Annotated in this window: 53 protein-coding genes and 1 tRNA gene (2 of these 54 cut by a window edge); 23 read left to right on the top strand and 31 right to left on the bottom strand. The window is 68.1% G+C overall.

The window, feature by feature from the left end:
- Both ACE3UA_RS06055 and ACE3UA_RS06050 read left to right on the top strand, forming a co-directional pair.
- Positions 1–472: the 3' portion of an ABC transporter ATP-binding protein gene (locus ACE3UA_RS06055; protein ID WP_374643525.1), read on the top strand. It extends 335 nt beyond the left edge of the window; the window shows 472 of its 807 coding nt (coding positions 336–807); its start codon lies beyond the left edge, outside the window; its stop codon occupies positions 470–472.
- Positions 469–1,206 carry an ABC transporter ATP-binding protein gene (locus ACE3UA_RS06050; protein WP_374643524.1) on the top strand — a complete coding sequence of 246 codons (738 nt, stop codon included), beginning with the start codon at positions 469–471 and terminating at the stop codon, positions 1,204–1,206. The genes ACE3UA_RS06055 and ACE3UA_RS06050 overlap by 4 nt, the downstream gene beginning before the upstream one ends.
- 29 nt (positions 1,207–1,235) lie before the next feature.
- Here the strand turns inward: ACE3UA_RS06050 and selD are convergent, their stop codons facing one another.
- A complete protein-coding gene (gene selD / locus ACE3UA_RS06045; protein ID WP_374643523.1) occupies positions 1,236–2,282 on the bottom strand; it encodes a selenide, water dikinase SelD in 1,047 nt (348 codons plus the stop codon).
- A gap of 459 nt (positions 2,283–2,741) precedes the next feature.
- On the opposite strand from selD, the gene ftsH reads away from it, so the two are divergent.
- Entirely contained in the window at positions 2,742–4,637 is a 1,896-nt protein-coding gene (ftsH, locus tag ACE3UA_RS06040) for an ATP-dependent zinc metalloprotease FtsH (protein ID WP_374643522.1), read from the top strand.
- Positions 4,638–4,644: 7 nt separating this feature from the next.
- Entirely contained in the window at positions 4,645–6,201 is a 1,557-nt protein-coding gene (locus tag ACE3UA_RS06035) for a phospholipase D family protein (RefSeq protein ID WP_374643521.1), read from the top strand.
- A 20-nt stretch (positions 6,202–6,221) separates the two neighbouring features.
- Here ACE3UA_RS06035 and ACE3UA_RS06030 read toward each other — a convergent pair whose 3' ends face one another.
- The 8 genes from ACE3UA_RS06030 to fdnG all read right to left on the bottom strand — a co-directional run bounded on the left by ACE3UA_RS06030 (position 6,222) and on the right by fdnG (position 15,747).
- A complete protein-coding gene (locus ACE3UA_RS06030) occupies positions 6,222–6,599 on the bottom strand; it encodes a nuclear transport factor 2 family protein (RefSeq protein ID WP_374643520.1) in 378 nt (125 codons plus the stop codon).
- Positions 6,600–6,639: 40 nt separating this feature from the next.
- Positions 6,640–6,735, bottom strand: a tRNA-Sec gene (locus tag ACE3UA_RS06025).
- Position 6,736: 1 nt separating this feature from the next.
- Positions 6,737–8,638 (bottom strand): selenocysteine-specific translation elongation factor, encoded by a 1,902-nt coding sequence (gene selB / locus ACE3UA_RS06020; RefSeq protein WP_374643519.1) that lies wholly within the window; start codon positions 8,636–8,638, stop codon positions 6,737–6,739.
- A complete protein-coding gene (gene selA / locus ACE3UA_RS06015) occupies positions 8,635–10,011 on the bottom strand; it encodes an L-seryl-tRNA(Sec) selenium transferase (protein WP_374643518.1) in 1,377 nt (458 codons plus the stop codon). Before selA ends, selB begins: the two co-directional genes overlap by 4 nt.
- Complete coding sequence (gene fdhE / locus ACE3UA_RS06010) at positions 10,011–10,907, bottom strand: formate dehydrogenase accessory protein FdhE (RefSeq protein WP_374643517.1); 897 nt, start codon at positions 10,905–10,907, stop codon at positions 10,011–10,013. Before fdhE ends, selA begins: the two co-directional genes overlap by 1 nt.
- 78 nt (positions 10,908–10,985) lie before the next feature.
- Positions 10,986–11,693 carry a formate dehydrogenase subunit gamma gene (locus ACE3UA_RS06005; RefSeq protein WP_374643516.1) on the bottom strand — a complete coding sequence of 236 codons (708 nt, stop codon included), beginning with the start codon at positions 11,691–11,693 and terminating at the stop codon, positions 10,986–10,988.
- Complete coding sequence (gene fdxH, locus ACE3UA_RS06000; RefSeq protein ID WP_374643515.1) at positions 11,690–12,667, bottom strand: formate dehydrogenase subunit beta; 978 nt, start codon at positions 12,665–12,667, stop codon at positions 11,690–11,692. Before fdxH ends, ACE3UA_RS06005 begins: the two co-directional genes overlap by 4 nt.
- Positions 12,664–15,747 (bottom strand): formate dehydrogenase-N subunit alpha, encoded by a 3,084-nt coding sequence (gene fdnG, locus ACE3UA_RS05995; protein ID WP_374643514.1) that lies wholly within the window; start codon positions 15,745–15,747, stop codon positions 12,664–12,666. Before fdnG ends, fdxH begins: the two co-directional genes overlap by 4 nt.
- Positions 15,748–16,102: 355 nt before the next feature.
- On the opposite strand from fdnG, the gene ACE3UA_RS05990 reads away from it, so the two are divergent.
- Positions 16,103–17,419: an MmgE/PrpD family protein gene (locus ACE3UA_RS05990; protein WP_374643513.1), complete on the top strand. Its 1,317-nt coding sequence runs from the start codon at positions 16,103–16,105 to the stop codon at positions 17,417–17,419.
- Positions 17,419–18,255 (top strand): MaoC family dehydratase N-terminal domain-containing protein, encoded by an 837-nt coding sequence (locus tag ACE3UA_RS05985; RefSeq protein ID WP_374643512.1) that lies wholly within the window; start codon positions 17,419–17,421, stop codon positions 18,253–18,255. The genes ACE3UA_RS05990 and ACE3UA_RS05985 overlap by 1 nt, the downstream gene beginning before the upstream one ends.
- Before the next feature lie 95 nt (positions 18,256–18,350).
- Here ACE3UA_RS05985 and ACE3UA_RS05980 read toward each other — a convergent pair whose 3' ends face one another.
- The 9 genes from ACE3UA_RS05980 to ACE3UA_RS05940 form a co-directional block, all read right to left on the bottom strand.
- Positions 18,351–19,025: a DUF1523 family protein gene (locus ACE3UA_RS05980; protein ID WP_374643511.1), complete on the bottom strand. Its 675-nt coding sequence runs from the start codon at positions 19,023–19,025 to the stop codon at positions 18,351–18,353.
- Positions 19,026–19,037: 12 nt separating this feature from the next.
- Entirely contained in the window at positions 19,038–19,307 is a 270-nt protein-coding gene (locus ACE3UA_RS05975) for a hypothetical protein (protein ID WP_374643510.1), read from the bottom strand.
- Entirely contained in the window at positions 19,304–20,671 is a 1,368-nt protein-coding gene (locus ACE3UA_RS05970; protein ID WP_374643509.1) for a DUF6638 family protein, read from the bottom strand. The genes ACE3UA_RS05975 and ACE3UA_RS05970 overlap by 4 nt, the downstream gene beginning before the upstream one ends.
- 2 nt (positions 20,672–20,673) lie before the next feature.
- The gene (locus ACE3UA_RS05965; RefSeq protein WP_374643508.1) at positions 20,674–21,264 is read right to left on the bottom strand and encodes a hypothetical protein; all 591 of its coding nucleotides are present in this window, start codon (positions 21,262–21,264) and stop codon (positions 20,674–20,676) included.
- 5 nt (positions 21,265–21,269) lie between these two features.
- Positions 21,270–21,656: a hypothetical protein gene (locus tag ACE3UA_RS05960; RefSeq protein WP_374643507.1), complete on the bottom strand. Its 387-nt coding sequence runs from the start codon at positions 21,654–21,656 to the stop codon at positions 21,270–21,272.
- On the bottom strand, positions 21,653–23,578 hold the full coding sequence (locus tag ACE3UA_RS05955; RefSeq protein WP_374643506.1) for an ATP-binding protein: 1,926 nt from the start codon (positions 23,576–23,578) through the stop codon (positions 21,653–21,655). The genes ACE3UA_RS05960 and ACE3UA_RS05955 overlap by 4 nt, the downstream gene beginning before the upstream one ends.
- A 72-nt stretch (positions 23,579–23,650) precedes the next feature.
- Positions 23,651–24,778 (bottom strand): hypothetical protein, encoded by a 1,128-nt coding sequence (locus tag ACE3UA_RS05950; RefSeq protein WP_374643505.1) that lies wholly within the window; start codon positions 24,776–24,778, stop codon positions 23,651–23,653.
- Positions 24,771–24,971, bottom strand: coding sequence for a hypothetical protein (locus tag ACE3UA_RS05945; protein WP_374643504.1), 201 nt, complete (start codon positions 24,969–24,971; stop codon positions 24,771–24,773). The genes ACE3UA_RS05950 and ACE3UA_RS05945 overlap by 8 nt, the downstream gene beginning before the upstream one ends.
- A gap of 116 nt (positions 24,972–25,087) precedes the next feature.
- Positions 25,088–26,158, bottom strand: coding sequence for a hypothetical protein (locus tag ACE3UA_RS05940; protein ID WP_374643503.1), 1,071 nt, complete (start codon positions 26,156–26,158; stop codon positions 25,088–25,090).
- A 316-nt stretch (positions 26,159–26,474) separates the two neighbouring features.
- On the opposite strand from ACE3UA_RS05940, the gene ACE3UA_RS05935 reads away from it, so the two are divergent.
- The gene (locus tag ACE3UA_RS05935; RefSeq protein ID WP_374643502.1) at positions 26,475–26,999 is read left to right on the top strand and encodes a redoxin family protein; all 525 of its coding nucleotides are present in this window, start codon (positions 26,475–26,477) and stop codon (positions 26,997–26,999) included.
- Between the two features lie 13 nt (positions 27,000–27,012).
- Here the strand turns inward: ACE3UA_RS05935 and ACE3UA_RS05930 are convergent, their stop codons facing one another.
- The 10 genes from ACE3UA_RS05930 to ACE3UA_RS05885 form a co-directional block, all read right to left on the bottom strand.
- Positions 27,013–27,417 carry a bacteriohemerythrin gene (locus tag ACE3UA_RS05930; protein WP_374643501.1) on the bottom strand — a complete coding sequence of 135 codons (405 nt, stop codon included), beginning with the start codon at positions 27,415–27,417 and terminating at the stop codon, positions 27,013–27,015.
- Positions 27,418–27,435: 18 nt separating this feature from the next.
- A complete protein-coding gene (locus ACE3UA_RS05925) occupies positions 27,436–27,966 on the bottom strand; it encodes a hypothetical protein (RefSeq protein WP_374643500.1) in 531 nt (176 codons plus the stop codon).
- The gene (locus tag ACE3UA_RS05920; RefSeq protein WP_374643499.1) at positions 27,963–29,531 is read right to left on the bottom strand and encodes a cytochrome b N-terminal domain-containing protein; all 1,569 of its coding nucleotides are present in this window, start codon (positions 29,529–29,531) and stop codon (positions 27,963–27,965) included. The genes ACE3UA_RS05925 and ACE3UA_RS05920 overlap by 4 nt, the downstream gene beginning before the upstream one ends.
- Entirely contained in the window at positions 29,528–30,358 is an 831-nt protein-coding gene (locus ACE3UA_RS05915) for an SCO family protein (RefSeq protein ID WP_374643498.1), read from the bottom strand. Before ACE3UA_RS05915 ends, ACE3UA_RS05920 begins: the two co-directional genes overlap by 4 nt.
- Entirely contained in the window at positions 30,346–31,227 is an 882-nt protein-coding gene (cyoE, locus tag ACE3UA_RS05910) for a heme o synthase (protein ID WP_374643497.1), read from the bottom strand. The genes ACE3UA_RS05915 and cyoE overlap by 13 nt, the downstream gene beginning before the upstream one ends.
- A 23-nt stretch (positions 31,228–31,250) precedes the next feature.
- Positions 31,251–32,981: a cbb3-type cytochrome c oxidase subunit I gene (locus ACE3UA_RS05905; RefSeq protein ID WP_374643496.1), complete on the bottom strand. Its 1,731-nt coding sequence runs from the start codon at positions 32,979–32,981 to the stop codon at positions 31,251–31,253.
- Positions 32,982–32,993: 12 nt separating this feature from the next.
- A complete protein-coding gene (locus ACE3UA_RS05900) occupies positions 32,994–33,548 on the bottom strand; it encodes a hypothetical protein (protein WP_374643494.1) in 555 nt (184 codons plus the stop codon).
- A 12-nt stretch (positions 33,549–33,560) separates the two neighbouring features.
- Entirely contained in the window at positions 33,561–33,737 is a 177-nt protein-coding gene (locus ACE3UA_RS05895) for a hypothetical protein (protein ID WP_374643492.1), read from the bottom strand.
- A gap of 294 nt (positions 33,738–34,031) precedes the next feature.
- A complete protein-coding gene (locus tag ACE3UA_RS05890; protein ID WP_374643490.1) occupies positions 34,032–34,316 on the bottom strand; it encodes a DUF1330 domain-containing protein in 285 nt (94 codons plus the stop codon).
- Positions 34,313–34,984 (bottom strand): GntR family transcriptional regulator, encoded by a 672-nt coding sequence (locus ACE3UA_RS05885; protein ID WP_374643488.1) that lies wholly within the window; start codon positions 34,982–34,984, stop codon positions 34,313–34,315. The genes ACE3UA_RS05890 and ACE3UA_RS05885 overlap by 4 nt, the downstream gene beginning before the upstream one ends.
- A 98-nt stretch (positions 34,985–35,082) precedes the next feature.
- Here ACE3UA_RS05885 and ACE3UA_RS05880 point away from each other — a divergent pair, with 98 nt between their 5' ends.
- From ACE3UA_RS05880 to ACE3UA_RS05825, 12 genes are all read left to right on the top strand, one after another.
- The gene (locus ACE3UA_RS05880) at positions 35,083–35,685 is read left to right on the top strand and encodes an amino acid synthesis family protein (protein WP_374643486.1); all 603 of its coding nucleotides are present in this window, start codon (positions 35,083–35,085) and stop codon (positions 35,683–35,685) included.
- The gene (locus ACE3UA_RS05875; RefSeq protein WP_374643484.1) at positions 35,657–36,451 is read left to right on the top strand and encodes an alpha/beta fold hydrolase; all 795 of its coding nucleotides are present in this window, start codon (positions 35,657–35,659) and stop codon (positions 36,449–36,451) included. Before ACE3UA_RS05880 ends, ACE3UA_RS05875 begins: the two co-directional genes overlap by 29 nt.
- The gene (locus ACE3UA_RS05870; protein ID WP_374643482.1) at positions 36,448–37,374 is read left to right on the top strand and encodes a flavin reductase family protein; all 927 of its coding nucleotides are present in this window, start codon (positions 36,448–36,450) and stop codon (positions 37,372–37,374) included. The genes ACE3UA_RS05875 and ACE3UA_RS05870 overlap by 4 nt, the downstream gene beginning before the upstream one ends.
- On the top strand, positions 37,371–38,408 hold the full coding sequence (locus tag ACE3UA_RS05865) for an LLM class flavin-dependent oxidoreductase (RefSeq protein WP_374643481.1): 1,038 nt from the start codon (positions 37,371–37,373) through the stop codon (positions 38,406–38,408). The genes ACE3UA_RS05870 and ACE3UA_RS05865 overlap by 4 nt, the downstream gene beginning before the upstream one ends.
- 13 nt (positions 38,409–38,421) lie before the next feature.
- Positions 38,422–39,885, top strand: a complete 1,464-nt coding sequence (locus tag ACE3UA_RS05860; protein ID WP_374643479.1) for an aldehyde dehydrogenase — start codon at positions 38,422–38,424, stop codon at positions 39,883–39,885.
- A gap of 97 nt (positions 39,886–39,982) precedes the next feature.
- The gene (locus ACE3UA_RS05855) at positions 39,983–40,972 is read left to right on the top strand and encodes an MDR family oxidoreductase (RefSeq protein ID WP_374643477.1); all 990 of its coding nucleotides are present in this window, start codon (positions 39,983–39,985) and stop codon (positions 40,970–40,972) included.
- Between the two features lie 395 nt (positions 40,973–41,367).
- Entirely contained in the window at positions 41,368–41,988 is a 621-nt protein-coding gene (rpsD, locus tag ACE3UA_RS05850; RefSeq protein WP_374643475.1) for a 30S ribosomal protein S4, read from the top strand.
- Positions 41,989–42,068: 80 nt separating this feature from the next.
- Entirely contained in the window at positions 42,069–42,605 is a 537-nt protein-coding gene (locus ACE3UA_RS05845) for a TIGR00645 family protein (RefSeq protein WP_374643473.1), read from the top strand.
- 40 nt (positions 42,606–42,645) lie between these two features.
- Complete coding sequence (locus ACE3UA_RS05840; protein WP_374643471.1) at positions 42,646–44,058, top strand: homospermidine synthase; 1,413 nt, start codon at positions 42,646–42,648, stop codon at positions 44,056–44,058.
- 171 nt (positions 44,059–44,229) lie between these two features.
- On the top strand, positions 44,230–45,315 hold the full coding sequence (gene hisC, locus ACE3UA_RS05835; RefSeq protein WP_374643469.1) for a histidinol-phosphate transaminase: 1,086 nt from the start codon (positions 44,230–44,232) through the stop codon (positions 45,313–45,315).
- Entirely contained in the window at positions 45,312–46,232 is a 921-nt protein-coding gene (locus ACE3UA_RS05830) for a prephenate/arogenate dehydrogenase family protein (RefSeq protein WP_374643467.1), read from the top strand. The genes hisC and ACE3UA_RS05830 overlap by 4 nt, the downstream gene beginning before the upstream one ends.
- Positions 46,225–47,085 carry an extensin family protein gene (locus ACE3UA_RS05825; RefSeq protein ID WP_374643465.1) on the top strand — a complete coding sequence of 287 codons (861 nt, stop codon included), beginning with the start codon at positions 46,225–46,227 and terminating at the stop codon, positions 47,083–47,085. Before ACE3UA_RS05830 ends, ACE3UA_RS05825 begins: the two co-directional genes overlap by 8 nt.
- Here ACE3UA_RS05825 and ACE3UA_RS05820 read toward each other — a convergent pair.
- Complete coding sequence (locus tag ACE3UA_RS05820; protein WP_374643463.1) at positions 47,082–48,104, bottom strand: DUF2125 domain-containing protein; 1,023 nt, start codon at positions 48,102–48,104, stop codon at positions 47,082–47,084. The genes ACE3UA_RS05825 and ACE3UA_RS05820 overlap by 4 nt on opposite strands.
- A 63-nt stretch (positions 48,105–48,167) precedes the next feature.
- Between ACE3UA_RS05820 and ACE3UA_RS05815 the strand changes: the two genes are divergently transcribed.
- From ACE3UA_RS05815 to ACE3UA_RS05800, 4 genes are all read left to right on the top strand, one after another.
- On the top strand, positions 48,168–48,698 hold the full coding sequence (locus ACE3UA_RS05815) for a gamma-glutamylcyclotransferase (protein WP_374643461.1): 531 nt from the start codon (positions 48,168–48,170) through the stop codon (positions 48,696–48,698).
- Positions 48,699–48,762: 64 nt separating this feature from the next.
- The gene (locus tag ACE3UA_RS05810) at positions 48,763–49,923 is read left to right on the top strand and encodes a biopolymer transporter ExbB (protein WP_374643459.1); all 1,161 of its coding nucleotides are present in this window, start codon (positions 48,763–48,765) and stop codon (positions 49,921–49,923) included.
- Positions 49,923–51,482, top strand: coding sequence for a peptidoglycan -binding protein (locus ACE3UA_RS05805; protein ID WP_374643457.1), 1,560 nt, complete (start codon positions 49,923–49,925; stop codon positions 51,480–51,482). Before ACE3UA_RS05810 ends, ACE3UA_RS05805 begins: the two co-directional genes overlap by 1 nt.
- Positions 51,483–51,620: 138 nt before the next feature.
- Complete coding sequence (locus ACE3UA_RS05800; RefSeq protein ID WP_374643455.1) at positions 51,621–52,469, top strand: DUF2189 domain-containing protein; 849 nt, start codon at positions 51,621–51,623, stop codon at positions 52,467–52,469.
- Between the two features lie 102 nt (positions 52,470–52,571).
- Here the strand turns inward: ACE3UA_RS05800 and clpA are convergent, their stop codons facing one another.
- Complete coding sequence (gene clpA / locus ACE3UA_RS05795; protein ID WP_374643453.1) at positions 52,572–54,890, bottom strand: ATP-dependent Clp protease ATP-binding subunit ClpA; 2,319 nt, start codon at positions 54,888–54,890, stop codon at positions 52,572–52,574.
- 158 nt (positions 54,891–55,048) lie between these two features.
- Positions 55,049–55,285, bottom strand: partial view of a hydroxyacylglutathione hydrolase gene (gloB, locus tag ACE3UA_RS05790; RefSeq protein WP_374643451.1) — the 3' end only. Its footprint extends 531 nt past the window's final position; the window shows 237 of its 768 coding nt (coding positions 532–768); the start codon falls outside the window, past its right edge — the gene reads right to left on this strand; it ends in the stop codon at positions 55,049–55,051.

The following is a 55,285-nucleotide window of genomic DNA, read 5'->3' as shown; positions in this document are numbered from 1 at the left end:
CCGCCGCGCGGCGCGCGAGGGCCGGTCGATGTCGCGGCAGGACCTGCGGATCGCACAGGTCGCCGCGCTGGAGCGGGTGGCGATCGCCGAGCCGGCGCGCATCCTGAACGCCTGGCCGCATCAGGTCTCGGGCGGCCAGCGCCAGCGCGTCGCCATTGCCATGGCGCTGGCCTGCGGGCCGCGCCTCCTCATCGCCGACGAACCGACGACCGCGCTGGACGTCTCGACCCAGGCCGAGGTGATGGCCCTGCTGGACCGGCTGGTCCGCGACGAGGGGCTGGCGCTCCTGTTCATCAGCCATGACCTGCCGGTGGTGGCGGGCATCGCCGACCGGGTGACGGTGATGGCGCGCGGGCGCGTGGTCGAGGAAGGGCCGACGGCGCAGGTGTTCCACGCCCCGGCCCAGCCCTATACGCAGGGCCTGATCGCCGCGGCGCGCCGGCTGGACGCAGCATTGGGGCCCAGGGAATGAGCCTGCTCGCGCTGGAGAATGTGGATTTCGCCTATCGCCCCGGCCAGCCGGTGCTGAGCGGCGTGTCGCTCTCGGTCGCGCCGGGCGGGCATCTGGGGATCGTCGGGGAAAGCGGATCCGGCAAGACCACGGTCCTGCGCCTCCTGCTCGGGCTTGCCGCACCGCAGGGCGGCCGGGTGCTCTCGGACGACCAGCCGCTGGACATCCGGTCCCGCGCGGCCCTGCGGGCGCATCGGCGGCTGGTCCAGCCCGTGTTCCAGGATCCCTATACCGCGCTCGACCCGCGCATGTCGGTCCGCCGCATCCTGACCGAACCCTTGCAGGCCCTGTCCCTGCCCGGCGACCCGGCGGCCGAGGTCTCCCGCGTGCTGGCTGCGGTCGGCCTTCCGCCCGACAGCGCCGAGCGGCGGCCGAAGGATTTCTCGGGCGGGCAGCGCCAGCGTATCGCCATCGCCCGGGCCTTGATCGCCCGCCCCCGCGTCCTGCTTGCCGATGAGCCGGTCAGCGCGCTCGACCTCTCGACCCGCGTCCGCATCATCGACCTTCTGGCCGGGCTGTCCCGGGAGACGACGCTGGTCCTTGTCTCGCACGACCTGGCCGTCGTGGCGGCGCTGTGTCCGCAGCTTCTGGTGCTGGAACGCGGCCGCATCGTCGAGGCCGGCGCAACCCGCCAGATCCTGGACGCCCCGTCGCATCCTTATACGCAACGACTGCTCGCCAGCCTGCCGCGCTGACCGGGTCCTCCCGGATCGCGATCCTGCCCCTACCCGGTGACGATCACGCCCCGACCAGTGCCGACCCTCCCGATCCGGCTCGCATTCTCGAAACCGTGGCGTCGGAAGACGGCCATGACCCGGTCCAGGCTGTCTTCCGCGCAGGCGACCAGCAGTCCGCCGCTGGTTTGCGGGTCGCCGAGCAGGGCGCGGTCAAGCTCGCCCAGCCCTTCCAGCCTGACGTCGTCGCCATAGCTGGCCCAGTTCCGCCCCGAAGCCCCGGTGATATGCCCCGCCGCCGCCAGATCGCGCACACCGGGCAAGAGCGGCACCGCAGGCCAGTCGATATGCACCGCACAGCCCGAGCCATGCGCCATTTCCAGCGCGTGCCCGGCAAGGCCGAAGCCGGTAACGTCGGTCATCGCGTGAACCCCCTCGATCCGGGCCAGATCGGGGCCGGGTGTGTTCAGCCGGGTGGTGCTGCCGATCATGGCCTCATGGCCGGCCGCGTCCAGCACCCCCTTCTTCAGCGCCGAGGAATAGACCCCGACCCCCAGCGGCTTGCCCAGCACCAGCACGTCGCCCGGCCGGGCATCGCGGTTCCGGCGGATATGCGCCGGATCGACCAGGCCGATCGCCACCAGGCCATAGAACGGCTCGACCGAGTCGATGGTATGGCCGCCCGCAATGACGATGCCGGCGGCCCGGCATGCCTCGGCCCCGCCATCCAGGATCCGGCCGATGGTTTGCGGTGACAGGACATTCACCGGCATCCCCACCAGGGCCAGCGCAAAGATCGGCGTCGCGCCCATGGCATAGACATCGGAAATCGCATTCGTTGCGGCAATGCGCCCGAACTCGCGCGGGTCATCCACCACCGGCATGAAGAAATCGGTCGTCGCCACCACCGCCTGATGCGCGTTGATCTGCCAGACAGCGGCATCGTCCGAGGTTTCGATGCCGACCAGAAGCTCCGGCGGCACCGGCATCGCGGTCGTGCCCCTCAGGATGTCCTGCAATACCGCCGGGGCGATCTTGCAGCCGCAACCGCCGCCATGGGCAAGCGAGGTCAGCCGGGGCTCGGGTTGGATGGTCATGCTGTCGGCTCCTGTCCGGTAGTCGGGCTGCGAACCGCCTCTGCGCTCTCCCGGCCAGGGCCGGGTGGAGGTTCGGCGGCGTGAACGGCGTCCCCGTGCATCGTGCTGCGATCGGTGACGGGCATAGCGGAGATCATGACGCCATTCCATGAGTCGTTGGCGCACGCCGCGAAGCCGCCGCCACGCTTTCAGCCCGGCAGGATTGGCCGAGCAAGCTCCCGCTCGGAACGGGAACGCCCCAAACGGCCGCAAACGGCGCTGGCGTCGATCAGGCGTCAGCTCTCGCGCGCGAACGGGACTGGCGCGGAAGCATCGCCGCGCTAACATCGGGCCGCTCATGGGAAGCCAGAGGGGGCAAGGATGCCGGCAACACGCAGGAAGACCGGCACAACCGGAAAAAGCGGTGGCAGCGACACCGGACCTCCGGTTCCGCCCGGGCGGACCTGGCCGATCTTCTTTTTGCTGCTCGGGATCAACTATTTCCTGTTCACCTCGTTCTACCCCGACGAGGATGCGCCCGTCCCCGTCTCCTACACCCTTTTCCGGGCCGAGCTGGCCAAGGACAATGTCGAGGCGATCCATACACGGGGCGAGGCGATCGAGGGCAAGTTCCGCGCCGCCGTCGCCTGGACGCCGCCCGCCGTCGAGGGCCGGCCTCCGGAAGCACCGCGCGAGGTCGGGACCTTCACCACCATCCTGCCGGTCTTCGTCGATCCGGGGCTGGAGACCGAGCTGATCGCCCGCAAGGTCGATATCCGGGCAACGCCGATCCAGACCGAGGCCAACCCGATCCTGTCGCTGCTGTTTTCCTTCGGCCCGGCGCTCCTGATCATCGGGCTTTACGTCTGGCTCTTCCGCCGGGCCGCGAAGCAGGGCGGGGGGCTGTTCGGCGGTATGGCCGGCATGGGCAAGAGCCGCGCCAGGCGTTTCGACAAGGAGACGGAAACGAAGGTCACCTTCGACGATGTTGCCGGGATCGACGAGGCCGAGAACGAGCTGGTCGAGATCGTGGATTTCCTGAAGAACCCCGAGAAATACACGCGGCTGGGCGGCACGGCCCCCAAGGGTGTGCTGCTGGTCGGCGCGCCGGGCACCGGCAAGACGCTGCTGGCCCGCGCCGTGGCGGGAGAGGCCGAGGTGCCGTTCTTCTCGATGAGCGGGGCGGAATTCGTCGAGATGATCGTGGGCGTCGGCGCGGCGCGGGTGCGCGATCTCTTCACCGAGGCGCGCAAGAATGCCCCCGCGATCATCTTCATCGACGAGATCGACTCGATCGGCCGCGCCCGGGGCCAGTCGGTGCTGGGCGGCGCCAGCGAGCAGGAGCAGACGCTGAACCAGATCCTGACCGAGATGGACGGCTTCTCCAGCCGCGAGGGCATCATCGTGCTGGCCGCGACCAACCAGCCCGACGTGCTGGACAAGGCGCTGTTGCGCGCGGGCCGGTTCGACCGGCGCGTGGTGGTGAACCTGCCCGACAAGACCGGGCGCATCGCGATCTTCCGGGTCCATACCCGCAACGTGCCCCTGGCCGATGACGTCGACCTCGACGATCTGGCGCAGACCACGCCCGGCGTTTCGGGGGCGGATATCAAGAACCTGGTGAACGAGGCCGCCCTGCTGGCGGCGCGGCGGCAGCAGGACCAGGTTCACCACAAGGATTTCCTCGACGCGCTGGAAAAGATCGTGCTGGGGCCAGAGCGCCCGATCATCCTGACCCATGCCGACCGCGAGCGGGTGGCCTATCACGAGGGTGGGCATGCAATCCTGGGGCTGGTCGTGCCGGGGGCCGATCCGGTCCACCGGGTCAGCATCGTGCCGCGCGGGCAGGCCCTGGGGGTTACCTACCAGCGCCCGCCGACCGACCGCTACAACTATCCCGAGGCCTATCTGCGCGCCCGGATCATCGGCATCCTTGGCGGCCGCGCCGCCGAGGAACTGGTCTACGGCACCCGCACCACGGGCGCGGAAAGCGACATCGAACAGGCCACCGCGCTGGCCCGCCAGATGGTCACCCGCTGGGGCATGAGCGATGCGCTTGGCATGGTCGAGCTTGCGCCGCGCCAGAACGCCTGGGTCGGGAATGCGGGATTCGGAGGAGCGAAGCCCTATAGCGAGGAAACCGCCCGCCTGATCGACAGGGAAATCCTTGGCATCATCAGCGCCTGCCACGACGAGGCGCGCCGCCTGCTGCAGGACCACCGGCGCGAGCTTGACCAGCTTGTCGCCGCGCTGATGGAACGAGAGACGCTGGACGAACAGGCGATCCTGGCCGCGACCGGCCTGCCTCCCGCGGCCGCGCTGGAGGATCGCCCGACCGCCGCGATGGCAGACCCCCCGAAACCACAGGCGCATTGAGGGCAGAGTGCTGCATCTTCTGGGGCAGATGGCGCTGGTGCTGGCGGGGATCGCAGCGGTTCTGGCTGCGGCGCATCTCGTCTACCGGCCGCCGCCGCTGGCGGGTCGCAGCCTGTCCCGGGCGATCCTGGCCTCGACCGAGACGCTGCTCGGCCGCCTCGCCCTCGAGGAAGCGGCGCGGCAGGACTTTGACAGCGGCGTGATCCCGCTTCTGGACGGGCCCAGCGCCTTTGCCGCGCGGATCGCACTGATCCGGACGGCAGAGGTCTCGCTGGACGTGCAATATTACATCTGGAGCCGGGACGCGACCGGGCTGATCCTTCTGGACGAGTTGCGCCGCGCGGCCGGGCGCGGGGTCCGCATCCGGCTCTTGCTGGACGACAACGGTATCGTCGGACTGGACGGCGAACTGGCCGCCCTTGACGCGCTGCCCCAGGTCGAGGTCCGGCTGTTCAATCCCTTCATCCTTCGCAGGATCAAGGCGCTCGGCTTTGCCTTCGACTTCGTGCGGCTGAACCGCAGGATGCACAACAAGTCGCTGACCGCCGATGGCGCGGTCAGCATCCTGGGCGGGCGCAACATCGGCGACATCTACTTCGGCTTTGCCAACGGGGTGCAGTTCGTCGACGCGGACGTGCTGGTGGCCGGCCAGATCGCCGCCGAGATCGGGGCCGATTTCGACCGCTATTGGCACAGCGGCTCGTCCCATCCGATCGCAAGTCTCGTCGCCGCGCCCTCTGCCGGCGGTCTTGAGCGGCTGGCGGTCGATGCCGGGCTGGCAGCGGCCACGGCCGGAGCGCGGCTGCATGTCGAGCATCTGCAGGGATCAGACCTCATCAACCGGATCGCGGCGGGGGAGCTGGCGTTCGAATGGACGGGGATGGCGCTGGTCAGCGACGATCCGGCCAAGGGATTGGGCCGGGCGGCCCAGAAGGATCACCTGTTTCCGCAGCTGATGGCGCTCCTGGCCCGGCCTGCGCGGTCGGTCGATCTGGTCTCGGCCTATTTCATCCCCGGCCGGCGGTTCTCGAAGCGGCTGGAGCGGCTGGCGAAAGAGGGCGTCCGCGTCCGCATCCTGACCAATTCGCAGGCGGCGACCGATGTCCTTGTCGTCCACAGCGCCTATGTGCGCTACCGGCCGCGCCTCTTGCGGGCGGGGGTGGGGCTTTACGAACTGCGCCCCGATTTCGCGATCGAGGATGACCCCGCGCCGCGCCGGCTGACCGGATCGCGCGCCAGCCTGCATTCCAAGACATTGGCCATCGACGAGGAGAGGATCTTCATCGGCTCGTTCAACTTCGACCCCCGGTCCCTGCTGCTGAACACGGAGATGGGTCTCCTGATCGACAGCCCCGGCATTGCGGGGGCGCTGGCGGGTGCCTTCGTCGACCGCTTCGCACCGGCCAGCTATGCCCCGGTCTGTGACGGCCGGCGCGTCGTCGGATGGGAGGAGACCGGCGCCGACGGAACCGTGACCCGCCACCGGATCGAACCGGGCACCAACCCCGCCTCGCGGATGCTGCTGCGGATTCTGGGCCTGTTGCCGATCGAATGGCTTCTCTGAGCCCCGGCCGCGCCTGTCCGTCAGGCCACGATCTTCCAGTATGAATCCTTCCGGATCACCTTGCCGTTCCCGAAGGTATAGAAGTCGCAGCCGCGCACGCGGATCTTCTCGCCCGCCGGCGTCGTGCCTGTCAGAAGCCACCGGGACATGCCGGTATTGCCGGTGGCGAAATTCTCGACCTCGCTGTAGTGGACGTCCGGCGTCGTCTCGAACCGCGTCATCAATCCCCGCCGCACCGCATCGCGGCCGTGGTATCGTCTTCCGTGCGGATCGGGGCCGCGCGGCAGGTCCAGACTGCAATCGTCCGCGAAATAACTCATGATCCTGTCGATATCATGCGCGTTGAACCCGGCGGCCAGGCCGTCGAGCGCGGCGAGTATGCGTCCTTCGTCCTCCATCGACCTTCTCCCTGATGCATGCGCCCCTATCCAGGGCCGGTGGCGGAGGGGAGTGGGAGTCGAACCCACCCGGGACAGGCTCGCTGCCCCAACCGATTTTGAAGACCGGCCGCCCCACCGGGGACGATTCCCTTCCCTCATTCGCCGAAAAGATCGGCGCGATGAGGATTTATGCGCCGCAGGTCGCCACGGCGCAAGGTAAGGCCATGGCGGTCGAGGAAATCCAGGATCTCGATGGCGACCTTGCGGCCGTTCTGCACCCGGTCGCGGAAGGCGGGGGCGGTGAACCAGCCATCTTCCGACTGCGCCGCGACATCGCGCAGGATCGCCACCATCTCGGCAGTGACCGCGCGCGCGAAGAAATGGTCCTGCGCGATCTGGTCGACCCGGCCCAGCCGTTGCGCCAGTTTCAGCACCCGGCGCACCTCGCGTTCGTCCACGGCGAAATCTTGCGCGAAATCGCGGACCCGCGGCGGGCGGAAGCGGCCCTGGCCCAGAAGCTGCGGCAGGATCCGTGCGAACAGCGCCTCATCCTCGGGCGAGAGCTGCACCTCGTGCCCCGGCAGGCGAAGGAAGGCCCCCTCCAGCGCCACCCGGCCCGCCTGCGCCTGATCGCGCAGGAAGGCCAGGAACTCGTCCTTCGGCAGGCGGGGGCTGAGGGCAAGGCGCAGCTTCTCGCGCCCGATGCCGGGAAGGTCGGGGTTCCCGGCATGGAAGGCGGCAAGCGTATCGGTCAGCGCGCGGCGGAGGCCCTGCATCTGCGCGGCCGACAGGGCAAGGCGGCCGACGATCTCGGCCCCCGCCGCCTCCCGGATCGCCGCAGGCGCCAGGGGCAGCGCCCGGTCGCGCAGGAAGCCGGGCAGGTCCACCGGGGCGACCGCCAGCATCCCCGCCAGCGCCGAGGCCGGGTCGCGGTCGCGCGCGGCGGCCAGGACGGCCAGCCGCTCCGGCGTCGACCGCTTGCGCGCCGGGGCCCGCAGGTCGAGGAAGATACCGCCCCCGATCGAGCGGCTGGCCGAGGTGTCGCGCAGGACGAAGCGGTCGCCGACGGCGGCGGCAATCGGGCGGTCCAGCACCAGTTGCACGAGCCCGCTTTCACCCGGAGCAATCTCGCCCCGCAGCGGCACGATGCGGGCCGCGACATCGGCGGCATGGCTGTGCAGCCGCGCCGGAAACCAGGTGCCGATGGGGCGGGGCTCGCTGGGCAGGACCGAAAGCTCGGCATCGATCCGGTCGGTCGGCGCGTGCAGCATGGGCGCAAGGATCATGTCGCCGCGATGGATCGCCGCCTTGGTCACCCCGTCCCCCGCCAGGTTCAGGGCGCAGCGTTGTCCGGCAAGGCCTTCCCTCGCCCGGTGGTTCTGCGCATGGATCCCGCGCACCCGCGCATTCAGGCCGGATGGGCTGATGATGACCGCATCCTCCAGCGCCACCCGCCCGGAGATCACCGTGCCGGTGACGATGGTGCCCGCCCCCGAAAGGGTGAAGCAGCGGTCGACGGCCAGCCGGAACGGCCCTTGCGCACTGCGCCGGGCGGTCTCGGCCTCCGCAGCGGCAAGGGCCGCGCGCAGATCGGCGATCCCCTCGCCGGTCAGCGAGGAGACGGGCAGGACGCCTGCGCCCGCAAGCGGAGTGCCGGCCAGCGCCGCGCGGATCTGCGCCGTGACCTCGGCCCGCCGCTCTGGTCCGGCAAGGTCGGCCTTGGTCAGCGCGACGATGCCGCGCGTCAGGTTCAGAAGGCTCAGGATCGCCAGATGCTCGCGGGTCTGCGGCATGATCCCGTCATCGGCGGCTACCACGAGAAGGGCAAAGTCGATCCCCCCGGCTCCGGCCAGCATGGTATGGATCAGCCGCTCGTGCCCCGGCACGTCGACGAAACCCGTCACCGCGCCGCCGCCAAGATCGGCATAGGCGAAGCCCAGCTCGATGGTGATGCCCCTTGCCTTTTCCTCGGCCAGCCGGTCGGCCTCGATCCCGGTCAGCGCCTTTACAAGGGCCGTCTTGCCGTGGTCGATATGACCCGCCGTGCCGATGATCATGTCCCGGCGAGCGCCCCAAGCAACGCCTCGTCCCGCTCCAGGCAGCGCAGGTCCAGGATCAGCGCGCCATCGTGGATGCGCCCGATCACCGGCAACGGCAGCGCGCGCAGCCATGCCGCCAGACGGTCGGGCGCATCGCCGCCGGGGCCGGTCAGCCGCAGGCCCGCGCTGGGGATCGTGTCGACCGGCAGCGCGCCCGAGCCGATCTGGCTGTCGCAGGCACAGGGCGCGGCGGCAAAGCCCTGCGGCGCCAGCGCGGCAGCGACCGGCGGGGCCAGCCGGGCCGCCTGGGCGGCGATCTCGGCCAGGGGCCGTGCCAGCAGGCGCAGGGTGGGCAGCCGTTCCGCCAGCCGGTCCGGGTCGCGGTAAAGGCGCAGCGTCGCCTCCAGCGCGGCGATGCGGATCTTGTCCAGCCGGAGCGCGCGCTTCATCGGGTTGCGGTTGATCGCCGCGACCAGATCGCGCCGGCCGACGATGAACCCCGCCTGCGGCCCGCCCAAGAGCTTGTCGCCCGAGAAGGTCACCAGATCCGCCCCCTCGGCCACCGCCTCGGCCACCGTCGGCTCGCGCCGCAGGCCGTAGGCCGACAGATCTACCAGCGAGCCCGAGCCGAGATCGTTCAGGAGCGGCACTCTCGCCGTCCTGGCGATCGCGGCCAGACGCGGAGCGGGAACCTCGGCGGTAAAGCCCTCGATCCGGTAGTTCGAGCAATGGACCTTCAGGATCAGCCCGGTCCGGTCGGTGAGCGCGGTTTCATAATCGGACGGGTGGGTGCGGTTGGTGGTGCCGACCTCGACCAGCCGCGTCCCGGCGCGGGTCATGATGTCGGGCATCCGGAAGGCGCCGCCGATCTCGATCAGCTCCCCGCGCGAGACGATGGCCTCGCGTCCCTCGGCCAGGGTGTTCAGCGCGATCAGCACGGCGGCGGCGTTGTTGTTGACCACCGTCGCATCCTCGGCCCCGGTCAAGTCGCACAAGAGGCCGCGCAGATGGTCGTCGCGCTGGCCGCGCCCGCCGCCGTCCAGGTCGAACTCCAGCGCCATCGGCTGGGCCATTGCCATGGCCGCGGCGCGGATCGCCTCCTCCGCCAGCAGGGCGCGGCCAAGGTTGGTGTGCAGCACCGTGCCCGTCAGGTTCAGCACCGGCCGCAGGCCCGGCCGGGCCGCGCGCGCCAGGTCGGCCGCCACCTCTCCGGCCAGCGCCCCGGCCAGCTTGGCACCGTCGCCGCCCGCGCGGATCGCCTGCCGCGCCGTGTCAAGCCGCGCGCGCAGCGCCGCCAGCACCTGCGCACGGCCATGCAGCGCAACCAGCCCCGCGCCGCAGTCGGACAGCAGGAACTGGTCAGCCGAGGGCAGGGCGCGGAAGTCCGGCATCAGTAACCCGCGAGGAACGGGTGGAAGCCGCCGCGCCGCAGGCCCGTATCCCGCATCATCAGGTCAAGGCCAAGGCTGCCGACATCATCGGCCACCGGATCAAGGCTGTGGTTCTTCGTGCGATGGAAGATCTTCAGCCAGGACCGGCATTCGGCGCAGGTCTCGGCCTTGACCGAGGCCTCGTGCGTCTCGGCCGAGCGGTAGCCGATCCCCTTGGTCGAGCCGCAGCACAGGCACTTGACCCGCACCTCGTTCCACTGCGTCGCGCAGCCAGAGCAGGTGGCATAGCGGACATTCTCGATCCCCGGCGTCGCCATCACGGTGGAACTGACCGGAAGCCCGCCGCAGGCGGGGCAGGTGCCGGTCCCGACCGGCGCAAGCGCCCCGGGGTCAAGCCGCGCGGCCAGGCGCGCCAGGTGGACCTGCACCGCGGCGGCGGCGAAAAGATGCGCGGCGGCGCTGTCGTCGGGGATCGTGTCGGACAGGATGTTGCCCAGAAGCCAGCGCCGGTCCTCCGCCCCCGCCTGCGAGACCGCCTCCAGCGCAAGGCGGGCGGGGTCGGGCATGTCCAGCCCGGCGGCCCCGTTGCACAGCGCGGCAAGGGTATCGTGCAGGGCGGGATCGTCCAGCAGAAGCGGGCGGTCGATCACCGGCATCCCGCCGCCCCTGCCGGAGGGCAGCGGGGCCGGGGAAGGCAGGGTCACCGCGAGCCGGGCCTGAAGGGCCGACAGATCGCCCAGGAACGCCAGATAGGGCCCAAGGCGGCTGTCCTTGGCCAGAAAGCCGAAGCGCCGCGCGCGGGACTGGAAGACCGCGACGGGATCGGGAAGGAAGACGAAGGGGGCCTCGGGCACGCCGCCAATGACGGAAGGATCGGGTTCAAGCGTTTCTGCCATCTGCTCTCCGGGCCGACCGGCCACGTCAGGAATGGATTGGAACCGGCGGCCGCGACCGGCCGCGCTGCACTTGTGCCGTCATTCTGCCGGGCCGCGGCTTTGCCGTCCAGCCAACTCGCGCAGCCATTTCCGGTGGTGCCGCCAGGCCCAGCCCCCGGTCACCGTGCCCCGCGTCATGGCGCGCAGCGTCCCGCGCGTCCAGAAGGCCGCATAGACATGCAGGATGAAGACCAGGATCATCGCCACCGCCGCCAGCGCATGGACCGCCACCGCGATCCGCCGCGCCGGGATCGAGGCCAGCGACGGCGCCTGCGCGGCCCAGAGGGGAAGCTGCTCCTCCCAGATCATCACGCCGGTGACGATCAGCACCACGATCAGCCCCGCCATCGCCCAGAAGACCAGCTTCTGCCCGGCGTTGTACTTGCCAAGCTCGGGCAGGCGTTCCTCGTGGTTGCTGACCACATCGCCCAGATGCGACAGCCATACCCGATCCTCGCGCCGGGGCAGGTTCAGCCGCCACAGCTGCAGGAACAGGATCAGGAAGCTGAAGAATAGCACCACGCCGATGACCGGATGCAGCCAGCGCACCGTCGCACCGCCCCCGAACAGGGCGGAGAGCGGATAGAGCACGGGGTGGAACAGCGCCAGGCCGGACAGCGCCAGCAGGATCAGCGACAGTGCCGTCACCCAGTGGTTCAGCCGGGTGAGGCCACGGTAACGGCTGACGGTCACCGGCCGGAGGCTGGCGATATGGTCGCGGCGTTCGGAATGGACGGGTTTCATCATGCGCCCTCCCCCGGACCGGCTGTCCCGGATTTCACCAGCTTCTCGGCCGCCGCCTCGTCCGAGGGCTCGACGACATTCGCCCGCCCGAAGACCCCGTGCAGCGCCGCGCCCACCGCCGCCAGGCCGATGGCGGCAAGGCCCACGGTCTTGGCCGGGCCCTTCCAGCCCTCGACCACGGGGGCGATCTGCGGATCCTCCGGCAACCCGGCATAAAGCCCGGGCTGGTCGGCGTGGTGCAGCACATACATGACATGCGTGCCGCCCACGCCCGGCGGATCGTAGAGACCGGCGTTCTCATAGCCGCGCGACTTCAGGTCGGCGATCCGCTCCTCGGCATGGGCGGTCATCTCCTCCTTGGTGCCGAAGACGATGGCCTGGGTCGGGCAGGCCTTGGCGCAGGCCGGTCCCTGGCCCACTGCGACCCGGTCCGAGCAGAGCGTGCATTTCTTCGCCACATGCGCCGTCTTGTGGATGCGCGGCACGTTGAACGGGCAACCCGTGACGCAATAGCCGCAGCCGATGCAGTTCTCCGAGATGAAGTCCACGATGCCGTTGGAATACTGCACGATGGCGCCGGGGGCCGGGCAGGCCTTCAGGCAACCCGGATCCTCGCAATGCATGCAACCGTCCTTGCGGATCAGCCATTCGAAGTCGCCCTCGGGGTTCTCGTATTCGGTGAACCGCATCAGGGTATACATCTCGGGCGTCAGGTCATGCGGGTTCTCGTAGATCCCCACATTCTCCTCAAGCTCGGGATGGGTGTCGTTCCACTCGATGCAGGCCGACTGGCAGGCCTTGCAGCCGATGCATTTCGACACGTCGATCAGCTTGGCCACTTTGGTCAGCTGCCGGTCCGGCTGCGGCCGTCCGCGCGTGGCCGAGATCCGCACCACATCCGAGGGCAGGAGGTTCGACTCCAGCGGCTCGACCGGCGGGTTGGCGATAGCCGTGGTCGGTTCGGATGCCGTCGTCATGCCACCACCTCCCCTTCCGCGCGCTCGATGTTGACGAGATAGGCCTTGAACTCGGGCGTCTCGATGTTGGCGTCGCCGACGAAGGGCCCCAGCGTGTTCGAGCCGAAGCCCTTGCGCGCCGCCCCCTTGAAGCCCCAGTGGATCGGGATGCCGACGACATGCACCGGCTTGCCGTCGCAGATCAGCGGCCGGATCCGGCGCGTGACCAGCGCCTTGGCCCAGACCTGCCCGCGCTTGGACCAGACCCGCACCCGGTCGCCCTTCGAGATGCCGCGCTCGGCCGCCAGCTCCTCGCTGATCTCCACGAAGAACTCGGGCTGCAACACGGCGTTCACCCGGTTGTGCTTGGTCCAGTAGTGGAAATGCTCGGTCAGGCGGTAAGAGGTGGCGACGAAGGGAAACTCGCTCCGGTCGCCCAGTTGCGCGAGGTCGCCCTCGAACATCCGGGCCACCGGATTGCCGCGCATCGCCGGGTTCAGCGGGTTCTCCACCGGGCTTTCGAAGGGCTCCATATGGCTTGGGAACGGCCCGTCCCGCATCAGCCTGCGCGCGAAGAAGCGGCCGGTCCCCTCGGGCGTCATGATGAAGGGGCCGACCTCGCCCGGCTTCGCGGTGACGGCGATGTCGGGCACGTCGAACCCGGCCCATTTCTCGCCATCCCATTCGATCAGCTTGCGCGTCGGGTCCCAGGGCTTGCCTGACAGGTCGCAGGAGGCGCGGTTGTACAGCACCCTGCGGTTGGCGGGCCAGGAGAAGGCCCAGTTCTGGAACGTCCCCATGTCGCCCGGATCGCTGTTGTCGCGCCGGGCCATCATGTTGCCGTCCTCGGTCCAGCAGCCCGTGTAGATCCAGCAGCCGGCCATGGTCGAACCGTCGTCGCGCAACTGGCCGAAACCCGACAACTGCTTGCCCGGCTCGACCAGGACCTTGGTCGGGTCCGTCAGGTCATGCACCGGACCGATCGCGCGCCCGTTCAATTCGCGCGCCAGTTCCTCGGCCGTCGGTTCCTCGGGGTCGGCATAGTCCCAGGCCAGGTTCAGGATCGGCTCCGGCGCCTTGCCGCCTTCCTCGGCGTACAGTTTGCGCAGGCGCTGGAAGACGTTGGCCATGATCCAGGTGTCGGTCTTCGCCTCGCCCGGAGGGGTGGCGCCCTTCCAGTGCCACTGCAGCCAGCGCCCCGAGTTGACGGTGGCGCCGTCGTCCTCGGCAAAGCAGGTCGTCGGCAGTTCCAGCACCTCGGTCTGGATCTGCGCCGGGTCCACGTCGTTGTAGATGCCGTGGTTTTCCCAGAACGCGGCGGTTTCCGTCTCCAGCGGGTCCATCACGACCAGAAGCTTCAGCTTGCCGAAGGCCTCGGTCATCTTGGCCCGGTTGGGGAAGGCCAGAAGCGGGTTGAACCCCTGGCAGAAGTAGAGGTTCACCTGCCCGTTCGCCATCATGTCGAACATGCGCAGCGCGTCGTATTGCGCGATGTCCAGCTTCGGCAGCCAGTCGTAGCCCCAGCCGTTCCCGGCCGTGGCCTTGTCGCCCCACATCGCCTTCATGAAGCTGACCATGAACTTGCCGTAGTTCTGCAGATAGCTCATCTGGTTGGGGAACAGGGGCTTGTTCCCCCGCGTCGACATGTAGGTGGTGTAGTCCGTCTCGCTCTCGCGCGGGATGGCGAGGTAGCCGGGGATCAGGTTCGACATCAGGCCCACATCGGTCAGGCCCTGGATGTTGGAATGCCCGCGCAAGGCGTTCATCCCGCCCCCGGCCAGCCCGATGTTGCCCAGAAGCAGCTGGAGCATGGCCATTCCGCGGATGTTCTGCGATCCCTTCGAATGCTGGGTCCAGCCCAGGGCATACATCGAGGTCATCACCTTGTCGGGTGCCGAGGTTTCCCCGATCATCTCGCAGATCTTCAGGTAGCGGTCCTTCGGCGTGCCGCAGAGGTTCTCCACGAATTCCGGCGTGTAGACCTCGACATGCGCCTTCAGCAGGTTCCAGACGCAATGCGGGTCCTGCAGCGTCGGGTCGGTCCTGACGAACCCGTCCTCGCCGATCTGGTATTCCCAGCTGCTCTGGTCATAGTTCCGGGTCTCCGGGTCATAGCCCGTGAACAGCCCGTCCTCCCAGCCGAAGCCCTCGTTCACGAGATAGGTCGCATTGGTGTAGTTCTTCACATACTCCCACTGCACCTTGTCGTTTTCGATGCACCAGCGGATCACGCCCATCAGCCAGGCGATGTCGGTGCCGGGCCGGATCGGGGCATAGTAATCCGCCACGCTGGCCGAGCGGGTGAAGCGCGGATCGACCACGATCAGCTTGGCGCCGCGTTTCGCCTTGGCCTCGGTCACCCATTTGAAGCCGCAGGGATGCGCCTCGGCGGCATTGCCGCCCATGATGACCACCAGGTCGGTGTTCTTGATGTCGGTCCAGGAGTTGGTCATCGCTCCACGGCCAAAGGTCGGGCCCAAACTGGACACCGTGGGGCCGTGTCAGACGCGCGCCTGGTTGTCGAAACCGACGATTCCCATCGCCCGGACCGTCTTGTAGGTCAGCCAGGCGGTCTCGTTCGTGGTGGCCGAGGCGGCAAGATAGCCGGTCGTCGTCCAGCGGTTGACGGTGACGCCCTTGTCGTTCTTCTCGATCAGGTTGGCGTCGCGGTCGTCCTTCAGCGCGCGGGCGATCTTGTCCAGCGCCTCGTCCCAGCCGATGTCCTGGAAGCGGTCGGCGCCGGGCGCGCGATAGCGCGGGCGGGTCAGGCGGGTCTCGGCCCGGACATAGTCCTTCAGCGCCGCGCCCTTGGGGCAAAGCGTGCCGCGGTTGGTCGGATGGTCGGCATCGCCCTCGATATGCAGAAGCTCGGCCGTCTCGCCCGCGGCAAGGTCGCCCTTGGAATACATGATGATCCCGCAGGCCACCGAGCAATAGGTACAGATGTTGCGGGTCTCGGTCGTGGCGACCAGCTTGAAGGGCCGCACATGCGCCGCCTCTGCCGCCTCTGCCGCGCCGAACCCCATGGCCCCGAGTGTGGTTGTCGCTACCCCTGTTCCGGCCAGGGCCAGGAACCCGCGGCGCGAAAGGTCGATTGTCATCAGCCCCTCCTACTGCCCATCGATCGGATATGTCCGGGGATGGTCCCCCCAATCCGCTCCTGTGTCAACCTGTCGCGGGCCGGTCGCGACCTGCAAGTGGTCGTGGCTCAAGGAAATAGCCGGAGCCTGCCGCACATCGCCGTCGCGACGGGATCCGGCACGATAACGCACCGCAAAGGATCGGTCCTGCGTTTTGCGGCCTTCCGCATCGCCTGCATCGGCCGAACTGGCGTCTTGCCGGGCGCAAGTTCCGCAAGGCCCCGTTTTGCCAGGGCCCGATCTCGACCAGCCCGATCTTGTGCTGTATCACCGAACAGGTGCTTGGCCTGCCGAAATCCCATGGAGAGACGCGCACATGACGACGCTGGAGCACGTCCTCGACCTGGCCGCGCTGCCCGCCTCGTCCATCCCGGCCGCGGCCCGCCAGGCCGCCCGCTTCTCGCTTTACGACTGGATGGTCTGTGGCCTTGCCGGCACCACCGAACCCCTGGCGGTGCTCCTGCGCAAGGTGATTGGGGCCGAGGGCGGGCATCCTGTCGCCAGCGCCTTCGGCGGCCCGGCCCTGCCCGCCCGCGCCGCCGCGCTGGTGAACGGCGCGACAAGTCATGCGCTGGACTATGACGACACTCACTTCGCCCATGTCGGCCACCCCTCGGTCGGCATCTACCCCGCCGCCCTTGCCGCGGCCGAGGCAGTGGACGCCTCCGCCGCCGATCTTGCCGACGCCTTCCTTCTGGGGGCCGAGGCTTCGGTCCGCATCGGCATGCAACTCGGTGCGGTGCATTACAACCGCGGCTTCCACCAGACCGCCACCGCCGGGGCCTTCGGCGCGACCATCGCGGCCGGGCGGCTTTACGGGCTGGACCGGGGGCGGATGCGGGCCGCGATCGGGCTGTGCGCCACCCGCGCCTCGGGGCTGAAATCGCAGTTCGGCACCATGGGCAAGCCCTATAACGCCGGGATTGCCGCCGCGAACGGGGTGGAATGCGCGGCGCTGGCGCTTGCGGGCCTCACCTCGGCCGACGACGGGCTGGAAGGGCCGCAGGGCTTTGTCCCCAGCCATTCCGACGCGCCGGTGACCACGGGTATCTGGGACGCGCCGCCGCCCGGCCGCTTCCTCTTCACCGATGTGAAATACAAGCTGCACGCCTGCTGCCACGGCACCCATGCGATGATCGAGGCGCTGGCCGCGCTGAAGGCCGCGGCGGGCCTCGACCCCGCGCAGGTGGCCGCGATCCGCCTGCGCACCAGCCCGCGCTGGCTGCGCGTCTGCGACCTCAAGGCCCCGCGCACCGGGTTGGAGGTGAAGTTCTCCTATGCCTGGCTGGCCGGAATGGTGCTGGCGGGCATCCCCACCGCCGCCGACACCGCCTATACCGATGCGCTTGCCGCCGACCCCGCGCTTGCCGCCTTCGCGGGCCGGGTCCAGGTCACGGGCGACGCCGCGGTGGATGACATGCAGGCCGTGGGCGAGGTGGTGCTGGCCCTCGGCGGCATCCTGCCCTTTGCCCATGACCTTGCCGCCCCGATCCCGGCCCAGGCCTTGCAGGCCAGCCTGCGCGCCAAGGGTCGCGGGCTTCTGGGTGATCGGGCCGAGCAGCTCTGGACCGCCGTCGCCGGGCTCGACGGGCTTTCGGCCCGGGCGCTGGGCAAGATGCTGGGGACAGGCTGATGGGGCAGGGGGCGGCACCCGACCATCGGGACTGGATCGGACGCAGCTGGACCCGCTCCGATCAGGTCTCGGACCGGCTGATCGCCGAATGCCGCGCCACCCTTTCCGGCCTTCTCGGACCGGGCGCGGTGCCGCCCGGCCTGCACTGGGCGCTGGCCCCCGATCTGGCCAGGCCCGAGGCGCTGGGCCGCGACGGCCATCCCCGGCAGGGTCTCTTCGTGCCCGAACTGCCCCTGCCGCGCCGGATGTGGGCGGGGGGCGAGCTGGTGCTGCATCGCCCCCTCGACCCCGGTGACACCGTCGACCGGCAAACCACCGTCACCGACATCGCCTTCAAGCAGGGCTCGACCGGGCCGCTGGGCTTTGTCACCCTGCGCCATGTCCTGACCGTGGCCGGGGATCTGCGGCTTGAGGAACGGCAGGACCTCGTCTACCGCGGCGACCCGGAACCGGGCGCCCCCGCGCCGCAGCCACCCCGCGCCGTGCCATGGGTCGCGCCCCGAAGCTGGGCCGTGACCCCCGATCCGGTGCTTCTGTTCCGCTATTCGGCGCTGACCTTCAACGGCCACCGCATCCATTACGACCACGCCTATGCCACCGGAGTCGAAGGCTATGCCGGGCTGGTGGTGCATGGGCCGATGCAGGCGGTCTGGATGCTGAACCTCGCCACCGAGATCCTGGGCCGCCTGCCCGCGCGCTTTCGCTATCGCGGCCTCAGCCCGCTGATCTGCGGCCTCCCGGTGCGGATCGAGGCGCAGGAGCAAGCGGGAGAGATCGCCCTCAGGGTGCGGACGGAAGACGGCAGCCTTGCGACGCAGGCCAGCGCCACGCCCTGAGCCGGTCCGGACCGCCTGTCCCCGCGCTGGCCGCGCCGGACCGCGAGGAGCGATGGCAGGTCGTCCAGGGGCTCATGGCCGGGCGCGGCCGCCCCCTACTTCTTCGCCCTCCAGGTATTCAGCCAGGCCCCCATGCGGCCAAGGAAACCGCGCGCCTCCTTGCGGGCATTCCCGGCCCTGGCCTCGACCGAATCCCAGGCCTCGCCCGCATCGGCCAGCGCAGGGTCGACCATGCGCTCGCGGAACTGCAGCCACATGCGGCGGATCATCAGCACGACGAAGGCCAGGAAGGCCAGGATCACGATATTGACCCAAGGGACGAGGCGCACGTCCGGCCCGGCAACCGGAGTGATCTTCACGGCATTCGGGAAGGCCGAGAAGATCGGCAGCCGCCAGCCATAATGCGTCACCGCCACCCATTGCGGCGCCGAGGCGGTCGACCGGAGGTTTCCCGCCTCGGCCTGGAGGCTCGAACTGTCGTATTTGAAATAGGGCGGCCAGACCCAGCCGGTATCCTCGTTGCGGTAGACCATCACGCTGCCGTCCTGGAAGGCGGCGTCGATGAACAGGATGTCGCGGGTCATCTGGCTCTCTTGCCCCGATCCGGTGTCGCCGATGGCATAGAACATCCAGTTCGCGCCGATGGTGGTGATCTGGTTGCGGGTGTCGGTGATATAGACGATGTCCCGCTGCGGCAGGGTATAGTGCAGGAACAGCCCCACGATCAGGATCAGCACGATCCGGATGCCCCATTTGATCCTGGTCCACATCGGCCCGTCCCCCTACTGCCAGTTGATGACTGCGACGATGGTCACGAAAACCACCATCGGAATGATATAGATAAGCCAGAGCAGCCGTTTTTTCAGCCCGTGCTCGTAGGCGTTCATGCCTTCCTCGACAAAGGCGTCGCGGTCGCCGCCAAGCCCCTGTTCCGCCCATTGCTTTTCCAGCTTCTCGCGCCGGACGCTGCGCGAGTAGATGCCGACGATGAAATAGACGATGGTCAGCCCGACCAGGGCAAAGGCGAAAAGCCGCAGCCAGCCGATGATCATCTCCGCCCTCCGATGCTTCCCCAAGGCCCCGTTCCGCCCCATGGCCCGCGCGCGGGTTTCGGACCCTCGGCCATCTGCGGGCGGTGTGCCTCGTCCATCCCCGGCTCCGGCCCGAACAGGGCCGTTCGCGCCCCTTCCCGGTCCACCTGATACTCCCGCGCAAGGAAATCGGCCACATAGGTCTTCTTGCGGTCGGACCAGGTGGCATATTGTGCGTAGAAAAGCTCCTTGTGAACGATGAACATCTGCCGCACGTCCATCGGCGACAGTTCCGACAGAAGCATGTTCACCAGGTCGCGCTCCGGCCCCTTGCCGCGCAGGGTATAGAAATAGGCCGGATGCTCGCTGGTGATCTTCGGCCAGGGCCCGCCGGCCTCGACCCAGCGGAGCAGCGCCGCGAGGCCGAGGAACTCCTCGGGCAGGGCGCTTCCCAGCTTGTAGGCCACCTTGCGCAACTCGGTCCGCCGCGCGTCGCCGACCTCGATCCCCAGCCGGTCGGCGGCGTCGATCAGGATGAAATCCATCTTCTGCCGCAGGATCGCCGCCGCATCCGTGCCGCGCGCCTGCACGATCGGCTCCACCAGCCCGTTCCGCTCCAGCCAGTCGGCGATCTGGTTGCGGTGCGTCAGGTCCATGACCTGCGCCACCGGCACCTCACCCAGCGACCGCCAGTCCAAGACCGAGATCGCCGCCGGATAGCGCACGCCCTGGAAGATGTAGACCCCGCCGAAATGGCTGGTCCAGAAGTTCGCCTGCGCGAAGGTCATCGCCGGCAGCGCAATCGGCACCCGCGTCACGTCGCCCGTCTTTTTCGCCAGCGTGATCATCTCGGCCACCAGCAGGTCGTCGCGCCACCCGTCCGGCTCCTGCCGGAACCGCTCGATCAGCTTGGCGAGCTTGCCCGCATCCGCCACATGCCCGCCGATCGTATCCGCCTCGACCGTCACCTGCCTTATGTCGAACAGCCGCGCGGGCGTATCCACCGCATAGACCGAATTCTGCAGCTCCCCCGCCACCGCATCCCGCGCCGTCAGCGCAAAGAGCTGCGCCTCGTTGGTCGCGATGAACTGGGTCAGGATCCCTCGGGACGTGGAGAACTTGATGTTGAGGAGAGGCGCATCCTTCTGCGCCGTGGTGAGCAGGATGAACTGCCGGTTCGCCCCGTTGGGGTTGAGGTAGAGGTCGTCATTCAGCTCATCCCCGATCTCCGGCGAATAGCCGGAGAGGTCGATGTGGAAATCGTCGAGCTTGGTGGTCTTGCCGGTCAGATGCTTGAGCGCCCGGTTGTAGCGTTCGACAAGGGCGGGCGAGGAGACCTCGATCAGGTTCCCGAACATGAGACCGCGCTGGATGAGGCGTTTCATGGCTACGACAGCTTCTTTTGTTTCAACGCTTTCTCGATCATCTGCTGGACTTCGGCGAGCATCATTCCAACGCTTCTCTTTTCCTCATTGACACCAAAGAAGTCGCTCTTCCAAGAATGATGGACCGATGTTGCGCTTTCCCTTTGACTTGTTGAAATCTTCGGGTTGATTGCCGAAACGCCGCTCAGAACTGCACCACGAACGATATGCTCAATATCGGAAACCCTATTTTGGATTTCATCAAAGTCGTCGTCCCAAACGATGATTGCCTCTGCGATATATGATTCGAACATTGTGAACGCATTTTCGAGTATTTCGCAGTACGCAGCGGCTTGCTCAGCCGCTGCCGTATGCGCATCAACTCGATGCTCTTCCGAGCTATCCTTATCATACTGAAAGTATGCTACTTTCGGGAAAGCCAAAACTACACGTTTGAACTCAAAGAACGATTGCATCGTGTTGACAGCTAGTCCCCGCCCTTGCTGCCATCTGGTCTGCCGCTTCCACGCTGAAAGCCCCAACCACGCGATCAGAACGCCAACAACCGCTGCCAAGGCGGTCACAATCGATTGGATGTTCTGAAGGGTCTCCACTCCTATCACCCCATCCCCCCTTCACCATCCACCATCCGCTCCCCCAACCGCCGGTTCAGCTCCTGCGCCTTCACCAGCCAGACGGACCCCAGCACCGGGCCCCACAGCAGCGCGAACAGCGCCGACCGCCCCAGGAAGAACCCCGCCCGCTCCAGCGGAGCCTTGAGGACTACCGCCCAGACCCCCTCCTTGATCGCCGCATAAAGCCCGGCCGCCAGCCCAGCCCCCACGACCAGCGCCACCAAAGCCGTCACCCCCACCGCCCGCGAAAGCCTCGCCCGCGACAGGTTCCCCCGCCCCGCCATCCACCCGGGAAGCCAGACCACCAGCGCACACAACCCCGCCAGCGGCAGGATCGCGTTCCACAGGGTCATGGTCAGCGGCTCGTTCACTTCCCCTCCATGTACCTTCTCTTCGCCTCTTCCGTCCGCCCGAACTCCCGCACCATCGCCTCGATGGCCACCTCGTCCGACTTGTCGGCATAGCGGAACTCGGAATCGGCGTAGCGGTTGATCTCCTGGATCACCATCTCCACAGTGATCGGGGTCATGAGACCTTTGATCATCGAAAGCTTCTCGTCATAGGGCTTGAAGAGGAACAGGTCCGGCTCTGCCATCCATTCATCCGGCAGCTCAAAATCCATCGCCCGGACCTTCACCGCATCGGTGATGTTCTTGATCGCCCGCCCCGTGAACCGCTCATCCGCCTGCTGGATCGCCTTCAGGTAAGCCCCCATCTTGGCCAGCGTATCCAGCTTGCCGATTTCACCCGAGACCTTGTCCCAGACCTTCAGCAACCCCTCCTCATGCGGCTTCGAATAGCCCTCAAACGAAGCCGCCACCGCCTTCCTGATCTCCTGCGCCGCGAACAGCTGATGGTCCCCCACGGGGATGGAATGGTTCTTGCCCAACAAGAGTGAGAGAATATCAATGTAATCCTCCCGGCTTTGCGGCCCGTCGACCAGGAACCGCGCCCCGGCCCTTTGCCGCAGGGCGTCGTCCACGTTCTCCGGGTAGTTCGAGAACATCCCGAAGGTGCAGTTCCCCCGCACCACCGTGCCCGCCCCGGCGAAGGCCTGCATGAAGACCGCCGTCACCTCCTGCTGCCCGGCGGAGGACTGCCGGTCCCCCCGTTTCCCCGCCACCTGGTCGATGTCGTCGATGGTCCCGAAGCCGATCACGCTCGGATCAATCACCGCATCGATGAAGGCCTTGGCGTTCTGCCCCGACTTGCCCTGATAGCTGTCGATCTGGTCGATGGAGAAGTTCTGGTAGCGGAACGGATAGCCCGCCACCTTGCAATAGCCGTCCAGCAGCCCCGCCATCATCTGGATCAGCGTGGTCTTCCCCGTCCCGGGCTTGCCATCCCCCATGAAGGTGAAGATGAACCCGCCGAGTTCCGCGAACGGATTCAGCCGCCGCTCGAAGTCATAGGCCATCAGCATCTTCGCCAGCCGCATCGACTGGTACTTGGCGATGTGGTTCCCCACCACCTCATGCGGCTGCTTGAAGGCCATGACGATGGACCCGCCCTTCGCCGCCTTCGCCGGCTTGAACCCGGCAATCGTCAGCCCGTCCGCCTCCACCTTCCACGAGCCAGAGGTAAACACCGAGGTCCGCGCCCCGTTCTCGGCCCGGATCTGCACCTTCTTCATCAGTGCCTCGGCAAAGGCCGACACCACCGCCACCAGCTTCACATCATCCGTCGCCAGCGCCCCGATGTCCTGATCCAGCTCCCACAGCGCCCCCTGCAAGGCCAGCGGAGCATTGTCGGTCAGCACCTCCTCCACCTCGCCCAGTTCCACCGTTCCCGGCCCGACATGCGGCGCGATCAGATAGGCCAGCGCATTGGCGAAGGTGAACAGCACCACCAGCGCCTCGCCCTGCAACAGCTCGCCGAACTCCGCCCGCTTCGGCTCCGGCACCCGCCCCTCCAGATTCGCCTTCTTCAGCTCCGCCAGCCCCGACTGCGCCGAGAAGGTCTCCCCCATCGCCAGCGCAATCGCGAGGCTGCGCCGCAACGCATTCAGCACCGCCGCCTGCACCGGCGAGACGAGCCCATCCCCCAGCCCCTCGATCCGCTCCGAGAGCCGCACCCCGCCCGGCCGCGCCGTCGACCGTGTCGCCATGCCTGGCACCGTCGACCGGAACGTGGGCCGGGTGCCAATGCCCGGCGACCGCTCCGCCTGAACCGCCTGGACCAAAGGCTTCGCCAGCCGCGGCGCGTGATCGAAGCCGAAGACCATCCCCAGCGCCGCCTCATACTGCGCCCGGACCGCCTCTTCCTTCAGCTCCATCGTGTCGCGCGTGCTCATCGGCAAAGCCCTTTCATACTGGCGAAAATATCCCGGGGGTCCGGGGGCAGCGCCCCCGGCGGCCTCCCCAAATCACAACGTCGGAATCAACCGCCCCCCGGCCCCGACCACAAACTTGCGCAACCCCTGCAAGCCCCTCGGATTCTGCTCCACCAGCACCTGATAGGGCTTCTCCGGCAGGATGATCATCCGCTCCTGCCGCGTGGCCCCAAGCTCCGCCCCCGCCACCGCATCCAGCCTGTAGACCTGCCGCCCGACGGTCGAGAACCAGCCGTCCTTCACCTCTTCCTCGCGGTCGCTGACCAGATCCTCCACCGTCCAGACCAGCGCCCAATCCTCGCCCTCGGGAGCCTTCGCCCCCTCCAGCACCTTCGAAATCGGCCCCGACTGCAGCGTGAAGCTTGCCGAATACATCGGCCCCAGGATGATCCGCCGCAGGCGCTTGGGGTGCAGCCCCTCGAAATCCTTGTCGAACCCGGTGGCAATCGTCACCAACTTCAGCCCACCCACAGACTGCGCCATCAGCGCCTGCTGCACCTGCGGCCAGCGATAGGCGTCGTTCGGCAGGGGCTTCTTGCCGCTGTCTTCCACGTCCATCAGATAGACCACCGGCAGGTTGACCTGAGTGTCCCAGACCGCCCAATGCACCAGGAAGTGCCGCCGCTCGCCCAGGTCCTCGATCCACTGCGCATCCGGATCGTTCCGCGCCCAGAAGATGCCGCCGGCCAAGAGCGCCTCATAGTAGTACCGCTGGGACAATGCGAACTGGAGTGCGGTGGGGATCGTCATGTCCCCTACGATCTGCCGCACCATCCGGTCCTTCAGCTCGGCTTCCGAGGGCATGCCCGCCAGGTGCTTCTCCGCCTGCTGGGCATCGACGGCCATCGTCATCAGCTCCTGAGCCACTGGAAACCCGCTCTCATGCCGGTCGATGGTAAGCTTGGGCGCCCCCTCGCCCCGCCCGGTCATCAGGTACTTGTTCGACAGCGCCCGGAAGGTCCCCGCCACCGCCGTGAGATACCGCCCCAGCACCCGCGCCTCGGTCCGGGTCAGCTTCCCCTCCGCCTCCACCTCGGCCGCGACCCGGCCAAGATAGCTGGTGATGCCGTCGAACTTGGCAAAATAGCGCCGGGCGGTGAGCGTGTCATACAGCTCGGCATGGTCCGAGGTGAGGACGTCCTTGACGGTTGGGTCAGGCATCGCGGTCGCGACCTTCGCTATCAAGCCACAGAAAAAGCGACATCGGACTTACGGCCATTTGCCTCCGATATCCTTCATTGCCCTCCAGGACGCGATGATAAAACGCCTTTTGCACGGGTCTCATCAGCCCACCAAAAACAAGAAGAACAGTCCCGAGGAAGACCAGCACGAGGCAGATGTTTGCGCCAAACATAGCCAGGTCCTTTCTTCCGTTCCCGGCCAACAGATAGATGGCTCCAAACACGAGACCTCCGAGGAGCAACAGAATTGCTCCCCACTTCCCGCTCCACCGCGTCTGATCGCTAAAGGTCACTCCCCATACGCATTCTTGTCGTGCTTCTCGACAATCGCGGCGAACCGCCGCGCGAACCGCTCATCCGCCTTCGCCTTCTGCTCCAGGATCTGCCGGGCAAAGACCATGTGCCCCTCATGCGCCTCCAGCATGTCGGCCATCTTGTCGTTCGTGGCCGCCCCGATCGCCGCCATCGCGGTCTGCGCTTCCTGGTCGGTCTTCACCCCGATCTCGTTGATCCTATGCGCCACGTCCTGCTGCTGGGCGGTCTTCAACGAACTGGTCAGCGCGTCATAAAGCACCACCCGCTGCTTGGTGTCGGTCTGGAGCTTGTTGATCAGCACCAGCTGCGTCGCCGCCTGGTTCTGCAATGAATCAACCCAAGTCTTGCCCTTCTCGATGTATCGCTCCAGCGTCTGCGACTTCGCCAGCTTCACCTGCTCGTCCTGCACCAGCGCGTTGTACTTGGCGTTCAGCGTCGCCAGCTCCGTCTCCAGCTTGGTCCGCGCCGCCGCGTCCTGCTCGACCGAGATCTTGTTCTCCAGCTCGATGATCCTCGGGTCCATTCCCGCGATCTCGGCCCGCACCGCCTCCAGCGCGCCCACCGTGTCCTCGCGCTCCACCAGCGTCCCGGCCAGGTTCGCCTCCACCTTGGTCTTCTGCCCGTTCAAGAGGTTCAACTGCCCCTGCAACAGCTTCACGATCACGTCCGACTTGGAAATCAGATCCTGCAGCTTGTCATCGACGGAAGCCGAGCGCATCCGCTCCTGCCGCATCGATTCCGCCTTGGCGGACGAGAAGATGCCGATGAAGCTCTCCATCCCGGTCTTCGTGCGCATCTCGTTGAACTCGGCCGAAAAGCCCGCCGTCACATCGTCCAGCCCCATGATCAGTTCGGCGATGTTGGCGTTCATCAGGTCGGTATGCTTGTGGACATCCTCCAGCGTGGCGTTCTCCACATCCAGCTCGGTGCCCTGGTCCAGCTTCGACCGCGCTTCCTCGATCCGGCTGGTGATGGCCGAAATCTTCGCCTGGGCCTCGGCGACCTGCGCCTGGCTTTCCCTGATCTGCGTCTCGAAATCGGCCATCCGACCCTCCGTTGGTCCAACCCTGCATCACATAATGATGTAACAGCGAATTACATCAACCCGGCACCGGATTTTCGGCAGCCTCGAACGCAACTCTTGCAGCAACGCACCCCATCCGCCAAGTGCGGAATACCGGGGGGCGCTGCGGCTTTGGTTGGCGTCCGGGCACGCATGGGCCACCAGATGTCGGAACCGGCGATTGCCGATTCCAGCCGGGATATGGATTTGCTATGCTTTCCGGGCCCTGATCTGGCAGGGGGTGCGGAGGCCTGCCTTGCGCATATCTCGCAAGCCGATGCGGCAGGGGGCCGCTTTGATGGCCGGCCCGCTGGCGCTGCTGCTGGCGCTTGGCTGGTTCGTCGGCCTTGGCATGCCGAAGAACGGAGAGGCGGCCCCGCCGCAGCCGCCGACCGGCCAGGCGATCGGCGGATTTTCCCTGCCTCCGCTTGCCGGTAAGGACGGCGGGCTTGCCGAAACGGACCTGCTGGGCAAGGTTTCGGTGGTGAACTTCTGGGCCTCGTGGTGCCAACCCTGCCGCGAGGAGATGCCGCTTCTGCAGGAACTGGCGGCGATGCCGGGCGTCACCATCTTCGGGATCAACTCCAGCGACCGCCCGGCGGCGGCGCGGCGGTTCCTGTCGGTCGCGGGGGATCCTTTCGCGCGGATCGGCGCGGACGCGGACGGTGCCGTGGCGAAGGCCTGGGGGGTCTACGGGCTGCCGGCGACCTTCGTGGTCACGGCCGAGGGCCGCGTCGCGCATGCGCTGATCGGGCCCCTGGACCGCGACCTGCTGGAGCGGGAGATCCTGCCGCTGCTCGCCGGGCCTTCACCGGCGCGTTGAACCCCGGCGGGGATCAGTGCCCATGCGGGCCAAGCCGGTGATGCAGGCGCGAGTCGTGGGTCTTGAAATGGTCGGTGAACCAGGCCTCCAGCACCTTTGTCAGCCGGTCGGCCGTGTCGGTCCGGCCGATGCCGACGCCGTCCATGATGTCGCGCAGGCTGTCCAGAAGGCGCTCGTGGTCCGTCTTGTGCGGGGTCAGCTGATCGTAGTGCGCGCGTCGCATCTGGTTTTCCTCTTGCGCGAAATGCGCCGAGATCGCCTGGAACAGGTCGCCGAGCGAGCGGTCGACATCGGCGCCGGGCCGCCCGTCCAGGATCGCCCCGGCCGCGATGTTCACCAGATCGACCAGTTCGCGGTGTTCGTGATCGACGGCGGGGTCGCCGACGCTGAACTCGGGCTTCCAGGCGATGGGGGACATGGCGGTCGCTCCATTGGGTCAGTGCAGGAAGAACCTGCCCGCCGAGGCGTCGAAGTCGATGGCCTGACTTTGCGCCGGGACAAGGTCTATGTCGAAGGTAGCTTCCTGGGTGAAGCCGGCAACCGCAGGGTCGTCGCGCATCCGAAGATCGACCTTGTAGTGCCCGGCGGGTAGTTCGAAACGGTGGTAGATGCGCGAGGGGCCGCTGCCCGCCAGGCCGCTGGGGGCGAGGTCGGCGGCAAGGACGGGCTGGCCGTCGATGTCCATCTCGATCCGCACCGGCGCACGGCGGCGGTCGCAGATCTGGGCGTCGCGCATGTTGGGGGGAAGTTTCGCCAGCTCGGCCTCGGTGCGGTCGCGGCAGTTGCGCGCGCCGCTGTGGCTGAAGCTCAGCCGCAGCACGGCCGCTCCGGGCGCAAGGCTTTGCCATGCGGGCCAGGCCGACAGCGCCGCCGTGGCAAGCACGGTCGCCAGGGACACCGCGCCGCCCAGCAGAAGATGCCGGGCGCGGCCGCGCCAGTCGATCCCGAAACGGCCCGGCCCGGTCATTTCGCGCCCTCCTGCATCTCGTCGGGGTCCGCCTCCAGCTTCCGGGCCCCTTCAAAGGGCGGAAGCGCGGCGAGGCGGGCCGAGAAACCGGCCAGTTCGCTGTCCAGCCGGGCGGCTTCGGTGGGCCCGGTCCAGACCGTCATCAGCCTTTCGCGCGGCACCCGCGCCCGCAGGTAGGGGTCGCGGGTGCGGTCGAAGCGGGCCTCGGTCCAGGCGATGCCAAGGCGGTTGTAGCAGTCCCGCTCGGCGCATCCGGCGACGGCGACGCCATCGGCAAGGTCGCGGCTGATGATGAAGTCGATCAGCGAGGGCGGCGCCATCGCCACGCAGGGCAGGACCACCCGGCCCGGAGCGCCCTCTGCCGCCGCGCCATGCGCACAGGCCAGCGTCAGCACCCGGCCCTGGCCGCCCTCCAGCGCCGAGGCGGCCGCGATCACCTCGGCCCGGACCTGCGCCAGCGGGCGCTCGGGCAGGTCGATGCCGGTGACCAGCGGGCCGGAGCGGCGGAAGGGGGTGGACGAAGGGCAGGATCCCATGCAGATGCCGCAGGCGACGCAGCGGGCGGCATTGACCTCGACCTCATGGGTGAAGGGCAGCCCGTCGCTGCGCGGCACCAGGGTGATCGCGGCATAGGGGCAATCGGCGACACAGCGCGAACAGCCGTTGCAATGGTCAAGGAACACCTCCGCCGCCGCCCCTTCGCGCCGGCGCGGCAGCCAGGGCAGGCCCGCCAGGATCAGGGTGAAGGCCAGCACGCCGCCCCAGATCACCCCGGCCGGAACGGATTCGATCACCGGGTAAAGCGACAGCAGGAACCAGTCGATCCCCACCGCCTGCGGCATGGTGGCAAGGTCGGCGGCCTCTTGCGAGACGGCCGGCACCAGCAGCGACCCGACGGCAAGACCGGCCAGCGTGATCACGGCCAGCCCGCGCGGCGGCCGGGTGCGCGCCTCGGTGATGCGCTGGATATGGATCCACATCAGCAGCAGCAGCAGCAGCGGGATGGCGATGTGCAGGAACACCATCAGCGTGAAGAACCGGCTGGACAGGGTCTGCGGCGACAGGAAGTTGCGGGCGATCGGCTCGGCGAAGATGCCCAGCGTGTCCAGAAGCTCGGTCGTGGTCAGGGCGACATATTGCGCCAGCTTGTCCCAGACCAGCCAATAGCCGGTGATGCCCGAGAGGTAGACGAACCAGATCACGAAGACCCCGGTAAGCCAGGAAAACCAGCGTTTGCCGCGGTATCGGTCCATCGCCCATTCGCGCAGCAGGTGCAGGAACATCATCAGCACCATCAGGTCCGAGGCATAGCGGTGCAGGCTGCGCGACAGTCCCGCATGCCACCAGTGGTCGTTGGTCAGCCACTCGATCGAGGCATGGGCCTGGGTGACGCCGGTGTCGAAGAAGATGAACAGGTAGATCCCCGTCACCGCGACCGTCCAGAACAGGAACCAGCCGATCGGGCCAAGCTGGGCCAGCGGGTTCCAGTCCGGCCCGAAGGCGCGGTCAAGGATGCGTTCGGCCCGGTCGAAACCGTTGCGGACCCAAAGGCGGGGGTTGATCATGACGCGGCCTCGTTCCGTCCCCGCAGCGACCGCAGCGCGCGTCTCCGCTCCAGCCAGAGTCGCAGGATGAAGAATCCGGTCAGAAGCAGCGAGGCCGCGCCGAAGAAGATGCCGAAGAAGATGCCGTAGTCAAAGCGATAGGCGCCGGTCAGCGGATTGTAGACGGTGCAGAGGAAATTGATCCGGTTCCACAGGTCCTGCGGCGCGAGCGAGCGGGTATGGGTGCCCAGCACCAGTTCCTTCAGCGGCTGGATCAGCACCTGCGGCGGGAAGGCCTCGCCATAGATCTGGCGGTAGACGGTGCCATCGGCGTCCAGGATCGACGTCTGCGTCACATGCTCGAAACTGCCGGCAAGGGTGGCGTAGGAAAAGCCCAGTTCCGCAAGGAAGGCAGCGGTCGTCTCGGGATCGGCGCTGGCGATCCGCCAGCCGTCGATGCCGGTCAGGTCATGCGTCCCGGCAAAGGCGGCAAGCTGTGCCGGCCGGTCGCCGCTCGCGTCGAAGCCGAAGGTGAGGATGCCGAACCCGTCGCCGACCGCGCGGCGGGCCGTGACGACCTGCTCGCGCAGGTAGTCGGTGGTGATCGGGCAGACCGTGGCGCAGCTGGTGTAGACCAGTGAGACCACCAGCGGCTTGCCGCGCAGGTCGGCCAGGGCAAGCGGCCGGCCGTTGTGATCGGTCAGCACATGGTCCGAGACCCGGCCGCCGATCGCCGCCTGGCTTTGCTCATAGGCGGTCTCGGCATCGAGGCGCGGTGTATCCGCCCAGGCGGCAGGGGCAACGGCCAGCAGGCTTGCGGCAAGGCAGGCGGTCTTCAGAACGCCCATGCCAGGCCCCGATCCAGCACCACGCCCAGCGACAACAGGGCGAACTGGCCCAGCGAGGCGCGGAAGGTCGATCTGGCCGCCTGTTTCGACGGCTGGTTCGTCAGCCGCCAGCTGGTGACGAGGAACCAGAGGCCCCCGCCCGCCGCGCACAGCCAGTAGACCGGGCCAAGGCCGAAGAACACCGGGCCAAGCGACAGGACCACCAGCACCGCGACATGGAGGAAGATCACCGGCCCCCAGGTCTCGGGTCCGGTCACGACCGGCAGCATCGGGATCCCGGCGCGGCGGTAATCCTCCTGGCGCAGGGCGGCCAGCGCCCAGAAATGCGGCGGGGTCCAGAGGAAAAGGGTGGCGGCAAGCAGGATCGGCACCGGCCCCAGCGCGGGGCCGAAGGGATCGGCCGCCGCCGCCGCCCCCGCCAGCAGCGCGAAACTGCCCGCCGCGCCGCCGATCACCACGTTCCAGACCGTTCGCTTCTTCAGCCAGAGCGTATAGACCACGCCATAGGTGAAGGCGCCGAGGAAGATCAGCACGGCCGCCAGCGAGCCGCCGACCGACCAGCCCATGATGATCGAGGCCGCCAGAAGCATGGTGAAGGTCAGGGGCCAGATCGGCCCCTCCTTCAGCCGGCCGCTGGCAAAGGGCCGGTTGAAGGTGCGCGCCATCAGCCGGTCGGTGTCGCGCTCGAAATACTGGTTGAAAGCCCCCGCCGCGCCGGAAGCGCCCAGCACGGCGAGGGTGAAGACGGCCGCTTCAAGCCAGCCCAGTCGGCTGCCGCCGGTCATGATTCCGACCAGTGCGGCAAGTGCGATGAACGAGCCGATCCGCAGTTTCAGGATCGAGACGGTCATGGTCATGGCGTCACGCATGGGCTGGCTCCTGTCAGTTCGGTTCAGTTGAAAAGCCAGAGTTCCGACAGATACTTCCAGTTCACGAAGTAGTAGAGGATGAAGCAGGCGAAGAAGATGCCGACCAGGATCAGCGTCCCCGGAAGCTTCAGCGTGGCGTGGCTGCCGTATTCGCTGACCGACTCGCGGCTCTTGTCGTGCAGCGGGAAGGTCAGTTTCGCGCCCGGCTGGTCAAGCCGTGGCCCGGCAAGGATCGAGCCGACGACGATCACGATGAACATCACCCCGCCGATGGCCGCCATGACGGCGGAGATCCCGTTCAGCCCCATCATCAGATAGGCGGCTGCCGGAAACTCGTAGGCATGGGCCGCGTCGGTCAGCGACATGTCCCAGTGCCGCCGCGCCACGCCCAGCGTGCCCGCCCCCATCATGAACAGCGAGATGCCGCCCGCGCCGATGCCGAAGACGAAGGGTTGCCACTTCGCCAGACCCGGCCAGAGGATGTCGCGCTGGAAGATCAGCGGCACCACCAGGTAGGTCATCGCCATGAAGGCCAGCGTCGTGCCCGCCACGACCGTGCCGTGGAAGTGGCCCGGAACGTAGATCGTGTTGTGCATCAGCACGTTCAGCTGTTCCGTCCCCAGCACCACGCCCGAGATCCCGCCGATAAAGCCGAACATCACCAGGCTCAGGAACATGCCGGCAAAGGCCGGATTGCCCCAGGGCGCCTTGGTCAGCCATTCGAACGCGCCGCGGGTAAAGCCGTTGCGGCGCTGCGCCGCCTCGATCGCGCCGGGCACGGTCAGGCCGTGGATCATCGAGCCCATGACCGCCAGATACATCATGTAGGAGGTGTTCACGATCTTCCAACTGGAGGACATGCCCGGCTCGGCCAGGATATGGTGGGCCGAGGCGAGTTGCAGGAACAGGATATACATGAAGAAGGCCATCCGGCTGACCTTCTCGGACAGCGGTTTCGCCCCCACGACCATGGCCCCGATCGCATACCAGATCGACACATGCGCCGAGACGTTGATCTGCTGGCTGGAATGGCCCATCCCCCACCAGACCACCTTGTACATCAGCGTGTCGATGTTGGTGATCAGGCCCAGCGACCACAGCCAGGTCGGGATCAGGATGATCGCCCCCGAGGCCAGGGTGAAGACGGCGATGATGCCGGCCGTGATCGCGCCGAAGGTGACCAGCGGCACCGATCCGTCATAGGTCTTGTCGTTCTTGGCGATGACCAGCGTCCAGAAGAAGATGAAGACCGCGACCAGCGCGCCGACCGCGAAGATGATCAGCGACAGGTAGAACCACTGCGAGGCCATCATCGGCGGATACGAGGTGAACATCACCGTCGAATCGCCGCGCAGCACCGCATAGTTCGCCATCACCGCGCCCACCACCATCAACAGGAAGGCGAACCAGGCGACCCTCGGGGCTGCCAGCCGCGACCCCAGGATCACGGCCGAGGCAAAGTAAAGCACCGCGATCTCGAAGAAGATGATCCAGAACAGAAGCACGTTGGCCCCGTGTCCGGTCAGCACCAGATAGAACCATTCCGCCGGCAGAAGCTGCACCGCGGGCCAGCGGGTCAGGGCCACCATCAGGCCCATCACCCCGCCAAGCGCCAGGAACAGCACCGCTGCCACGGCATTCGCCTTGATCAGCGCCTCGGCGCTGGCCTCGATCCTCAGCCCCGAGAAGCGGCAGGTCCGCCACGAGGTTCCCGTGCGCGTTCCGTTCAGCGCACCCTGGTCGATTGTGGTCATCTCTGTTCCCCCTCAATCCACGATCCGGATGCGCCCGGTCATCGTGTGATGGCCGATCCCGCAGAATTCGTTGCAGACGATGCCGAACGCCCCGCTTTCCGTAGGAGTCAGGGTGATGATGTGCTCGTATCCCGGATGGACCGAGATGTTGATGTTCGTCGGCTGCAGCGAGAAGCCGTGCTGCCAGTCGGCCGAAGACAGGTGGATGCGGTAGCTTTCACCCTTCTTCAGTTCGAGGATGGGCCAGAACTCCCACAGCCGCGCCAGGATATAGGCGTCGCCGCCGACGGGCGGCCGGACCACCGGGACCCCGTCCTCCTCAAGCGGCGTGCCGTCGTCGCCCACGGCCTGGAACTCGGCCGCAAAGGCCTCGACCCGTTCGGCATAGACCTCGGGCTTGATCTTGTAGGTCTCGTTGGACAGGTTCTGCTGGCCGATGAAGTGCCAGGCGATCATGAAGAAGAACATGAACAGCCCCCAGAGGAAGGCGATCACGATCCAGGCCAGTTCGATGCCGTGGATCGGCTCCTTCCACCAGAGCCGGTTTGAAGGCGGGTGAATTGCCATGGTTGCCCCCGCTCAATCTGCTACGGGGATGGAGGCGATCTCCATGACCCCCCAGACGATGTAAAGCACCGTCGGGATGGTGATCCCGAGGAACAGGAGCAGGAACGGATTGTCCAGGACCTGCTGCATGAAAGGCTCGTCCCTCGGAGGGCTCCCGTCTTTCGCCGGGGCCTCGGTCTTGTCGTCCATTTCTGTCCCTCCCTGATTTTGGGCGGACACAGCGTCATCTCCGTGGAAAACAATACTTCCCGTTCCCTCGACGCCGCCGCCGGGATTGCTTGCAAACACCTCTTTTCAGGTCGTCACCGGAACTTGCCGAACACAGATGTCCGGTGCAGCACATCTCCGCGCCTTGGATGCGATGTGAGCTAGGGCAAAGTAACGCATGAAACGCGACAGGCAGACTTGATCTAAGTCAATGCAAAGGCTGGCCGGCCGGGAATTGGCATCGAAGATGCGACTTCGACTGCAGCCTGCGCGCGGTCAGACGCCATCCACGATGGTGACATGCGCGATGGCCGCCCTGTCGCGATAGCGCCGGGCTTCCCGATAGGCCGCCGAGTCGTAGCAGGCCCGCGCCTCGGCCAGCGAGGCAAAGCGGATGATCACATGCCGCTGCATCTCCGGCCCCTCGCGGACCTCGGCCTCGCCGCCCCGCGCCAGGAAGGTGGCGCCATGGTCCGCAAAGACGCGCGCGGCGTGTTCCTGGTACTGCTTGTAGACCTCGGGGTCGGTCACGGTGACATGTGCGATCCAGTAGGCGCTCATGGCGATGTCTCCAGGGTCTGGCGGGCGATCTCGGCCGCGTCGCGCAGGTGGTCGTTGACCGCGGCGGCGGCGGCTTCCGGATTGCGGGCGCAGATCGCCTCGCAGATGCGCGCCATATGGGCGGGTCCTGAAACGCGCCGGTTCGAACTCGCCAGCGTCAGCGCGCGCAGCCGCGAGATCCGCCCGTTCAGCCGCTGCACGATATCCCAGGCGATGTTGTGGCCCGCGGCGCGGAAGATGACCTCGTAGAAGGCGGTCGTCGCGGCATAAAGCCGGGTGGGGCTGCCGTCGGCGAAGCTGCGGTTCAACTCGGCCAGCGCGGCGCGCAGCCTTGTGGCGGTGGCCTCGTCGGCCGCTCTGGCGCAATCGGCGGCGGCGTCCGCCTCGAGCAGGCGGCGAATATCATAGATCTGGCGGGCGTCCCGCCAGTCAAGCCGCGCCACGACCGGGCCCGAGCGGGGCTGGGTCTCGACCAGCCCTTCCGCCTCCAGATAGCGGATCGCCTCGCGCACGATCGAGCGGGAGACGCCAAGCTGGTCGCACAGCGCCCGCTCGACCAGGCGCTCGCCCGAGGTGAAGCGGCCCGAGATGATCGCCTGGCGCAGCTTGTCCACCGCCAGGGCGCGCAGGGTCGTGACGGGATGGTCGATGCGAAGGTCCTGTTCCATGCGCGCAGCCTAGGCGGCGGGAGACGGTTCTGCAACAGGTTCTTGACATATGGTCATCTGGTATACCAACATACCGCACAGAGAGAAGGAGACCGCCGATGCCCGCAGAGATTCGCAAGACCCTGACGCTGGTCGAAACCACGCTGGTCGAGGGCGGGCGCGCCGCGCCGGTCCCGCTCAAGCTGATCGCGGCGGTGGCCGTGCTGAAGAATCCCTGGGCCGGTCGCGGCTTTGTCCAGGACCTGAAGCCCGAAATCCACGCCGTCGCCCCCGAACTCGGCGCGCTGCTGACCGGCATGATCCTCGACGCGGCGGGCGGGGCGGACCGGGTGGAGGGGTATGGCAAGGCGGCGGTGGTCGGGCTGGACGGAGAGCTGGAACATGCCAACGCCCTGATCCACACCCTGCGCTTCGGCAACCACTACCGCCAGGCACTCGGCGCCAAGACCTACCTCGCCTTCACCAACGTCCGGGGCCCGGCCAACTGTCCGGTGATGATCCCGCTGATGGACAAGCACGACGAAGGCCGCCGCTCGCATTACCAGACGGTGCATTTCTCGATCCCCGACGCGCCCGCCGCCGACGAGCTGGTCGTCGCGCTGGGGGCCTCCACCGGGGGCCGCCCGCACCACCGGATCGGCGACCGCTACCAGGACCTGAAGGACCTTGGCCATGATGTCGCGAACCCTGCGGCTGTCTGACGGGCTTGCCGTCCGCGTCCTTGCGGCGGGGACCGGCGCGCCGCTCCTGCTGATCCACGGCGTCGGCATGCGGGCCGAGGCCTGGGGGCCGCAGATCGAGGCCCTGTCGCCCGAATGCCGCGTGATCGCGGTCGACATCCCGGGCCATGGGGCAAGCGATCCCCTGCCGGGAACCCCGGGCCTTGCGGATTACGTCGCCTGGGCCGCGCGGGTGATCGAGGCGCTGGGTCTGGGTCCGGTCTCGGTTGCCGGGCATTCCATGGGATCGCTGATCGCCGCCGGGCTTGCGGTCGACCGTCCCGACCTGATCCGCCGCGCCGCGCTCCTGAACGGCGTCATCCGCCGCAGCCCCGAGGCCAGGGCCGCGGTTCTGGCCCGGGCCGACGAGATCGCCCTGGGCGGGGGCAATATCGACGGCCCGCTGGCGCGCTGGTTCGGCCCCGGCGAGGACGCGATCCGCGACCGGGTGGCGGGCTGGCTGCGCGCGGTGCCGCAGGCGGGCTATGCCGCCGCCTATCGCGCCTTCGCCGAGGGCGACGCCACCTATGCCGACCGGCTGGCCCGGATCCGCTGCCCGGTTCTGGCGATGACGGCGGATGGCGACGCCAATTCGACGCCCGGGATGAGCCGGGAGATGGCCGCGCTCGCGCCCTTCGGCCGGGCCGTCGTGATCACCGGCCACCGCCACATGCTGAACCTGACCGCGCCCGAGATCGTCACGGCGGAACTGCGCCGCTGGCTTGCCACCGAGGAGACCCTCGCATGACCGCCCTTGATCCACGCGCCCTGCGCGATGCCTTCGGCTGCTTCATGACCGGTGTCACCGTCGTCACCACGCTGGACGCCGCGGGCAAGCCCCTGGGGTTCACCGCGAATTCCTTCTCCTCCGTCTCGCTCGACCCGCCGCTCCTGCTGGTGTCGATCGCCAACAGCTCGGCCAACCTGGGCAACTTCACCGGCGGCAGGGGTTTCGCGGTCAATATCCTGTCCGAAAGCCAGAAGGACATCTCGGCCACGTTCGGGCGCCGCTCCTCCGACGACCGCTTCGCCCAGGTCTACTGGAAGCACGGGCCGGTCGGCTCGCCCCTGATCGCCGGGGTCTCGGCCTGGTTCGACTGCACGCTGGAGCAGGCGATACCGGCGGGCGACCATACCATCCTGATCGGCCGGATCGGCGGTTTCGAGGCCAGCCCGCATCCCGGCCTCGGCTATTATCGCGGCGCCTATACCACCCCGGCCGCGACGGCGGCCGAGCTTCCGGCCGGGCCGGATGTGGTGATCTCCGCCGTGCTCGAGGCGGCGGGGCAGGTGCTGCTGGTCGACGACGGGCGCGGCGGGCTGTCGGTGCCGATGGCGCGCGTCGGGCGCGAAGGGGTGCAGGCCGCGCTCGACGCCCTGATCGCCGGCGTCGGCGTTCAGGCCGAGGCGGGCTCGATCTACGCGGTCTATGAGGATTCGGGCACCCGGACCCAGCATATCGCCCTGCGCTGCCCCGCCGTCGCCGCCCGGCCCGCAAGGGGCGCCTTCGTGGAACTGTCGCGCGCGGGCGTTGCCGATGTGACCGACCCGGCGCTGCGCCATATGCTCGAGCGGCTGGCCGACGAATCCCGCATCGGCAACTACGGCATCTATTTCGGCAATCATCGGCAAGGCCGCGTGCAGCGCATCGCAGAGGACAGCAGCAAATGAAATTCTCGCTTTTCATCCATATGGAGCGCGTCTCGGCCGAGGATGACGAGAAGCGGCTTTACGACGAGATGATCGACCTGTGCCGCATCGCCGACGAGGGCGGGATGCACGCCATCTGGACCGGCGAGCATCACGGGATGAACTTCACCATCGCGCCCAATCCCCTGCTGAACCTGGTCGATCTGGCGCGGCGGACGAAGAATGTGCGTCTGGGCACCGGCACGGTGATCGCCCCCTTCTGGCATCCGATCCGCCTGGCCGGCGAGGCGGCGATGGCCGATATCATCATGGACGGACGGCTGGACCTTGGCATCGCCCGGGGGGCCTACAGCTTTGAATACGACCGGCTCCTGCCGGGGCTGGACGCCTGGAACGCGGGCGGCCGCATGCGAGAGCTGATCCCGGCGGTCAAGGCGCTGTGGGAAGGCGACTATACCCACGACGGCCAGTACTGGCAGTTCCCCCGGACGACCTCCTCGCCCAAACCCCTGCAACGACCGGGCCCGCCGATCTGGGTCGCGGCGCGCGATCCGAGCAGCCATGATTTCGCCGTCGCCAATGGCTGCAACGTGCAGGTGACGCCGCTGCACCTGGGGGACGAGGAAGTGGTCAGCCTGATGGACCGTTTCAACGCCGCCTGCGCCGCGCATCCAGAGGTGCCGCGCCCGAAGATCATGGTCCTGCGCCACGCCTATGTCGCCGACAGCGAGGCCGACGCTCAGCTTGCGGCACAGGAGATCAACCGCTTCTATTGCTACTTCGGCGCCTGGTTCAAGAACGAGCGCCCGATCACCCAGGGCCTGATCCAGCAGCTGACCGACGAGGAAATCGCCGCCCATCCGTTCTATTCGGCCGAGGCGATGCGCAAGAACCAGATCATCGGCGAACCGGCCGAGGTGATCGAACGGATCAAGGGCTATGAGGCGCTGGGCTATGACGAGTTCAGCTTCTGGATCGACACCGGCATGAGCTTTGCGCGCAAGAAGGCCTCGCTTCAGCGCCTGATCCGCGACGTGATGCCAGCCTTCGCCTGACAGGGGGACCGCGATGGACCGTTTCCAACACTATATCGACGGCCGGTTCGAGGACGGGGCGGAAAGCTTCGCCAGCGTCGATCCGGCCAGCGGCGCGCCCTGGGCGCTGATGCCGCTGGCCGATGCCGGGGATGTGGACCGGGCGGTGCAGGCGGCCCATCGCGCCTTCACCTCTCCGGCATGGGCGGGGATGACGGCCAGCGCGCGGGGCAAGCTTCTCTCTCGCCTCGCCGATCTGGTCCGGGCCGCCGCCCCCCGGCTCGCGGCGCTGGAGACCCGCGACACCGGCAAGATTATCCGCGAGACCTCGGCCCAGATCGCCTATGTGGCCGAGTATTACCAGTATTACGCCGGCCTCGCCGACAAGATCGAGGGCGCGCATCTGCCGATCGACAAGCTCGACATGGAGGTCTGGCTGCGCCGCGAGCCCGTCGGCGTGGTCGCTGCGATCGTGCCCTGGAACAGCCAGCTGTTCCTGTCGGCGGTCAAGCTTGGCCCGGCGCTGGCGGCGGGCTGCACGGTGGTGCTGAAAGCCTCCGAGGACGGGCCCGCGCCGCTGCTGGAATTCGCGCGGCTGGTGCATGAGGCGGGGTTCCCGCCCGGCGTCGTCAACATCCTGACCGGCGGGCCCGAGGCGGGCCGGGCGCTGGCCACGCATCCCAAGGTCGCCCATATCGCCTTTACCGGCGGGCCCGAGACCGCGCGGCATATCGTGCGGGCCAGCGCCGAGAACCTGGCCAGCACCTCGCTGGAACTGGGCGGCAAGTCGCCCTTCATCGTCTTCGACGACGCGGATCTGGACAGCGCCGCCAATGCCCAGGTCTCGGGCATCTTCGCCGCGACCGGGCAAAGCTGCGTCGCCGGATCGCGCCTCCTGGTGCAGCGCGGGGTCAAGGACGCACTTCTTGCCCGGCTGAAGGCCAGGGCCGAGGCCGTGGCCATTGGCGCTCCCGACCGGATGGAGACCGAGGTCGGCCCCCTCTGCACCGCCCGCCAGCGCGAGCGGATCCTGGCGCTGATCGCCCGCTCGACCGCCGCCGGGGCCAGGCTGGTCACCGGCGGGCAGGCGTCCGAAGGGCCGGGCTTCTACTTCCCGCCCACCATCCTGGACTGTTCCGACGCACCCGACGCCCCCGCCCTGGCCGAGGAGTTCTTCGGCCCGGTCCTCTCGGTTGTCACCTTCGACACCGAGGCCGAGGCGCTGGTGCTGGCCAATGACACCGAATTCGGCCTGGCCTCGGGCGTCTTCACCCGCAGCCTGACCCGGGCGCACCGGATGATCCGGGGCATCCGCGCCGGGGTGGTCTGGGTCAACACCTACCGCGCGGTCTCGCCCATCGCGCCCTTCGGCGGGCACGGGCTTTCCGGCCATGGCCGCGAGGGCGGGCTGGCGGCGGCGCTGGACTATACCACGGTCAAGACGGTCTGGCTGCGAACCTCGGACGAGCCGATCCCCGATCCCTTCGTCATGCGCTGAGCCTCCTCCCTGGCCGAAAGGAATGCGGCCGGGGGAGGTGGTTGACAAATCCGTCCGGGCGGGGCGCAACTGGGCCAGGTTCAGGAAGGAGGCCCCGATGTTCCGTGCGCTGGTTCTGGAGAAGGAAGGCGATGCGGCCGTGGCCCGTCTGCGCGAGCTGGACGAAAGCGCGCTGCCGCCGGGCGAGGTGACGGTGGCGGTCGAATATTCGACGCTGAACTACAAGGATGGCCTCGCGCTGTCGCCGAACGGCGGCGGGATCGTCAGGACCTGGCCGCATGTGGCGGGAATCGACTTCGCCGGCACGGTCGAGGCCAGCGACGATCCCCGCTACCGGCCGGGCGACAAGGTGGTCCTGACCGGCTGGCGGGTGGGAGAGGTGCATTGGGGCGGCTATGCCCAGAAGGCGCGGGTCAGGGCGGACTGGCTGGTTCCCTTGCCCGAGGGCCTGACCACGCGGCAGGCGATGGCGGTGGGGACGGCCGGGTTCACCGCGATGCTGGCGGTGATGGCGCTGGAGGAGCATGGCCTGACCCCGGACCAGGGCGAGGTGCTGGTGACCGGCGCGTCGGGGGGCGTGGGGTCGGTGGCGGTCGCGATTCTGGCCCGGCTGGGCTATCAGGTCGCGGCGGTGACGGGGCGACCGGAGACGGAAGCCTACCTGAAGGGCCTCGGGGCGGCCCGGACCGTGCCGCGGGCGGAACTGGCCGAGACGGTGAAGCGGCCCCTGGAGAGCGAGACCTGGGCGGGCTGCGTCGATGCCGTGGGCGGCGCGATGCTGGCGCGGGTGCTGGGGCAGATGAAACACGGCGGCTCGGTCGCGGCGGTGGGGCTGGCGGGAGGGGCGGCGCTGCCCGCCTCGGTGATCCCGTTCCTTCTGCGGGGGGTGAACCTGCTGGGAATCGACAGCGTGCCGGTCCCCTACGAGCGGCGGGTGCGGGCCTGGGGGCGGATCGTCACCGACCTGCCGATCGAGAAGCTGGAGGCGATGGTCCGGCCGGCGGGGCTGGCGGACCTGCCGGAGCTGGGGGCGGCGATCCTGAAGGGGGGCGTGCAGGGCCGGGTGGTGGTGGATGTGAACGGCTGAGGTCTGTCCACGCTGGACAGGCGGCGGATGCAAAGGGATTTCAAGGGGTTGGGTTTTGGCGTTAGGGGTTTGTTGAGGGTGGGCCCGACAGGCGACGCCATGCGGGCATGCGGCGCCTTCATCGACGGCCCGGTGCGCCCGCCGGCGGGAGGGCGCGGTCCGGTGCGGGGGTGGCGGGGGCTGTATGGTGCGCTGTAGCGCACCCTACGGTATTGCGCTGGCGGCTTTCCGTGGCGGCCGGGCCCCTGTTGACTCCCCCGGTTTCTTCTCTATAAGCCCGCCACGTCCCGGGTCACTCCCGGGGCTTTTCATTGGTGTTGGTGGCCCCCGCAAGGGGATGCCTGTCGCCCTTCGGGGAAAGGACAACGCCCTTCACACATCGAAGGAGATCAGCGGTGACCAAACGCACCTCTGCCAAGTACAAGATCGACCGCCGCATGGGCGAGAACATCTGGGGCCGTCCGAAGTCCCCGGTGAACAAGCGCGAATACGGCCCCGGCCAGCACGGCCAGCGCCGCAAGAACAAGCTTTCGGACTTCGGCACCCAGCTGCGCGCCAAGCAGAAGCTGAAGGGCTATTACGGCGACCTGACCGAAAAGCAGTTCCGCAAGATCTATGGCGAGGCCGAGCGCGTCAAGGGCGACACCGGCGAGATGCTGATCGGCCTGCTGGAGCGCCGCCTGGACGCGGTGGTCTACCGCGCCAAGTTCGTCCCGACCGTCTTCGCCGCCCGCCAGTTCGTGAACCACGGCCATGTGACCGTGAACGGCCAGCGCGTGAACATCGCCTCCTACCGCGTCAAGGAAGGCGACGTGATCGAGGTGCGCCAGAAGTCCAAGCAGTTGGCCATCGTTCTGGAAGCCGTGGCGCTGACCGAGCGTGACGTGCCGGACTATCTGGAAGTCGACCACAACAAGATGACCGCGAAGTTCGTGCGCACGCCCGGCCTGTCGGATGTTCCCTATCCGGTGCAGATGGAGCCGAACCTGGTCGTCGAATACTACGCGAAGAACTGATCCATCGGTGCGCCGTAGCGCACCCTACCCATCGGGGCCGCGCCGCAAGGTCGCGGCCCTTTTCTTTCCCGGAGCACGCCATGAGCGACAAACCCACCCTGGAAACCCGGTTCGAGCGCGGCCTGTTCGCCAGCCGCTGGCTGATGGCGCCGATGTATCTGGGTCTGGTGATCGCGCTGGGTATGATGGCGGTGATCTTCGTCCGCGAGCTGGTCCATTACCTGCCCAGGGTGATGGAGCTGACCCCCGAGCAGATGATCCTGGTGGCCCTGTCGCTGATCGACCTGACGCTGGCCGCCAATCTGCTGCTGATCGTGCTGTTCTCGGGCTATGAGAACTTCGTCTCGAAATTCGACTTCGACGCCGGGGCGGACCGGCCCGACTGGATGGGCAAGGTCGATTTCGGCGGGCTGAAGATGAAGCTCATCGCCTCGATCGTCGCGATCTCGGGGATCCACCTGCTGAAGAAGTTCATGGAGATCCGCGACATCGACACGGCCGTGAACTTCGGTGAATCCGAGATGCTCTGGCTGGTGGTGATCCACCTGACCTTCATCGTCTCGGGTGTCCTGATGGCCCTGATGGATTATCTTCAGGCCCGATCCTACAAGTCCTGACCCGCAGGTCCTGATCCGCATGTCCCGAGAGGAGTCCGCCATGTCGCAGCAAACCCATGCCCGGATCGAGGGCGCGCTGGTGATGATCGGCTTCGGCTCGATCGGGCGCGGCGTGCTGCCGCTGATCGAGCGGCACGTCGGGTTCGACCGCGCCCGCCTCACGGTGATCGAGCCTTCGGGCGATTTCGCTCATCTCCTGCGCGACCGCGGCCTGCGCCACCTCCGGCTTGCGCTGACGCCCGGGAATCTGGCCGAGGTCCTGCAAAGCCTGTTCCCGGAAGGGCGCGGGATGATCGTGAACCTTTCGGTCGATGTCGATTCGGTCGCGGTGATGCAACTCGCCCGCGAGATCGGGGTGCAGTATGTCGATACGGTGGTCGAGCCCTGGCCCGGCTATTATTTCGGCGACATGCCCAATGCCGAGCGGACCGGCTATCGGCTGCGCGAACGGGTGCGGGAGGCCCGCAAGGCCCATGCCGGCGGGCCGACGGCGGTGTCCTGCTGCGGGGCGAATCCGGGCATGGTGTCGTGGCTGGTGAAAGAGGCGCTCCTGCGGCTGGCGGCGGATCTGGGCGTCGCGGCCGAACCCCGCCGGCGCGAGGACTGGGCGGCGCTGATGCAGGGGCTGGGCGTCAAGGGGATCCATATCGCCGAGCGCGACACCCAGGTCTCGGCCCGGCCGAAGCCGCCGGGGGTCTTCGTCAACACCTGGTCGGTGGAGGGGTTCCTGTCGGAAGCCTTCCAGCCGGCCGAGCTTGGCTGGGGCACGCACGAGAGGAAGCTGCCGCCCGGCGGCCATGGCTTCGACTATGGGCCGGGCCATGCGATCTGGATCGACCGGCCGGGCGCGGATACCCGCGTGCGCAGCTGGTGCCCGGATGTCGGGCCGCAGTTCGGCTATGTCGTCACCCATAACGAGGCGCTGTCGATCCCGGAATACTATACGGTCCACGACGCGGGCCGTGCGGTCTATCGCCCGACCTGCCACTACGCCTATCACCCCTGCAACGACGCCATCCTGTCCCTGCACGAGGTCAAGGGCGCGGGCCGGCTTCCCGAGGCGCAGCATATCCTGGCGGTCGATGAGATCGTCTCGGGCGGGGACGACCTGGGGGTGCTGCTCTACGGCCATGCGAAGGGCGCGATGTGGTATGGCTCGCGGCTGAGCAACGACGAGGCGCGGCGGCTGGCCCCTTGGCAGAACGCCACCGGGATGCAGGTGACCGGGGCGGTGCTGGCGGCGATGGTCTGGGCGGCCGAGAACCCGGACGAGGGAATCGTCGAGGCCGACGAGATGGACCATGTCCGCTGCCTGGAGGTCCAGCGCCCCTATCTGGGCCGGATCGAGTGCCATTACACCGACTGGACGCCGCTGCGGAACCGGATCAACCATTTCGCCGAGGATCGGGACGAGGGCGACCCCTGGCAGTTCACCAACTTCCTGGTGCCGTGAGCCGTCGAATCGCGCGCTGGCCGTCCTCGCGTCGCCGGGGCTTCGTCCGCTTCCCCGGCTGATGGGGCTCTGAAGCCACGCGGAGCGGGGCAGGTCCGGTCCCGGCGTGTCATTGCTCTGGCCTTGTGCGCGCGGGGAAGCTAAACGAGGCGGGACTTCCCGGGGGCCATGATGAACGACCAGATCACGCCGCAGCCAGGCATCCTTGAGATCGCGCTTTACGAGGGCGGCAAGGCGCATGTGGCGGGCGTGGCCAATGTGGTGAAGCTGTCGTCGAACGAGAACCCGTTCGGTCCCTCGGACAAGGCGAAGGAGGCGTTCTCCCGCACCGTCCACGCGCTGCACCGCTATCCGGTCACCGACCATGCCGACCTGCGCCGCGCCATCGCCGAGGTGCATGGGCTGGACGCCCGGCGGATCATCTGCGGGGCGGGGTCGGACGAGATCATCACCTTCCTCTGCCAGGCCTATGCCGGCCCGCGCGACGAGGTGGTGTTCACCGAACACGGTTTCCTGATGTATCGCATCTCCAGCCTTGCGGTGGGGGCGACCCCGGTCGAAGTGGCCGAGCGCGAGCGGACGACGGATGTGGACGCGATCCTGGCCGCCTGCAACCGGCGCACGAAGCTGGTGTTCATCGCCAATCCGAACAACCCGACCGGCACGATGATCTCGGCCGCCGAGATCGCCCGGCTGGCCGAGAACCTGCCGCCGCAGGCGCTCCTGGTGCTGGACGGGGCCTATGCGGAATATGTCGAAGGCTATGACGGCGGCGCGGCGCTGGTCGATGCGCGCGAGAATGTGGTGATGACGCGGACCTTCTCCAAGGTCTATGGCCTGGGCGGATTGCGGATCGGCTGGGGCTATGGACCGCGCCACGTCATCGACGTGCTGAACCGGATCCGGGGGCCGTTCAACCTGTCCACCACCCAGCTGGACACCGCCGAGGCCGCCGTGCGCGACCAGGACTATGTCGCCAAGTGCCGGGCCGAGAACACGCGGATGCGCAGCTGGCTGGCCAATGCGCTGGCCGAGATCGGCGTGCCTTCGGACACCTCGATGGCGAATTTCATCCTGGCGCGCTTCCACAGCCAGGAAGAGGCCGAGGCCTGCGATGCCTTCCTGCAGAAGCAGGGGCTGATCGTGCGCCGGGTCGCGGGCTACAAGCTGCCGCATTGCCTGCGCATCACCATCGGGGACGAGGCCTCGTGCCGGCAGGTCGCCCATGCGGTGGCGCAGTTCAAGGGGGTCAAATGACCTATCCCCGCGTCGCCCTGATCGGATTGGGGCTGATCGCCTCGTCCATGGCGCATGCGATGCGGGCGGGCGGGCTGGCCGGGGAGATCGTGGGCTACGCCAAGTCGGCCGAGACGCGGGCGGTGGCGCGGGAGCTGTTCTGCGACCGGGTGACCGAAACGGCGGCCGAGGCGGTCGAGGGCGCGGACCTGGTGGTGCTGGCGGTGCCGGTGGGCGCGATGGGCGCGATCGCGGCCGAGATCGGGCCGCGGCTGAAGCCGGGGGCGACGGTGACCGATGTCGGCTCGGTCAAGCAGGCGGTGGTCGATGCCGTGGCGCCGCACCTGCCCGCGGGCGTGCATTTCATCCCCGGCCATCCGATGGCGGGGACGGAATATTCCGGGCCGCGTTCGGGCTTTGCGACGCTGTTCCAGAACCGCTGGTGGCTGCTGACCCCGCCCGAGGGCTGCGATGCCGAGGCCCTGGCCCGGCTGCGCGGGCTGATCGAGGCGATGGGGGCCAAGGTCGACACGATGGATGCGGGCCACCATGACCTTGTGGTCGCGGTGGTCAGCCATGTGCCGCATGCCATCGCCTATACGATGGTGGGGGTCGCCGACCACATGCGGCGCGTCTCGCAATCCGAGGTGATCAAGTATTCCGCCGCCGGTTTCCGCGACTTCACCCGGATCGCGGCCAGCGATCCGGTGATGTGGCGCGACGTGTTCCTGACCAACAAGGATGCGGTGCTCGACATTCTCGGTCGCTTCGCCGAAGAGCTGTTCGTGCTGCAACGCGCGATCCGCATGGGCGATGGCGAGCATCTGCACGCCTATTTCACCCGCACCCGCGCCATCCGCCGCGGGATCATCGAGGCCGGGCAGGATACCGCCGCGCCGGATTTCGGCCGCGCCGTCACTCCGGCGCAGGATGGCTGAAGGCGTGCGGCGGGCGCTGGCGATCCTGGCCCTGTGCCTTGCCGGTCCGGCCCTTGCCGAGGCCCCCGCCACCTCGTTGCGGCCGATGCCGAACCCCTTGGGCGGCGCCGTGGTGGCTGCCGCCGCGCCCGAGGCGCCGGCCGCAGCCGGAGCCGCGCCTGCCCTGGCCGCCTCCCTGCGCCCGCAGCCCCGGCCGGCGGATCTGGCGCGGCGCATCGCCGAGTTGCGGGTGGCGGCCGCGACCACCGGGCTTGACCTCGCCTCGGCCGCGAAACCCGAGCCGGACCTTGCCGCCGAGGAACCGCCCAGCCGCAAGGAACGGCGGAAGAAGAAACGCGAGATGGCCTCGATGGAGGGGTCGGTCTGCGGCGTCGCCGCGATCAAGGGCGAGCCGATCGCGCCGATCGGGTCCAAGGTGAAGGGCTGCGGCGTCGCGGATCCGGTCCGCGTGACCTCGGTCGCGGGGGTGCGGCTAAGCCAGGCGGTGACGGTCGATTGCTCGATCGCGAAAAGCCTGAACGCCTGGGTGGAGGAGGTCGCGCAGCCTTCCTTCGACGGCAAGCTCTCGGAATTGCGGATCGCGGCGCATTACATCTGCCGGGGCCGCAACAACGTGAAGGGCGCGAAGATCAGCGAGCATGGCAAGGGCCGGGCCGTGGACGTGGCGGCATTCGTGCTGACCAGCGGCAAGACGGTGACGGTCGCGGGCGATTACGGCCGCCTGCTGCGGCGGATCTACAAGGCGGCCTGCCCCTATTTCCGCACCACGCTCGGCCCCGGATCCGACGGCTATCACGAGGATCATTTCCACTTCGACACCTCGGCCCGCGATGGCGGGTCCTACTGCCGCTAGCCGGTCGGCCCCAGCATCCTTGGCGCCTCGCCCAGGGGCAGGAAGCCCAGCGAGACCCGGCCGTCGGCCAGGGTGAGCGGCAGGTTCAGCGCGTCGGGGTCGCCGGATTCCTGCGCCAGCGCGGCAAGAAGCCGGGTCAGCGTCTCCGCCTGTTCCGGCTTGATCGCCCCGGCGGCGACCAGCGCGGGGACCAGAGGTTGCCAGTTGGTCACCGCGATCTCGACCCGCCCGGCGGCAAAGCCCTGGTCGTCGGGCGCGATCCGGCCCTTGGCGCTGGCGGAAAGCTCGCCCCAGGCCAGCAGGCTGTCGGTCAGTTCCAGCGCGGCAAGGCGGGGATGCGTGTCGCCCGCGAAACGGTCGAGCGGCGCGGTGAGGCTGGCGGTCGCCACCAGGCGCAGGGTGGCGATGCGGAGGGGCAGGCCGGAGCCGTCCTTGATCCGCGCCATCACCTCGGGGTCGGGGGCGAGGTCCGAGGCGTTCAGCGCCAGGACATAGGCGTTCGGCGCGTCGCCCGCGCCCGGCACCTCCTCGTCCGCGCTGATCGAGGCGACCGCGCCCCCCGCCGCCGCCGTCCAGCCCGCGCTGGAACTGGCGGTGAAGGGCCCGCTTTCCACGATGACCGAGGCCAGCGGCAGATCGGTCGCGGGCCGGGCGCGGAAGCTGGCGCGCATCCCCTCGGCCGCCAGTTTCACCTCCTGGCCGGGCAGGGTGACGACCTGCTCGGGCGGCAGCGCGGCGATGATGTGCCAGGGCTTCCAGGTCATCGCGAAGACCTGGACGAAAGGGGCCTGCCAGCCGATGCCGCGGGCCGGCTCGCGCAGGGCCGGGTCGGTGACGGTCAGGTCGAAGCGGTTGGGAAAGCCCGCCAGCGAAAGATCGGACTTTTCGGCCAGGAGGCCTTGCGCGGCGGCGCCGGCGAACCAGTCCTCGGCCCCCTGGCGGATCGCGCTTGACCCGAGGAACCAGTAGCCGGACCAGAGCCCGGTCAGCACCAGCACGAGGACAAGCAGTTTGCGCATCCGGCAGCCCTTTTCTTCGCCCGCTTCCCCGTGTTTACAGGGGCGAAACGACAAGGGCCAGCCATGCACGCTCCACTCTGGGTCTTCGGCTATGGATCGCTGATCTGGAACCCCGGCTTTCCGGTGGCCGAACGGCGCATCGCCCGGATCTCGGGCTGGCATCGCAGCTTCTGCATGCGCTCGATCCACCATCGCGGCACGGTGGAGGAGCCGGGCCTGGTCCTTGCCCTGGACCGGGCCCGGGCCGCCAGTTGCACCGGCGTCGCCTTCCGCATCGCGCCGGGAGAGGAGGAGCCGACCCTTGCCAGCTTGCGCGAACGCGAGCTGGTCTCCTCGGCCTATCTGGAGCGTGTCCTTCCGGTCGCCACCGAAGACGGCGCGCTGCAGGCGCTGACCTATGTCATCGACCCGGACCACGACCAGTATTGCGGCGGGCTTCCGCTGGCCGAACAGGCCCGGATCATCGCCGGGGCCAGCGGCGGCCGTGGACCGAACCGCGAATACCTCTGGTCCACCGTGGCGCATCTTGCCGAACTGGGCATCGGCGACCCCGAACTGACCTGGCTGGCCGAGGAGGTCCGCCGGCTGGCCTGACCTTTTGCTTGGCAGACGCCGCTCACCTGTTACTCTGCCCGCAACATCGAACCAGAGGGCAGGCATGTCCCAGCCATATCCACAGGCCGCCGTCACCACGACCTTCAGCCAGCCGATCCGGGCCATCACCCAGATGCTCCTGGTCTGCCTGCTGGTGGGCGCGGGGGCCTGGGCGATCCACGGCCAGATCATCGACATCCTGCGCACCAACCCGCTGTTGAACGGGCTGATCGCCTTCGTCTTCGCGATCGGCGTGCTGACCTGCTTCTGGCAGGTCTGGATCCTGGCGCAATCGGTCTACTGGATCGAGAATTTCGTTCGCGCCACGCCAGGCAGCGCAAGCGACCGGCCGCCGCTGCTGCTGGCCCCCCTCGCCTCGCTGCTGCGCACCCGCACGGCGCGGATGTCGATCTCGGCGACCTCGTCGCGCTCGATCCAGGATTCGGTCGTCCAGCGCATCGACGAGGCGCGCGACATCACCCGCTACCTGATCAACCTCCTGGTCTTCCTCGGCCTTCTGGGCACCTTCTGGGGCCTTGCCACCACCGTTCCGGCCGTGGTCGAGACCATCCGCTCGCTTGCCCCGCGCGAGGGGGAATCCGGGCTGGACGTGTTCGCCAAGCTGATGGGCGGGCTGGAAAGCCAGCTGGGCGGGATGGGGACGGCGTTTTCCTCCTCGCTTCTCGGGCTGGCGGGGTCGCTGGTGCTGGGGCTGCTGGAACTGTTCGCCGGCCACGGCCAGAACCGTTTCACCCGCGAACTGGAGGAATGGCTGTCCTCGATCACCCGGATCGGCTTTGCGGGCGAGGGCGAGGGCGGCGACCAGTCGGCGGTGGCGGCGATGATCGACCACATGGCGCTGCAGGTCGAGCAGTTGCAGGCGATGCACGAACAGGCCGAGGCCGGCCGCGGCGCCTTCGAGGCAAGGATCGCCGAGCTGACCGCCAGCCTCACGCGGCTGGGCGCGCGGCCGGAAGGGCAGGGCGAGGCGCTCTTGCAGCGGATCGCCGATGGCCAGGACCGGCTGATCGCGACGCTGGCCGGCGAGGGACCGGGAAGCGGCGACGCCGAAAGCCGGATGCGCCTGCGTTCGATCGACGTGCAACTCCTGCGGATTCTCGAGGAAATGTCGGCCGGCCGGCAGGAAAGCATCGCCGACCTCAAGGCCGACCTGCTGGCGCTGACCAATGCCGTGCGCCAGCTTGGCCGGGGGGCGGGGCGCTGATGGCCAGCTCCCGCCGCCGCGATTCCTCGCTGATCTGGCCGGGCTTCGTCGATGCGGTGACGACGCTTCTGATGGTGCTGATGTTCGTGCTGACCATCTTCACCATGATGCAGGCGGTGCTGCGCGACCAGCTGACCACGCAGGGAACCGAGCTGGACGAGCTGACGGCGCAGGTCGCCGACCTGGCCGGGGCGCTGGGGCTGGAGCGGGCGCGGGCCTCGGGCCTCGAGACCGAGATCGCCACCCTGCGCGCCGGTCTGGCTGAGGCGCTGGCCGAGGGCGAGCGGCAGGCGGGGCTGGTGGCGGGCCTGACCGCCGATCTTGCGGCGCGCGAGGGCGAGCTGGCGACGGCAACCTCGCGGATCACCGAATTCGAGGCCCAGGTCGCCGCGCTGATCCTGGAGCGCGACAGCGCCCGGGGCGAGGTGACGGGCCTGAAGGCCGAACAGGCGCGGCTGGTGGACGAGGCCGAGGCGATGACGCTGGCGCTGGCCAAGGCCCGGCAGGAGGTGGACGCCGGCGCCGAGGCCGCCCGCCTTGCCGCCGCCCGCCGCGAGGCGCTGGAGGCGCTGGTCGCCGATCTGCGCGCCAAGGACGCCGCCAATACCGAAGCGGTGAGCGAGGCCGAGGCGGCGCGGCTGGCCGATGCGGCCGCGCTGCAGGCGCTGCGCGACCGGCTGGCCGATGCCGATACCGAACTGACCGCGATGACCCTTGCGCTCGAGGCCGAGCGGAAGCGGGCCGAGGAGACGCTGACCCTGCTTGCCGCGGCGCGGAAACTGGCCGACACGGCGGGCGCGAAGGATGCCGCGCTGGCGGCGGCCGAGACCGAGCTGCTGGCCGAACAGGAAAAGGCCCTTCAGGCGGCGCGGGAGGTGGAACTGCTGAACCAGCAGATCGCGGCGCTGCGCGGCCAGCTTGGCAGCCTGCAGGCGGTGCTGGACGCGGCGAAGGCAAAGGATGCGGCCGCGCAGGTGCAGCTGGAGAGCCTGGGGACCGAGCTGAACGCGGCGCTGGCCCAGGTCGCGGCCGAACAGCGCCGCCGCGCCGAGATGGAGGCGGCCGAGGCCGCGCGGCTGGCGGCCGAGAACCTGGACCTCGCCCGCTTCCGGTCGGAATTCTTCGGCCAGCTCTCGACCCTTCTGCAGGGGCAGGAAGGGGTTCGGGTGGTGGGCGACCGTTTCGTCTTCTCCTCGGAGGTGCTGTTCAACCCCGGCTCGGCCGATCTTGCGCCCGAGGGCCGCGCCCAGATCGCCGGGGTGGTGCGGACGCTGGACGGGATCCGCGACCGGATCCCGGCGGGGATCGACTGGATCATCCGGGTGGACGGCCATACCGACAACGTGCCGCTTTCGGGCAGCGGCGCCTTTGCCGACAACTGGGAACTCAGCCAGGCCCGGGCGCTTTCGGTGGTGCGCTTCATGCAGGACGAGTTGGGCTTCCCGCCCGACCGGCTGGCCGCGACCGGGTTCGGCGAGTATCGGCCCGTGGCCCAGGGGGACGACGAAGCCGCGCGCGCCCTGAACCGGCGGATCGAGCTGAAGCTGACCGAACGCTAGTCCCGCACCATTCCGTGACTGCGCCGCGGGGCGATCCGTGCTAGGCTGCGGCGACAGATCCGTTGCTTGCATGTCGATGCCATTGGGGCAGACCGGGGCAAGACCGGCCCCGGCGCCCCTGAAACGGGAGGAAAGCTGATGCCGAAGACGATCGGAAATCCCCTGTCCTGGACCATGGGCGCGCTGGGATCGGCCGCCGGATACGGCAGGGTGGTCGCCACCCCCGCCCGCGATGCGGCGCGGCCCGAGATCCGCAGGCTGGCCCTGCACGACCTGCGGCTGGTGCTGCGGCGCGGCTGGGACGACCTTGCGGCGATGCGGTCGGACGTGATGTTCGCCTGCCTGCTCTATCCGCTGATGGGGGCGGTGCTGGTCGGGATCGCCGCGCAGGGCAGCATGACCCATCTGGTGTTCCCGATCCTGTCGGGCTTCGCCCTGGTCGGCCCGGTGGCGGCGCTGGGGCTATATGAACTCAGCCGGAGGCGGGAGACCGGGGAGGAGGTCAGCTGGGCGGCGATGTTCGACGTGCTGCACTCGCCGCGCTTCCCCCGGATCGTGATGCTGAGTCTGTTCAACGGGGTGATCTTCATGGCCTGGCTTCTGCTGGCCGATGCGATCCATGCGGCCACCCTGGGGCCGGAGCGGCCGGCGAGCCTCGGGGCGCTGCTGACCCAGGCGGTCACCACGCCGGAGGGCTGGACGATGACGCTGGTCGGAGCCGGGGTCGGGTTCCTGCTGGCGCTGGCGGTGCTGGCGGTCTCGGTCATCTCGTTCCCGCTGCTGCTGGACCGGGACGTGAGCCTGCCGGTCGCGGTGGCGACCTCGGTCCGGGTGGCGGTGGAGAATCCGGTGGTGATCGGCGCCTGGGGGCTGATCGTGGCGGTCCTGCTGGCGGTGGGGATCCTGCCGGTCCTCCTGGGGCTGATCGTGATCCTGCCGCTCCTGGGACATGCGACCTGGCATCTCTACCGGGCTGCGGTGGTCTGAACCCGGAGGGCTGCTCCTCGTTCGACTTCGTCTCCTCGTCGCGGGGAGTGACGAGCGGCGGAAGGCAGAACCCCCGCCGGGCCAGGGCGGGGGTTCGGTTTCTTATTCCGCGGTCAGCAGCGGGGGCTTCTGGCCGGTGAGGCGCGGCTTCGGCGGATCGGCGACGTCGAGGACGATGCTATCGTCCTTGACCTCGACCCGCACCAGCCCGCCCTTGACCAGCTTGCCGAACAGCAGTTCCTCGGCCAGGGGCTTCTTGATGTATTCCTGGATCACCCGGGCCAGGGGCCGGGCGCCCATCTTGTCGTCATAGCCCTTATCGCCCAGCCAGGCGGCGGCTTCCGGCGAAAGCTCGATATGGACGCCGCGGTCCAGAAGCTGGGCTTCCAGTTGCAGCACGAACTTCTCGACCACCTGCAGGATCACCTCCTTGCCCAGCGGCGCGAAGTTGATCACCGCATCCAGCCGGTTGCGGAATTCCGGCGTGAAGGTCCGTTCGATCGCGGCGGTATCCTCGCCCGTGCGGCGGTCGCGGCCAAAGCCGATCGCGGCCTTGGCGATGTCCGAGGCCCCGGCGTTCGAGGTCATGATCAGGATCACGTTGCGGAAATCGACGGTCCGGCCGTTGTGGTCGGTAAGCTTGCCGTGGTCCATCACCTGCAACAGGATGTTGTAGACATCCGGATGCGCCTTCTCCATCTCGTCCATCAGGAGGACGCAATGCGGATGCTGGTCGATGGCATCGGTCAGCATCCCGCCCTGGTCGAAGCCGACATAGCCGGGCGGCGCGCCGATCAGGCGGGAGACCGCGTGTTTCTCCATGTATTCCGACATGTCGAAACGGATCAGCTCCACCCCCAGCGAGGAGGCGAGCTGCTTGGCCACCTCGGTCTTGCCGACGCCGGTGGGACCGGCGAAGAGGTAGTTGCCGATGGGCTTTTCCGGCTCGCGCAGGCCGGCGCGGGCCAGCTTGATCGCCGAGCAGAGCGCGACCACCGCCTTGTCCTGGCCGAAGACCACGCGCTTGAGGGTCTTTTCCAGGTCGCGCAGCGTTTCGGCATCGTCCTTCGACACGGATTTCGGCGGGATGCGGGCGATCTTGGCGACGACGGCCTCGATCTCCTTGATGCCCAGCGTCTTGCGGCGCTTCGACTCGGCCACCAGATGCTGCGCCGCCCCGGCCTCGTCGATCACGTCGATGGCCGAATCCGGCAGTTTCCGGTCGTGGATGTAGCGCGCCGCCAGTTCCACCGCCGACTTGATCGCGTCGTTGGTGTAGCGCAGGTCGTGGTGTTCCTCGAAATGCGGCTTCAGGCCCATCAGGATCTTGATCGCGTCAGGCACCGAAGGCTCGTTCACGTCGATCTTCTGGAACCGGCGGGAGAGCGCCCGGTCCTTCTCGAAATGCTGGCGGAACTCCTTGTAGGTGGTCGAGCCCATGCAGCGCAGCTTGCCGCCCTGCAGCGCGGGCTTCAGGAGGTTCGAGGCATCCATCGCCCCACCCGAGGTGGCCCCCGCGCCGATCACGGTATGGATCTCGTCGATGAAGAGGATCGCGTCGGGATGGTCCTCAAGCTCTTTCATCACCTGCTTCAGCCGTTCCTCGAAGTCGCCGCGATAGCGGGTGCCGGCGAGAAGCGCGCCCATGTCCAGGCTGAAGATCGTGGCGCGCGACAGGACCTCGGGCGTCTCGCCCAGCACGATCTTGCGGGCAAGGCCCTCGGCGATGGCGGTCTTGCCCACGCCGGGGTCGCCCACCAAGAGCGGGTTGTTCTTGCGGCGGCGGCAGAGGACCTGGATCGCACGCTCCACTTCGGCCTCGCGGCCGATGAGCGGGTCGACGTCGCCCTTGCGGGCCTTCACGTTCAGGTCGACGCAATACTTCGACAGCGCGGATTCCTTGGCCTCGCCAGCCTCGGCCTTGGGGGTCTCATGCTGGTCCTCGGCCCCCTGGACGGGGCGCGCCTCGCCATAGGACGGGTCCTTGGCCACGCCATGCGCGATGAAGTTGACCGCGTCGTAGCGGGTCATGTCCTGTTCCTGCAGGAAATAGGCGGCGTTCGATTCCCGTTCGGCGAAGATCGCGACCAGGACATTCGCGCCGGTCACTTCGGTGCGGCCCGAGGATTGCACATGGATCGCCGCGCGCTGGATGACGCGCTGGAAGGCGGCGGTGGGCACCGCTTCGCTGCCTTCGACATCGGTGACGAGGGTGGAGAGGTCGTCGTCGATGAAGTCGCTCAGGGTCTTCCGCAGCTCGTCAAGGTCGACGGCGCAGGCCTTCATCACGCGGGCCGCGTCGGGTTCGTCGATCAGGGCGAGCAGCAGATGTTCAAGGGTTGCGAGTTCGTGGCGGCGCGAGTTGGCCAGGGCCAGGGCGCTGTGGATTGCCTGCTCAAGCGTGGTCGAAAACGATGGCACTTCAGTGCTCCTGTCCTGCGGGCCGGAAGGGGTGGGGGCCCGATACCGACCGTGGCCTCATAAGCTTAAAGTTCGGTTTTCTTCACCGCACTTCAAGCGCAATCTTCCAGATTTTGGGGTTTCCCCCGGTCTCTCACGCCAATTGTGATATCAGGCGCCTAGAACTTGTCTTTTCTGGCCCGGATTTCGGCGAAAACCGTGACATCGTCGGCATCTGGGAGGCCAACCGCTGTCTTGAGCGCGGGCAGGTGGACCCGCAGGTAGGGGTTCGTCGCCAGTTCCGTCGCAAGCGGGACGGGAACCGTGGGACGGCCTTGGGAACGCAGGGATGCGACCTCGGCAGCGCGAGAGATAAGCTGCGGATTGTCGGGTTCAAGGGTCAGGGCGAAACGCAG

Source organism: Tabrizicola sp. (assembly GCF_041919135.1).
Classification (GTDB): Bacteria; Pseudomonadota; Alphaproteobacteria; order Rhodobacterales; family Rhodobacteraceae; genus Tabrizicola.
The sequence above is the reverse complement of the archived record's forward strand: the minus strand, read 5'-3'. Positions and strand labels throughout refer to the sequence as shown.

Excerpts from the sequence above, each read along its gene's own strand:
- ACE3UA_RS06050 (WP_374643524.1), top strand. The coding sequence starts at position 469 with ATGAGCCTGCTCGCGCTGGAGAATGTGGATTTCGCCTATCGCCCCGGC.
- selD (WP_374643523.1), bottom strand. The coding sequence starts at position 2,282 with ATGACCATCCAACCCGAGCCCCGGCTGACCTCGCTTGCCCATGGCGGC.
- ACE3UA_RS06030 (WP_374643520.1), bottom strand. The coding sequence starts at position 6,599 with ATGGAGGACGAAGGACGCATACTCGCCGCGCTCGACGGCCTGGCCGCC.
- selB (WP_374643519.1), bottom strand. The coding sequence starts at position 8,638 with ATGATCATCGGCACGGCGGGTCATATCGACCACGGCAAGACGGCCCTT.
- selA (WP_374643518.1), bottom strand. The coding sequence starts at position 10,011 with ATGCCGGACTTCCGCGCCCTGCCCTCGGCTGACCAGTTCCTGCTGTCC.
- fdhE (WP_374643517.1), bottom strand. The coding sequence starts at position 10,907 with ATGGCAGAAACGCTTGAACCCGATCCTTCCGTCATTGGCGGCGTGCCC.
- ACE3UA_RS06005 (WP_374643516.1), bottom strand. The coding sequence starts at position 11,693 with ATGATGAAACCCGTCCATTCCGAACGCCGCGACCATATCGCCAGCCTC.
- fdxH (WP_374643515.1), bottom strand. The coding sequence starts at position 12,667 with ATGACGACGGCATCCGAACCGACCACGGCTATCGCCAACCCGCCGGTC.
- ACE3UA_RS05990 (WP_374643513.1), top strand. The coding sequence starts at position 16,103 with ATGACGACGCTGGAGCACGTCCTCGACCTGGCCGCGCTGCCCGCCTCG.
- ACE3UA_RS05985 (WP_374643512.1), top strand. The coding sequence starts at position 17,419 with ATGGGGCAGGGGGCGGCACCCGACCATCGGGACTGGATCGGACGCAGC.
- ACE3UA_RS05980 (WP_374643511.1), bottom strand. The coding sequence starts at position 19,025 with ATGTGGACCAGGATCAAATGGGGCATCCGGATCGTGCTGATCCTGATC.
- ACE3UA_RS05975 (WP_374643510.1), bottom strand. The coding sequence starts at position 19,307 with ATGATCATCGGCTGGCTGCGGCTTTTCGCCTTTGCCCTGGTCGGGCTG.
- ACE3UA_RS05970 (WP_374643509.1), bottom strand. The coding sequence starts at position 20,671 with ATGAAACGCCTCATCCAGCGCGGTCTCATGTTCGGGAACCTGATCGAG.
- ACE3UA_RS05955 (WP_374643506.1), bottom strand. The coding sequence starts at position 23,578 with ATGAGCACGCGCGACACGATGGAGCTGAAGGAAGAGGCGGTCCGGGCG.
- ACE3UA_RS05950 (WP_374643505.1), bottom strand. The coding sequence starts at position 24,778 with ATGCCTGACCCAACCGTCAAGGACGTCCTCACCTCGGACCATGCCGAG.
- ACE3UA_RS05945 (WP_374643504.1), bottom strand. The coding sequence starts at position 24,971 with ATGTTTGGCGCAAACATCTGCCTCGTGCTGGTCTTCCTCGGGACTGTT.
- ACE3UA_RS05940 (WP_374643503.1), bottom strand. The coding sequence starts at position 26,158 with ATGGCCGATTTCGAGACGCAGATCAGGGAAAGCCAGGCGCAGGTCGCC.
- ACE3UA_RS05935 (WP_374643502.1), top strand. The coding sequence starts at position 26,475 with ATGGCCGGCCCGCTGGCGCTGCTGCTGGCGCTTGGCTGGTTCGTCGGC.
- ACE3UA_RS05930 (WP_374643501.1), bottom strand. The coding sequence starts at position 27,417 with ATGTCCCCCATCGCCTGGAAGCCCGAGTTCAGCGTCGGCGACCCCGCC.
- ACE3UA_RS05925 (WP_374643500.1), bottom strand. The coding sequence starts at position 27,966 with ATGACCGGGCCGGGCCGTTTCGGGATCGACTGGCGCGGCCGCGCCCGG.
- ACE3UA_RS05920 (WP_374643499.1), bottom strand. The coding sequence starts at position 29,531 with ATGATCAACCCCCGCCTTTGGGTCCGCAACGGTTTCGACCGGGCCGAA.
- ACE3UA_RS05915 (WP_374643498.1), bottom strand. The coding sequence starts at position 30,358 with ATGGGCGTTCTGAAGACCGCCTGCCTTGCCGCAAGCCTGCTGGCCGTT.
- cyoE (WP_374643497.1), bottom strand. The coding sequence starts at position 31,227 with ATGCGTGACGCCATGACCATGACCGTCTCGATCCTGAAACTGCGGATC.
- ACE3UA_RS05905 (WP_374643496.1), bottom strand. The coding sequence starts at position 32,981 with ATGACCACAATCGACCAGGGTGCGCTGAACGGAACGCGCACGGGAACC.
- ACE3UA_RS05900 (WP_374643494.1), bottom strand. The coding sequence starts at position 33,548 with ATGGCAATTCACCCGCCTTCAAACCGGCTCTGGTGGAAGGAGCCGATC.
- ACE3UA_RS05895 (WP_374643492.1), bottom strand. The coding sequence starts at position 33,737 with ATGGACGACAAGACCGAGGCCCCGGCGAAAGACGGGAGCCCTCCGAGG.
- ACE3UA_RS05890 (WP_374643490.1), bottom strand. The coding sequence starts at position 34,316 with ATGAGCGCCTACTGGATCGCACATGTCACCGTGACCGACCCCGAGGTC.
- ACE3UA_RS05885 (WP_374643488.1), bottom strand. The coding sequence starts at position 34,984 with ATGGAACAGGACCTTCGCATCGACCATCCCGTCACGACCCTGCGCGCC.
- ACE3UA_RS05880 (WP_374643486.1), top strand. The coding sequence starts at position 35,083 with ATGCCCGCAGAGATTCGCAAGACCCTGACGCTGGTCGAAACCACGCTG.
- ACE3UA_RS05875 (WP_374643484.1), top strand. The coding sequence starts at position 35,657 with ATGATGTCGCGAACCCTGCGGCTGTCTGACGGGCTTGCCGTCCGCGTC.
- ACE3UA_RS05870 (WP_374643482.1), top strand. The coding sequence starts at position 36,448 with ATGACCGCCCTTGATCCACGCGCCCTGCGCGATGCCTTCGGCTGCTTC.
- ACE3UA_RS05865 (WP_374643481.1), top strand. The coding sequence starts at position 37,371 with ATGAAATTCTCGCTTTTCATCCATATGGAGCGCGTCTCGGCCGAGGAT.
- ACE3UA_RS05860 (WP_374643479.1), top strand. The coding sequence starts at position 38,422 with ATGGACCGTTTCCAACACTATATCGACGGCCGGTTCGAGGACGGGGCG.
- ACE3UA_RS05855 (WP_374643477.1), top strand. The coding sequence starts at position 39,983 with ATGTTCCGTGCGCTGGTTCTGGAGAAGGAAGGCGATGCGGCCGTGGCC.
- ACE3UA_RS05845 (WP_374643473.1), top strand. The coding sequence starts at position 42,069 with ATGAGCGACAAACCCACCCTGGAAACCCGGTTCGAGCGCGGCCTGTTC.
- ACE3UA_RS05840 (WP_374643471.1), top strand. The coding sequence starts at position 42,646 with ATGTCGCAGCAAACCCATGCCCGGATCGAGGGCGCGCTGGTGATGATC.
- hisC (WP_374643469.1), top strand. The coding sequence starts at position 44,230 with ATGAACGACCAGATCACGCCGCAGCCAGGCATCCTTGAGATCGCGCTT.
- ACE3UA_RS05830 (WP_374643467.1), top strand. The coding sequence starts at position 45,312 with ATGACCTATCCCCGCGTCGCCCTGATCGGATTGGGGCTGATCGCCTCG.
- ACE3UA_RS05825 (WP_374643465.1), top strand. The coding sequence starts at position 46,225 with ATGGCTGAAGGCGTGCGGCGGGCGCTGGCGATCCTGGCCCTGTGCCTT.
- ACE3UA_RS05820 (WP_374643463.1), bottom strand. The coding sequence starts at position 48,104 with ATGCGCAAACTGCTTGTCCTCGTGCTGGTGCTGACCGGGCTCTGGTCC.
- ACE3UA_RS05815 (WP_374643461.1), top strand. The coding sequence starts at position 48,168 with ATGCACGCTCCACTCTGGGTCTTCGGCTATGGATCGCTGATCTGGAAC.
- ACE3UA_RS05810 (WP_374643459.1), top strand. The coding sequence starts at position 48,763 with ATGTCCCAGCCATATCCACAGGCCGCCGTCACCACGACCTTCAGCCAG.
- ACE3UA_RS05805 (WP_374643457.1), top strand. The coding sequence starts at position 49,923 with ATGGCCAGCTCCCGCCGCCGCGATTCCTCGCTGATCTGGCCGGGCTTC.
- ACE3UA_RS05800 (WP_374643455.1), top strand. The coding sequence starts at position 51,621 with ATGCCGAAGACGATCGGAAATCCCCTGTCCTGGACCATGGGCGCGCTG.